This is a genomic window from Rufibacter psychrotolerans (assembly GCF_016924645.1).
GTDB lineage: Bacteria > Bacteroidota > Bacteroidia > Cytophagales > Hymenobacteraceae > Nibribacter > Nibribacter psychrotolerans.
Genome location: NZ_JAFFJV010000011.1, coordinates 173015 through 230685, shown reverse-complemented (window position 1 = coordinate 230685; position 57671 = coordinate 173015). Strand labels below are relative to the sequence as shown.

Sequence of the window (57671 nt, the reverse complement as noted above, 5' to 3'; positions counted from 1 at the left end):
TTTTATAAAGCTATCAAGAACCCTTAGGTTTCTATACGCTTATTTTAGCCGATAATTATAGTATATTAACAAACGTCCAAACTCAAAGCAAAAGTTATGTTTTGCCCCATTGTTCTGCTGTTCGGCCCTTAAGGCAACTTCTGCCTGCTTCTTTGCCGTCAGTTTAGCTTGGCAGGGCCCCGACTGGTTCACCCGGGTCAGGTATATCTTGATCATGCCGAGTATAGCCGGTGCCAAGGTGTATAAGTGGAATGGGCTCCTCATTCATATATGTATGCAGCAAGCTTGGCCAGGCCCAATTTTGGTTGGGATTACACCTCCTGCCCTTTCTGCATTAGCGTGGCCAACCATACATAGCCTGCTGATAACCGGTCTACCAGGTCTTATTCAGTACGTTTCTATTGGGTTAATAAACCCCCACTATTAGATACAGACTATCGGGGCATCTCCCTATGTTGCGTGAAAAGGGAAGATGCTCAGAAAATTACGCACCTTAACATCAGTATATGTAACTGAAGAACTTCCGCGAGTATGCAGAACTAGTAAGCATGAGGGTACGCTATAAGAAAAAGCCTGTAAGGCTATGTCTTGCAGGCCTTCTATAGTATTATGTGTGGACAAAGAGGGAGTTGAACATCAATGATGTCAAATAAGACCTATTATTTGCTTCATAGATCTAAAACTGCCTAGCCATGAGCTTGTGTTAAGCTCATGCAAAGAGGAACTGGAATTAGATTCGCACCTAATAGTATCCGATATATGCCCGAACCAAAAACAAAAAAGCCCTGCAACTTTCGCTACAGGGCTTTTTCTATTTACTCGCAGAGAGAGAGGGATTCGAACCCCCGGACCCGCAAAGGTCAACGGTTTTCAAGACCGCCGCAATCGACCACTCTGCCATCTCTCTAAATGTGATACAAAAGTAAGGGATGAAACGGTACCTGTCAAGAGGGGTGCCGTAAATTTCTGCACATTTTTGTGCCGAAAAAGCAAAAACAACCCCAAAACAGGTGATTCTCAACAAGAAACATCCGTGAGTTTTTTCTAAATCTTTCGGCCTTTTTTAGGGGCCAGGTCCCCTTTGCCCTTCTCCAGGCGCTTGGTAAGGGCATCAATGCTGATGTTCACCTCAAACCCCACAATCAGGATCATGCACACAAAGTCCAGCCACACCATCAGACCAATGAGGGCGCCAATGGAGCCGTAGAACTTGTTGTACGAGTCAAATTTGCCCAGATACAGCGAAAACAGCCAGGAAACCAGAAAGATGAGCACCGTGGCCACCACCGACCCCGCGCTCACAAACGGCCACTTGTCATGCACGGCCGGCACGTAGTAGTAAATCATGGAGGTGGCCAGGAAGAACAGCAACACCACCGCCACATACTTCACCGACACGATGAGCCCGTAGGTGAATGACTCGGTCACAATCTCATAGAACACCAGGGCATCCAGGATGTAGGTACCGAAGAAAATGGCTCCGATGGCCAGGAACAGAATAAGGGCCAGGGCAACGGTGAGCAGCGTAGCAATGATGCGCTTGCGCAGGTAGGTGCGGCGGCGGAACGTCTTGTACTTCTTGTCAAAGGCGTCCATGAGGCTCATGATGCCGTTGGTAGACAGCACCAGCGCGAAGAGAAAACCGAACGACAACAAGCCGCCCCGGGGTTTGTTCACAATATCCTCAATAGTATCAACCGCGGCAGTGTAGATCTCGGGTGGCATCACGTCGCTCAGGAGCGTGAGAATGTCCTGGTCCAGGTGGCCCACCGGAATGTACGGAATGAGTGTGAACAAAAAGATGATGGACGGGAAAATGGCCAGCGTGAAGTTGAAGGCCATGTACGAGGACCGCTTGGTGAGCGAGTCCATTTTCAGCTCATCCAGCATGACCTTGAGCACATGGTACACCGATACCTGGCCCTCGCCAAAGCGCAGCCGCTTCAGGAAGACAATCAGTTTCCGGTACCACCGGTGCTCTGCCAGGCGCTCGTACACGTTCATGCGGTAAAGTAAGGATCTAGCTGGTCATGGATGTAGTGCGGTATGCCCGTGGGCCGGCCGGTCTTCATGTCCACAAACACCATAATGGTTTCGCCCACGTTCAGCAGCACCTGCTCCTCATTGTACACCTCGTACTCAAACTTGATGCGGGCCCCGTGGGGCTTGTTCTTCAGGAAAAGCTTCACGGTAAGCAGGTCGTCATAGCGGGCGGGCCTGATGTACTTGCAGCGCAGCTCCAGCACCGGCATCATGACGCCCTCCTGCTCCATCACCTTGTAGTTGATGCCCAGCTTCCGGAACGTCTCGGTGCGGGCCACTTCATAGTAGGCGCCGTAGTTGCCGTAGTACACGTAGCCCATTTGATCGGTCTCGGCGTAGCGCACGCGTATCTGCACGTCAGATGTAAACACAGTTCTAGTCGTTTAAGTAGGTTGCGGACCTGTTTTAAGCCTGTTTCCTGGAAAACCCGCCCAAAACAGAAGCCCCGTTGGCCGGCTAGGCCGGACGCTGCCGGAGGAATGGGTCAGATGCTCCGGGCCTTTCTGCCCCTGCCCTGCCGCCGGCTAGCTCCAGGACCGGGCCCCAAAAGCCGGGTTCCTGAAAAGCGTTTAGGAGCCGATTTTCCAAAATCAGCTCCTAAACGGGCAGGTTATTTCATGATGTTGCGTTGGTTCATGGCGGCGTGGAAACGCTGGGCGTTCCGTTTGTGCTCGGCCATGGTCACGGCAAAGGCGTGGTACCCCGAAAAGTCTTCCTTGGCGCAGAAGTACAGGTACTCGTGCCGCTCAGGGTTCAGCACCGCGTTGATAGAGGAAATAGACGGCAGGTTGATGGGCCCCGGCGGCAGGCCTTTGTTCAGGTACGTGTTGTAGGGCGAGGGCGTGCGCAGGTGCTTGAGCAGAACCCGGCGGATGCTGAAATCGCCCACGGCGTACACCACGGTGGGGTCGGCCTCCAGGGCCATGCCGCGCTCCAGGCGGTTCAGGTACACGCCGGCAATGCGGGGCCGCTCATCGGCGTGCACGCTCTGCTCGGCCTGCACAATGGAGGCCAGCACCGACACCTCCACCTTGCTCAGGCCCAGGTCTTTGGCCTTGGCCTCGCGCTCCTTGGTCCAGAAGTTGTCGTATTCCTTCTTCATGCGCTCCATCATCTCCGGGGCCGGGGTGGTCCAGTACAGCTCATAGGTGTTGGGGATGAACATGGCCAGGATGGTGGTGGTGTCAAAGCCCAGCTTCTGCGTGAACGCGGGGCTGTTGAGCAGCGAATCAATCTCGGCGGGCGAGGAGTCAATAAAGGTGCTCAGTTTCTGGGCCAGGTCTTTCTTGAGGCGCACGTTGGTATAGGTCAGCTTCACGGGGTCCTGGTCGCCGGACCGCAGCTTGGCAATGAGCCGGTAATTGGTCATGCCGTCTTTGAGCTCGTAGCGGCCGGGTTTCACCAGCTCGGGGTAATCCATCAGCTTGGCCATGAACCGGAACGAGAGCCGGTCAATGATCACTTTCTTGGCATCAATGGAGTCCATGGCCTGCTCATAGGTGGCCCCTTTGGGGATGAGCACATAAACCGGCTCCCCTTTGTTCTCTACGTTGGCGGTGTACACAATCTGGTAGGCGTAGTAAGAGAAGCACACAAACAGGAACATGAACACCACTAAGACGTACGTCCACTTGCTGGTTTTACGAGGTTTACGCGCCGACCTTCTGGGACCGGGCGTAACGGGTATGTTTTGTTCTGACATAGTAGGCAAAGGTACAAATTTAATGTGCTAATGGGGAAATGTGCTGATGTGCTAATTGGTGCTTTAAGATCCCCTACCCGCTGAGGTTCCAAACAACTGAGGTCCGGCCTTATGTTTTAAGGCAGTTTTCTGCAAACCGACTTAAAAACGGAATTCTGGGTTTAAGCGTATGCACTGAAACGTGACAAGAAACTACTTTTTAAAGTTGGAATTCATTTATAGGTTAACTGATTCACAAAACCCGTTAGCGGATTACAAGCCGCATCCTAAATTAGCACATCAGCACATTTACTCATTAGCACATTAACCATGGCACAAGCTACCTTGCTCCGGATTCACCCAGACAACCCACAAGGCAAAGGAATTGCCCAGGCAGTGGACATCCTCAAAAAAGGCGGACTGGTCATCTACCCCACCGACACCATCTACGGCTTGGGCTGCGACCTGCACAACGCCCGCGCGGTGGAGCGCCTTTGTCAGATCAGGGGCCTTAACCCGGCCAAAGCCCATCTGTCGTTTATCTGCCATGACCTTACCCACATCTCAGACTACGCCAAGATCTCCACACAGACCTACAAGGTGATGAAGAAGGCCTTGCCGGGGCCGTTCACGTTTGTGCTGGAGGCCAGCAGCAAGGTGCCCAAGATTGGGGGCAAGCGCAAAGAAACCGTGGGCATCCGGATTCCGGACAACAACATTCCCCTGGCCATTGTGCGGGAACTGGGCAACCCCATTGTGTCTACCTCCATCCACGACGAGGACGAAGTAGTTGAGTACACCACCGACCCCGAGCTGATCTATGAGAAATACCGCAACCTGGTAGACCTGGTCATTGACGGCGGCTACGGCAACAACGTGGCCTCTACCGTAGTCAACTGCGAGAACGATGCGTTTGAGGTCTTCCGCCAGGGAGCCGGCATCATTGAGGATTACCTGTGATTTAGTCCTGAGTCTTGAGTGCTGAGTCTTGAGTCAAAAGAAGCCTAAGTTATTTTTAGGCTGATTTCCCAAGAAGCGCTCAAAAACAACGAAGCCCTGCCAAGTACTGGTAGGGCTTCGTTGTTATGATGAAGCATCGAATTTGGACCCAACTCTGAACTCAGCACTCAAGCCTCAGGACTAGCCGCTGCCTCGGGCTGCGGCCGCTTGTGTTTCCAGCGTTTGTGCGACCACAGGTACTCGGCGGGGTGAGCTTCAACCCACTGCTCCAGCCTACGGGCGAAGGCATCGGTGAGCGGGTGGCCCTCTTCCTGTACTTCCTCTGATGGGGCGGGCAGCAACTCCTGAAACTCAATCTGGTAATACCCGCGCCTGAGGTGGCGCATGCCAACGAAAAAAGTAGGGAAGTTAAAGGATGTTCTCAGTTTCTCAGCTCCCACATAAAAGGGAGTGTCCTGGTGCAGGAAAGTAGTCCAGTACTGAATTTCACCGTAGGGCGGAACTTGGTCTGATAACAGGGTCAGGATTCGTTGCTGATTTCTGTGCCTGATAATATGGCGCAAGGTGTCTTTCATGCGAACCAGGTTGATCCCGAACCGGCCTCGCATAAACTTCATGAACTCCTCAAAAAAGGAACTGGCCAGCGGTTTGTACACGCCGTCAATAGGAAATGCGAAAATGCTGTTTCCGGCAGCAGACATGTATTCCCAATTGCCCAAATGCGCCCCTAAAATCATGACCGGCCTTCCGCTGGCAAGCATTTGAATTACCTTCTCACTTCCAACTGAGGTCACTCTCTTTCGCAAATCCGTAGGCGAGAGCGAAATCAGTTTCAGGCATTCTACAATGAGGTCGGTTAAGTTCAGGAAGAACTGCTTTTCAATCTGCTTCAGCTCGGCGGCGCTTTTGCCGGGGAAAGAGCGTTGCAGGTTCTGCCGCACCACTTTCTTGCGGTAGCCCACCACGTGGTACATAATCCCATACAAACACGTGGAAAAAGCATACAGCACCGGGAACGGCAAAAGCGAGATGCCCTTCAGCAACCACCACAAGGGCAGCTGACCGGCGGTAAGCGCTGGGCGGGTGGCGGAGGCAGTAGATTGATTTTGTTGCATTTTCAGAGAAACCGGCCGAAAACAGGAAATTCCCGCTCTGCCGCCACAAAGGTAACACGCAAACGCAAATTCCGGCAGTCTGAGTCTGGCCTTCGGCGCCTGCGCGCAAGTCCGTTCTACCCAAAAGAAAAGCCGCCCCAAGCGGGAAAGTGGCATTGAGCTACTTTCCCGCCTGGGGCGGCTTTCTGGAGTTGTCCTGCGGATTAGTTGGGCTTCTTGAAGAAACCGGAGATGAGCTCATAGGAATGCAGGCGAGCGGCATGGTCATAGATGCTGCTGGTCACAATCACCTCGTCTACCTGGGTCTGGTCCACAAACCGCTGCAAACCTTCTTTCACGGTCTCGGGGTTGCCCACAAACGAGCAGCGCAGCATGTTCTGCACCGCGTACTGCTCAGAGGCATCCCAGAGGCCATCCATGCTTTCCACGGGCGGCTGCATCAAACCCGCGGTCCCCCTGATCACCCCCAGGAAGGAACGGTACATGGTAGTGGCCAGGTAAGCGGCTTCTTCCTGGGTGTCGGCGGCCACTACGTTCACGCCGGCCATCACGTAAGGTTCCTTCAGGTTGCCCACCGGCTTGAAGCTGTCGCGGTACACCTGTATGGCACTGTGCAGCATGGCGGGCGCAAAGTGGCTGGCAAACGCGTACGGCATGCCTAAGATACCGGCCAGCTGTGCGCCAAAGGTGCTGGAGCCTAGTATCCAGATGGGCACGTAGGTTCCCTCGCCCGGCACGGCCCGCACTTTCGCCGCTGGGTCGGGGTCGCCCAGGTAGTTGTACACTTCCACCACGTTCTGCGGAAACTCATCTACCGACTGGTGCTGGTCACGGCGCAGGGCCATGGCGGTGAGGCCGTCTGTACCCGGTGCCCGGCCCAGCCCCAGGTCAATGCGCCCGGGGAACAGCGTGGCCAAGGTCCCGAACTGCTCGGCCACTACCAGCGGCGCGTGGTTGGGCAGCATGATGCCGCCAGAACCCACCCTGATGGTGGAGGTTTCCCGGGCGATGTGCCCAATCAGGACGGCGGTAGCCGAACTGGCGATGCCCGGAAAGTTGTGGTGCTCGGCCATCCAGAACCGCCGGTATCCCCATTTTTCCACGTGTTGCGCCAGGTCAACGGCGTTCTTGATGGCATCGGCGGCGGTTTTTCCCTCCTGGATGGGCACCAGGTCCAGCACCGAAACGCTTATATCTTCTAACTTCTTTTTACTCATGGTTCTGCTCTAATTTGTTTCGCCCTGGCTGGGCAGTACACTCTCTTTACGAGCGCGCTTATAAAAGGCCAAAGTAAAGGCATAAAGTTCTGCGCGGCCGCACCGGGCCCGTATCTTCCAGGATACCGCGTTTCCTGTTTTGCCCCTGATTTTGGGAAATAGGCACCAAAACGGCCCTGGCTACGTTACTTATGGGAGCGGCTGCGCGTTGGGCGCGAGGCAGATACTCCTCCACTTTTGGGCCCTGCACCGGGAGCAGCCGGCAGCAAAGCTCTGGCACTTTCCTGAACGAAAGCCCCTGCCGCGCTCCCTAAAAATTGCAAGTCCTGGAAAACTTCTTTACTTGCACCTGTTCCATAGCACTTTTTCATGCATTTATTAACTGAACTGCAGTACAACCCCTGTATTTTATACTTTCAGCAGGCTTTCAGGGCCCAGGAACTGCTGTTGGAGGCCCATGAACATTACCAGAAACAGAGCTACCGCAACCGCTGCCACATCCTCACGGCCCAGGGGGTGGTGCCGCTCTCCATCCCGGTGGTGAAGGGCAACAGCAAAACCCTGATCACCGAGCTGGAGATAGATTACAGCCAGCGCTGGACCGACATCCACTGGCGCACCATCCAGAGCGCGTACGGCAACGCGCCCTTCTTTGAGTTCTACGCAGACTACCTCAAAGCCGTGTATGACCGCCGGCCCGCGCACCTTTTTGAGCTGAGCCTAGATTTATTCAAACTTTTCAATAAATTCCTGAAGTTAAACAAACCCATAGGCTATACTCAGACGTATGTAAAAACCTATGAGGAGCCGGTGTTGGATTGGCGCAACGCGCTTCACCCAAAAAAGGAGCCTGACAATTTGCGTCTTAGCCCCTACCGACAAGTGTTTGGCAAACAATTTGCATCAAACCTGAGTATACTGGACTTGTTGTTTAACCTTGGCCCAGAGGCATCTATTTACCTACAGAACTCAGCGGCTTTCTGTTGAACATTTGCCCCACTCAGCTTGTTTACCATAATATAGCAGAAGCCTAGGCAACAACCAGTTGCAGCTTACGCACAACAACAAATTACTAGACTAGACTACATGGAAGCCAAATTCTCAAATAGAGTAAAAGAGGTGATCTCTCTGAGTCGCGAGGAAGCCATCCGTTTGGGGCACGACTACATCGGCACCGAGCATTTGCTTCTGGGAATGATCCGCGAAGGGGAAGGAACCGCCATTAACTTGCTTAAAAAGCTGGGGGTACCCATGGAGGAACTTAAGTACGCACTTGAGCAGGCCACCAAGAATACCGCCAGCCCTAATACCAATATTACCGGTAGCATTCCGCTTACCAAGCAGACGGAGAAGGTCCTGAAAATAACGTACCTGGAGGCCAAAATCTTCAAGTCAGACATTATAGGTACAGAGCACCTGTTGCTGTCTATTTTGCGGGATGAGGATAATATTTCATCGCAAACCTTAGCCAAATTCAACGTGAACTATGAAGCCATCCGGGATTCGTTAGATTACCATGCTAACAACCCCCTCGCCTCCTCAGATACCGACGATAACGACGATAACGACAAACTCTTCGGCTCCTCTTCCAAAGGAGGCGCGGGCGCTGCCGCCAAGAAGGGCACTGAGAAATCCCGCACTCCGGTGCTGGACAACTTCGGTCGTGATCTCACCAAGTTAGCCGAGGAAGGCAAATTGGACCCTATTGTGGGCCGTGAGAAAGAGATTGAGCGCGTGGCCCAGGTGCTGAGCCGCCGTAAGAAAAATAACCCCATCCTGATTGGTGAACCCGGGGTAGGTAAAACGGCAATTGCCGAAGGCCTCGCCCTGCGCATCATCCAGAAGAAAGTATCCCGTGTGCTGTTCGGCAAGCGTGTGGTAACCTTAGACCTGGCCTCTTTGGTGGCCGGTACTAAATACCGCGGCCAATTTGAAGAGCGCATGAAAGCCGTGATGAACGAGCTGGAGAAATCTCCTGACGTGATCCTGTTCATTGATGAGCTGCACACCATTGTGGGCGCTGGTGGAGCCTCCGGTTCGCTGGATGCCTCTAACATGTTCAAGCCTGCGTTGGCGCGCGGTGAGATCCAATGCATTGGCGCGACTACGTTGGATGAGTACCGTCAGTACATCGAGAAAGATGGTGCTTTGGCCCGTCGTTTCCAGATTGTGATGGTAGATCCTACCACGCCAGAGGAAACCATTGAGATTCTGCACAACATCAAAGATAAGTATCAGGATCACCACCATGTAACCTACTCAGACAAAGCCATTGAGGCCTGTGTGAAGTTGAGTGACCGCTACATGAGCGACCGTTTCTTGCCAGACAAGGCGATTGACATTCTGGATGAGGCCGGTGCCCGCGTACACATCAACAACATTGTGGTGCCAGATGATATCCTGAAACTGGAGCAGCAGATTGAGAACATCAAGGATGAGAAGAACCGCGTGGTGAAAAGCCAGAAATACGAAGAGGCGGCTCAACTGCGTGACAAAGAGAAGAAACTTCTTGACCAATTAGACGCCGCTAAGAAATCTTGGGAAGAAGAAACCAAGAAGAAGCGCTATGCCGTGAAGGAAGAGAACGTGGCCGAGGTAATCGCCATGATGACCGGTATTCCGGTAAGCCGCGTGGCCCAGAACGAGAGCCAAAAGCTGCTCAAGATGGGCGAAGAGCTGAAAGGCAAAGTGATTGGACAGGAAAAAGCGATCACTCAGTTGGTGAAAGCCATCCAGCGGACCCGCGTTGGCCTGAAAGATCCAAAACGCCCTATCGGTTCGTTCGTATTCTTAGGTCCTACAGGGGTTGGTAAAACTGAGTTGGCCAAAGTGCTGGCTACCTACCTGTTTGACAAGGAAGACGCCCTGGTACGTATTGACATGAGTGAGTACATGGAGAAATTCAGCGTATCTCGCTTAGTGGGAGCGCCTCCCGGATACGTGGGTTACGAAGAAGGTGGTCAGCTGACTGAGAAGATCCGCCGTAAGCCTTACTCTGTGGTCCTGTTGGATGAGATTGAGAAAGCGCACCCAGACGTGTACAACCTGCTCCTGCAAGTGCTGGATGACGGTGTGCTGACCGATGGTTTGGGCCGTAAGGTGGACTTCCGGAACACCATCATCATCATGACCTCCAACATTGGGGCCCGTGACCTGCAGGACTTCGGGGCTGGGGTTGGTTTCGCTACCAAAACCCGCCAGGAGAACATGGACGACATCATGAAAGGCACCATTGCTTCTGCCTTGAAGAAAACGTTCTCTCCTGAGTTCCTGAACCGCTTGGATGACGTGATCGTGTTCAACTCACTGGCCAAAGAAGATATCCACAAAATCATTGATATCTCGCTTGCCAAGCTGTTGACCCGTATCAAGACACTGGGCTACACCATTGAGATCACCGATAAGGCCAAAGACTTTGTGGCCGAGAAAGGATACGATTCTAAGTATGGTGCCCGTCCGCTGAACCGGGCCATCACCAAGTACATGGAAGACCCAATCGCGGAGGAAATCCTGAAAGCCGAACTGGCCCACGGAGACACCATTGTGATTGACTACGAAGAGGGCAAGGAAGAGCTCACCTTCACCCACCGCAAGAGCGATGGGGTAAGCCGGGACACCTCAGACGACCTGCCAGACGAGACTTCCTCAGAAGAGGAAACTCCGGCCGCAGATAAATCCAAAGAGTAATATACCTGCCAATACTGAAAGGCTGACAGACATTCTGTCAGCCTTTTTTGTTTCTGGGATGTTTTTCAGAAAACAGGCGGCAAACGGTCCCCCCGGTGGTGGGAAGCCGTGCAAAGCAGGACTTTGAAGTAAGGCAAGAAAGAGAAGCGGCCGCAGGCCTTGCCCACGCCGGCAAAATGAAAATAGCGCACGAGGCGTTGCCGCCGGGCAGTTAGGGGCTACTTTTGGCTAAACGGCTCCAAAACAGGGCGGCGGGTTTCACCACAGAAGGCGGAGCAGGCAGCATGCCAATGCTACCGTTCCTGTAAAAAATCTAATTGTGCCCCTGAATTGCCGATCTATAAGAAAAGTACCCCAAAAATTTCACTCTGCCCCAAACTTTTCTAAATTTGATTTCTTGTACCAACATTAAATTGCATCAATGTCAGACCAGCTATCGCACAACAGTAAATTTGAGACATTAGACCGCAAAAATGCCGAGGCGCTCTTAGGAGGCGGCCAGGCGCGCATTGATGCCCAGCACAAAAAAGGCAAACTCACCGCCCGCGAGCGCATTGACTTACTGCTAGACGAAGGTTCTTTTGAGGAAATTGGCAAGTTTGTGATGCATCGCTCCAAAGACTTCGGGCTGGACAAAGAATACTACCTGGGCGATGGCGTGGTCACCGGCTACGGAACCGTGAATGGCCGGCTGGTGTACGTGTTCTCGCAAGACTTTACCGTGTTCGGCGGTTCCCTCTCTGAGACCCACGCCGAGAAGATTGTGAAGATCATGGACCTGGCCATGAAGAACGGCGCCCCCGTGATTGGCCTCAACGACTCGGGCGGGGCCCGCATTCAGGAAGGCGTGGTTTCCCTGGGTGGCTACGCCGATATTTTCTATAAAAACACCCTGGCCTCCGGCGTTATCCCGCAGCTTTCGGCTGTGATGGGGCCTTGCGCCGGTGGGGCCGTGTACTCCCCCGCTATCACAGACTTTATCCTGATGGTGGAGAACACCTCCTACATGTTCGTGACGGGGCCTAACGTGGTAAAGACCGTGACCCATGAAACCGTGACCTCAGAGGAACTGGGCGGGGCCAGCACCCACAGCACCAAGAGCGGCGTTACGCACTTTTCCTGCGCCAATGAGGTGGAGTGCATCCAGAACATTAAGCAACTGCTCAGCTACATGCCGCAGAACTGCGAGGAATTGCCCCCTGCCCTGCCGTATGAGCCCCAAGGCGACGAGACCCGCGAGGTACTCAACACCATCGTGCCAGACAACCCCAACCAGCCGTATGACATCCGGGAGGTGATTGAGGGCATCATTGACACCGGTTCTTTCCTGGAGGTGCACAAGAACTTTGGGGAGAACATTGTGGTGGGCTTTGCACGACTGGCCGGTCGCAGCATCGGGATTGTGGGCAACCAGCCGGCGGTTCTGGCGGGGGTTCTGGACATCAACGCCAGCACCAAAGCGGCCCGTTTTGTGCGGTTCTGCGACTGCTTCAACATTCCGCTGCTGGTGCTGGAAGACGTTCCCGGCTTCCTCCCTGGCACTGACCAGGAATGGCGCGGCATCATCACCAACGGCGCTAAACTGCTCTATGCCTTCTGCGAGGCCACCGTTCCCCGTGTAACCGTGATCACCAGAAAAGCGTATGGCGGGGCCTACGACGTGATGAACTCCAAGCACATTGGCGCTGATTTGAACTACGCCTGGCCTACCGCCGAGATTGCCGTGATGGGTGCCAAAGGTGCCGCCGAAATCATCTTTAAACGCGAGATTGCCGCTTCTGAAGACCCCGAGGCCAAACTGGCCGAGAAAGTGACCGAGTACCAGGAGAAGTTCGCCACGCCGTACCGGGCCGCCCACCGCGGTTTTGTGGATGAGGTGATCTATCCGTCACAGACCCGCGCTAAACTCATCAAGGCGTTTAAGATGCTGGAAAACAAAGTAGACCAGTTACCCAAGAAAAAACACGGGAACATTCCCCTATAAGGCCGCGTGTATCCAAAGAGGCAGGCAACCGGCTTTCCCAGCCAGGGTCCGGCCTCTGAAAACCCAACGGCTAGAATTTATTATTCAATATTCAATGGCGCCTTTGGCCGGTGACCTCAAAGCACCCCGGCCAGCAATTATTACACCTGACAAACAACATCCGGAGAGTGCTTTGCTCCGCCTAAACAGAAAGCTATGAGAGAAGAAAGCTTTGAATTTCTTAAGACCTACCTCAACAATGCCGCCCCAACTGGCTTTGAGACCCCGGGCCAGCAACTGTGGTTAGACTACATTAAATCGTACATTGATGAGTATTTTGTAGACACCTACGGTACGGTGGTGGGCGTGATTAACCCCAAGGCCGAATACAAAGTGGTGATTGAGGCCCACGCCGACGAGATTGCCTGGTTTGTGAACTACATCACCCCAGAGGGATACATCTACGTGCGCCGCAACGGGGGTTCCGATGCCGTGATTGCCCCCTCCAAGCGGGTGAACATCCATACCCAAAACGGTCCGGTGAAAGCGGTGTTCGGGTATCCGGCCATTCACGTGCGCAAGCCAGACCAGGACAAAGCCCCCACCGTGGAGACCATTTTCCTGGACTGCGGCGCGGCCAACAAGCAGGAAGTGGAGGACATGGGCATTCACGTGGGCTGCGTGGTCACCTTTGACGACGAGTTCTGGGTGATGAACGACAAGTTCTACGTGGGCCGCGCCCTGGACAACCGCATTGGCGGCTTCATGATTGCCGAAGTGGCGCGCATGCTCAAGGAAAACGGCAAAACGCTGCCCTTCGGGCTGTACATTGTCAACGCGGTGCAGGAAGAGATTGGCCTGCGCGGCGCCGAGATGATTGCCCACCGCATCAAGCCCAACCTGGCCATCATCACCGACGTGACCCACGACACGCAGAGCCAGGGCTACGAGAAAAAAGCCAACGGCGACCTGCACTGCGGCAAAGGCCCGGTGCTTACCTACGGCCCGGCCGTGCAGAACAACGTGCTCAACATGCTCATTGACGTGGCCCAGAAAAACGAGATCCCGTTCCAGCGGGCGGCAGCCACCCGCGCCACCGGCACCGACACCGATGCCTTCGCCTACTCCTCTGAGGGTGTTGCCTCTGCCCTCATCTCGCTGCCGCTCAAATACATGCACACCACCGTGGAAACCGTGCACAAAGACGACGTGGAAAGCATCATTCAGTTGTTCTACCACTTCCTCACGCAACTAGAGAGCGGCCACGACTTCCGGTACCTGAAATAGGCCGTTTTGAGTCTGTTTTTCAGAAAACAGGCTCAAAACGCAGACATTACACCAGACCTGTGGGGTTTCCAGAACCTCACAGGTCTTTGTGTTTTAACCCTTTCGCATCTAAACCCAGCGCTTTAAACCCGGTAAAAGGCTAGCAAAGAGAGCTCAATATTGCCTATCTTCAACCCCAGGATTATCTTTATTCTTGATGCAACTGCTCACCACCCGTTTGCTCCTACGCGAGTTCAAGGAAGAGGACTGGCACTTCACGCACCTCTACGAGGCCAATGAAGAGGTGATGCGCTACCAGACCAGCCAGGTGCGCAGCAGCAAGGAGAGCCTGGAGTACATCAAAAGCTGCATAGCCGAGGCCCGGGAAGAACCCCGCTCCTTGTATGACCTGGCTATTGTGCTGCAGTCCACCCAGATGCTCATTGGCCGGGTGGGCATGAAAGTAGACCATGACGCCGAGGAGGCCGTGCTCTGGTACATCCTCAACCAGACCTACTGGAACAAAGGGTACACCACAGAGGCCGCCGCCGCCTTAATGAAGTTCGGGTTTGAGGAACTCTACCTCCACCGCATCTGGGCCGACTGCGATCCCAGAAACGTGGCCTCTTACCGCGTCATGGAAAAGCTGGGCATGCGCCGCGAGGCTCATTTCCGGGAGAACATCTTCATCAAGGGCGAGTGGTGCGACTCTTACGTGTACGCTCTTTTGGACCATGAATGGCAGCAGCGGCCCAATTCCTGATTTTCACGCTCTATCCTAACTAAAGTGCTTTCTTTTGTAGACCAACTGGGCAACACCGTTTCTCTGCCCCAACCGCCCCAACGCATCATCTCGCTGGTTCCCTCGCAGACCGAGCTCCTGTTCCACCTGGGCCTTGCCGACCGGGTGGTGGGCGTTACCAAGTTCTGCATCCATCCCGGGGAGCAGGTGAAACTCAAGCCAAAGGTGGGCGGCACCAAGAACTTCCACCTTGAGGCAATCCACCAATTAAAACCAGACCTGATCATTGGCAACAAGGAAGAGAATTACCGCGAGGGCATTGAGCAACTGCAGCAGCACTATCCCGTCTGGCTGAGCGATATTTACACGCTGCAAGATGCGTTTGAGATGATGGTCTCCCTGGGCCAGGTGACCGGCACCGAACCGCGGGCCAAGGACTTGGTTTCCCGGCTACAACAGCAGTTCTCCACCCTACAGCCCGCCGCGCCGCCCATATCTACCGCCTATTTTATCTGGCGCAAGCCGTACATGGCGGTAGGCAACCACAATTTCATTGACCACCTCCTCCACCTTTGCGGTTTCCGAAACGTTTTTGGGCACCTGCCCAGATACCCAGAGGTCAGCCCCGAACAGCTGCGGGAAGCCGCCCCCCGCCTTTTGCTGCTTTCCTCAGAGCCCTACCCTTTCCAGGAAAAACACATAGCCGAGTTCCAGGCCCTTTGTCCGGAGGCCAAGATCAGGGTGGTAGACGGCGAGCTGTTCAGTTGGTACGGCAGCCGGCTGGTGCACTCGGTTTCTTATTTGCAACAACTCATCCAGGAAGTGGGCGCTGCGGAGAAGTAGCCCCTTTCTAATTTTGCCTTGTTGTTTTTAGCCCATTTTAAGCAAAAGGGCCCGAAAACGAGAGCGCCCTTCCACCTGCGGGGTGAAAGGGCGCTCTTGTTACATTAGGCGTATATTATTTAGGGCTGCTGAGCCCGTTCTTTAATTCCTGGGCCTCAGTGAGGTGTTCTTTTAAGACTGGGAGCACCTGGTCTATGAAAGACTGCACATCCTGGTCCTGCACTTCTTTGTCGGCTTTCTCGTAGAGGGCGATGGCCTCCTGGTGGGCGGCAATCTCAGCCTCAGCGAAGGCCTCGTCAAAGTCTGCGCCTTTTTTCGCTTCCAGGCTGTCTACCAAGGCTTTCTTGGCAGTTCCCATCTCAGCGGGCAGTTGCACGTCCTTTTTCTTGGCTATCTCTGCCAGAACCGGCGTGGTTCTGGAGTGCACGTGGTAGATCTTCTGGCCCAGGGCGCCTACATCGGCTTTCTTGCCCTGGTCGCCGGCCATCATACCGGCCATCAACTGGAAGTTATCGGTAGAAGCGGCCTGCGTCAGGAACTCCTGAACTTTTGCTTTCTCAGCGGCAGATGCCTCCTTGTCTACTTTAGAGCATGAGACCAGTGTCAGGCTACCCATAAAGAAAGCAGAAACCAGCCCCCACATTTTTACCTTTTTCATAGTTGTAGTTTTAGTGGTTATGATGATCGCTCATCTAACAATACAACGGACACCCTATCGGAAAAGTTCACTTTCAAACAAACAGGGACACTCAACTACTGAATCCCAGATAGAAATAATCATGTTCTACTTACATGAAAGTAGATACTGCGGCAGGGTTAAGACAGGTGCTAACCACAGAACCAATCCTGCCAAAACCCTGGCCTGAGTCTTACACAGAAGGGAAAGATGGGGCCCTTGCGCCCAACAAAAATGGCTTTAGCCGGTTGTGATTGGAGCACCGAAACAGTGCGGCAGTGGACTCGTTTACAGATGTATAGCAACAAATTTTCCCTCATGGCACACCTCAGCAAGGAGTCGTCCAGACGAAAGTTCATGAAACGTGTGGGGCTGAGCATGGCCGCCGCCAGCCTCTCGCCCCTACAGGCAATAGCCGATCCTTTCACCCTAGAAAAAACCTCTTCCCCTATGGCAAACAAGAAAATAGGCTGGGCCGTGGTAGGCTTGGGCGAGTTCGCAACCAAGCAACTGATTCCGTCATTTCCGGTGTGCAAGCACTCCAAGCTGGTGGCCCTGGTGAGCGGCGATGCGGCCAAGGCCCAGCGCATTGCGGCCGAGCATGGCGTAAACCCCAAGAACATCTACAACTACCAGAACTATGACTCGCTCAAAGACAACCCCGAGGTAGACGTGATCTACATTGTGCTGCCCAACTCCATGCACGCCGAGTACACCATACGGGGCGCCCAGGCGGGCAAGCACATCATGTGCGAGAAGCCCATGGCCACCAGCGTGGAAGACTGCGAGAAGATGATAGACGCCTGTAAGAAGGCCGGCAAGAAGCTCATGATTGCCTACCGGGCGCAGTATGAACCCTTCAACCTGAAAGCCATTGAACTGGCGCAGGGCGGCAAATTGGGAAAACTGAAGGTAATTACCTCAGACCACGGCCGCATCTTAGACCCCTCCAAGCCACAGGACAAGTGGCGGGCCGAACGAAAGCTGGCCGGCGGCGGGTCGCTCATGGACATTGGCATTTATAGCCTGCAGGCCGCGCGCTACATTACCGGCGAAGAACCTACCGAGGTAAGCGCCATGATCTACAGCACGCCCGGCGATCCGCGCTTCAAAGAAGTGGAGGAGAACGTGAACTTCGTGCTGCGCTTCCCCAGCGGGGTACAAGCCAACTGCACTTCCAGTTACGGCTACGCCGACACCAAACGCCTGCAGGTCTTCGGTTCAGAGAAAACCCTCACCCTGGACCCCGCCACCGACTATTATGAGCACAACCTTATTCTGGGCGGGAAAGAAGGCAAGCAGGAAATGAAAATAAAGGAGGAGAACCAATTTGCCCTAGAGATGGACCACCTTTCGCAATGTATTCTAGAGAACAAAACCCCCAAGACGCCCGGCGAAGAAGGTTTGCAGGACGTGAAGCTGATAATGGCCATCTATGAATCGGCGAAGAAAGGCAAACCGGTTTCAATCAAGAATTGAGAATTAGGAAATGAATCAGCACGAACGATTAGGGGCCGTTTTTGGGAAAACGTCCCCTAATCGTAAATCCTCCTAAAACTTAGCGGTTCAATCTATAACTTCTACTTGAAACTCCGCTTTTTGAAGCTCGTCCCAATACCTGGGGTAAGACTTGCGCACTACTTTGGGTTCTTCAATCACCAGCGGCTGCTTCAAGGCCAAGGGCGCGAAAGCCATGGCCATGCGGTGGTCTTCATAGGTATGGATAGAGGCTTCGTTTTTGGGCTGATTTGTCAAAAACACCTTGAAAATGTCTGGTTCCGTTTCCTTTAGCTCCGCTCCTACTTTCACCAGTTCGGCCTGCAGGGCGGCAATACGGTCGGTTTCTTTGATGCGGAGGCTTTCTAGGCCGGTCATTTCCACTTCTACTCCTAACCCTGCGGCCAACGCAGCTACGGTCTGGGCCAGGTCTGGGCAGGCGAAGAAATCAATGCGCTCCAGTCGCTCCTGCACCGGCTGTTTGGTCAGCTGCACACCTTCGGGAGTGAACCGGGTCTGCACGCCAAACGGAGCCATGAGAGTAGGCAGCACGCTATCGCCTTGCAGAGAATCTTGGCGCAGGGCTGGCAAAAACAGGTCTGCTTCCGGGGCCAAGGCCGCAATGCTGTACCAGTAACTGGCCGCGCTCCAGTCAGACTCTACCGTGTATTCTTTGGCCTGGTATTCCTGCCTGGGCACGGAGATCTTCTGCCCCTCAAAGGTGGCCTGCACGCCAAAATGCGCCATCTGGGCCAAAGTCATCCTGATGTACGGCTCCGAGCTGATTTTCCCTTCCAGGGTCAGTTCCAACCCGTCCGGCAATAACGGGCCTATCATAAGCAGCGCCGAGATGTACTGGCTGCTGATGTCGGAACGGACGATCAGTTGGTTGGTGCCGCTGGGTTCAAAGCCGTTCATCTTCATGGGCGGATAGCCTTCCTGTCCCAAGTATTCAATCTGGGCCCCCAACTGCCGCAGCGCATCCACCAGGACCCCGATGGGCCGCTGGCACATGCGCGGCGTACCGGTGAGCACCAGTTTCTGGCCCGTGGCGGCGTAATAGGCGGTTAGGAAACGCATCACGGTACCCGCATCTTCAGCGCTTACTTCTTCGCCGGCGGGCGTGGAAAGTAGGCGGTTCAGGAGTTGGGTGTCGTTGGCGTCTGACAGGTTATGGATAGGGAATTCTTTCCCCGATAAAGCCCGGATGATGAGGGCACGGTTGGCTTCGCTTTTGGAGGCGGGCAAGGTCACGCGCCCGCGCACCACGCCCGTTGGGTGCGACACGCGCACGGCAGCAGCTGAAATCATAGTAACTGGTAATAGCGCAAGGCACTCTGTACCTCGGGTAAGGTGATAGGTTGGTCATACACGGCCTCGCCGATCTTCTGCAGCAGGGTGCAGTTGATGGTGGCGCCGCTGTTCTTTTTATCGTGCAGGCACAATTGACTGATGGCCTGCACGTCTGCCTCGGGCAGTTTCACTTTCTCGTAGATAGACATGATAAACGTCTCAATCTGGCCCAACTCCTCCGGCGACAACAACTGGTGCTGCACCGAAAGCCAGGCCTCGCAGAGCATGCCCACCGCAACAGCCTCGCCGTGCAGCAGCATCTGGCCCGGTTTCTCCAGGTAGAAGCTCTCCACCGCATGGCCAATGGTGTGCCCGAAGTTCAGGATTTTACGCAAGCCATTCTCCAGTGGGTCAGCAGTGACTACCCGGCTTTTGATGTCAATGGAATGGCGGATGAGGTCGGTCCAGTCTTCCGTGAACAGGCCTATATAGCGCTGCTCCTGGAACTTGTCGGCGTCCATGATGAGCCAGTGCTTGATCACCTCGGCGTAGCCGGATTTGATCTGGCGCAGATCCAGGGTTTTCAGAAACTCAGGGTTTACCAGCACCGCCAATGGCTCCTGAAATACCCCGATGTGGTTTTTGAAGCCCATGAAGTCTATGCCGGTCTTGCCGCCTACGCTGGCATCTACCTGCGACAAAAGCGTGGTGGGCACATTCACGAATTTAATGCCGCGCTTGTACAAACTGGCGCAGAAACCGCCCAAATCTGTGAGCACGCCGCCGCCCAGGTTCACCAGCAAACCCCATCGGTCCAGGCCCTGATCGGTGAGTTCGCGCCACACCTGCTCGCAGGTGGCCAGGGTTTTATTGTCCTCGCCGCTCTGAATCTGGATGACGTGGTGGTGCTGGGGCAGAAACGGTTTCAGGAGCGGATAGCAGTGCCGATGGGTGTTCTCATCTACCAGCACCATCGTCTTGTGAAAGGCCCGGTTCTGCAGCAACTCCTGTAGCTGGGTGACAGCTTGCGGCCCTATGAAAATTTCTTCGGTCAAGGTATTCTATCAATTGAGGTTTTGGGGCCGATTCTGTGAAAACCGCCCCAAAACAGGATGCAACCTTAAAGAAGGCAATGTCTGGGGGCAGTTCAAAGCAAAATCATCAGAAAAATAAAATCCTGCGGCAAATGCCGGCAAAAACCGGGGCAAGTTACTACCAACTTAGCAATAAAAAGTCGGTGGGTATGTGCCCATGAAACGAAGCAAGGCAGCGCTGTTGTGTTTTGAAGCCGTTTTCAGGAAAAGGCCCCTGAAACGCTGCAAGCAGGAGCCGCCCCGTTCCCCATTCCTCTAACCTAAAGAAATAGAGCACTTTATCAGGACACCACAGGACAGCCTCCCCTTTCACTTTTGCTATCATTGACTAGCGTACCAACAGGTGTATAGAATCCTTTTGAAAATACAGCGTCAGTACGTCATCATTCCGCAAAATATTACCTCTTACCCTTAGCAATATCACCCAAATGAATACCTGAACACTATCCTATTTCTCACCTAATCCTACAAAAGCATGCAAAAATCTACACCGCTTGCAAGGTACTGGCCTCTCCTGCTGCTGGCACCTCTTCTCTTTTGTTTACTGCCTGCCCAGGCGCAGACGCTGGCGTTTCCGGGGGCCAAAGGCTTCGGCCGGTTTGCGCAGGGTGCGCGCGGGGCAGCCACCCAGGAAGTGTATGTGGTCACCAACCTCAAAGACAGTGGTCCGGGCTCTTTCAGGGAGGCCGTTAGTAAGTCGGGAAGGATTGTGGTGTTTTCCGTTAGCGGGATCATTCATTTACAGAGTGATGTGGTGGTGCCCCCTAACACCACCATTGCCGGGCAAACCGCCCCCGGCGAGGGCATTGTGCTATTCAATAAGCGAGTCACTTTCTCCAGTTCCAGCAACACCATTTGCCGGTACCTCCGCATCAGGCTGGGCGCTACCGGTAACGCTGGGAAAGATGCCTCTGGCCTTTCCAACGGGTCTAACATGATCTTCGACCATATGTCGTTCACGTGGGGCATGGATGAGGTATTCTCCATCAACTGGGACGGCAAAGGCACCAGCCCAGACAACATCACGGTTCAGAACTCCATCATCGGGCAAGGGCTGCACCGCGACAACCACTCGGCGGGCGGATTGATCCAGACCCCGGATGGTGGCAAGATCAGCCTGATCCGCAACCTGTACATCAGCAATAAAACGCGTAACCCCAAGGTAAAGGGGGTGAACGAGTTTGTGAACAACGTGGTGTATGACTGGGGCAACGGCAACCGCCTGGCCGATAACCTGAACTATGGTTGGTCAGGCGATGCCTATATCATGGGCGGCTCTTCGGGGGTATCGGAGGTGAACATCATCAACAATTACTTTGTGGGGGGACCGCTCACGCCACCTAACCGAGCCTCGCCTTTCTCCAGGGGCACCGGCAGCTTCTTCCTGTACGGCGCCGGCAATTACTATGACAACAACAAAAACGGCGTGCTAGACGGCACCCTGGTACCGTACGACGCTTCCTCAGCGGGGTACCCGGGCATTGCTCCTGAGGGTTTCAAAGCCCAGCCTTTCCCCTACCCCATGGCCAACCCTACGCTCACTGCGGAGCAGGCGTACCAGTGGGTGATTGACAGCGTAGGTGCCAGCTATCCGCGCCGCGACCAGGTAGATGCTTTCCTGATAGATGAAGTAAAATCACGCGGCACCAAAGGTCACTACGTATACCGCGAAACCGATTTGCCTCTGTCTAACGGCGGCTTGGGAGAGGTATTCTCCGCCGAAGCCCCCCTGGACACTGACCAGGACGGCATGCCGGATGCCTGGGAGGAAGCCAATGGCCTGGACAAAAACAACAAGGCCGATGCCGTGGCCTACAGCGCCACCCACCCCCAGTACCTGAACATTGAGGTGTACGTAAACTCCCTGGAGTCTACCCCGCCCCCCGCCTTTATCAGGTCTCCCTCAGAGGTGACAGGAGCGGCAACGTCCGCTGAACTTCCTTCGCCCAGCAGCCAGGTGGTATTGAACTGGAAAGACAATTCAGCGGAGGAAGATTACTTCTTGCTGGAGCGCTCTGAAGATGGGGTTACTTTTACCCAAATCGCCCAGCTGGAAGCTAATGCCACCACCTATACAGACCATGCGGGTTTATTGCCCAACAAAACCTATCACTACCGCCTGAAAGCGGTGAGTGGAACAGAGGCTTCGGCGTTCAGTGCGCCGGTCTCCATCAAGACCCCGGCTCTGCCCACCGCCCCTGCAGTGGCAACTTCTCCTTCGCCGGGCAACGGCTTTCAGCAGGTAGAGTTAACGGCCGGGACAACCACCCTGCGCTGGACAGGCAGCAGCAATACGGTCACCTACACCCTCCACTTCGGCACCAGCCCCGAGAACCTCGCCCCTAAGGCAGAGTTAGCGTATGTGGCCAGTCCCTCGTATGAGATCACGGGCCTCGAGGAAAACGCAACCTATTACTGGCGCATAGATGCCACCAATGAGAAAGGCACCTCAGACGGCGAGGTATGGTCGTTCAGAACCGTCAAGTCTATTCCGCCGCAGTTGGTGGGCCATTACAGCTTTGACGAGACCGAAGAGGCTGGTACCCAGATCACCGATTCCTCTGCCTTTGAGAACCACGGGGTTCTGGGCCTGGATGACGATGACCAAAGCATCAGGGTAGCGGGCAAGGTAAACAACGCGCTGGATTTTGCCACCGCCAGCACCGACCGTTACGTGGTAAGCGTGCCCAACCAGGACCAGTTGTTCCTGGACAAGAGCTCTTTCACGCTTTCGTTCTGGATGAAGGCCAACCCTTCTATGCTGCCGCAGGACAACAACACCAGCTCCTACCTGCTATGCAAAGGCTCCATCACCCGGAATGCCACCACCGGCGCCACCGGCAAGCGTTTCGACATTGAGTTTAAAAACAAGCAGATCAGGTTTGCCATTGATGATGATGTAAACAAAGATGAGCTGCAGGCGAGCGGCCTTCCATTCTTCACCGGTGATTGGGTGCACGTGGTGGCCATCAGAGACGCAGCCAGCAAAAAGCTCCTGTTGTACCTGAACGGCTCCCTGGTCAAAGAGCAAACCGGCGTGAAAGCCGTGGGGATTGGCGAAGCCAGCGCCCTGATCATCGGGAACATTGGCGAGCTGGAGTTCCTGTCTTCTGCCAACCAACCGGCTCCCTACAAAGGCATGTTGGATGACCTGAAAATCTTCAACTACTCCTTAACGGACCAGGAAGTGATGGCCCTGCACCATACCAGCCCCCTGCCTTTACAGGCCTATGACCCGTCTTTGGCCAACAACACGGTGCTGGAAGGCTTCAGTAATGCAGACGTTTCCTGGAAAGGCGGCCTGAAAACCGACCAATACAAAGTCTACCTGGGCACCGACCCCAATAACCTGAGCTTTTTGAGCGAGGTAGAACTTACAAACCCAACCATCACCTTTTCAGACCTGGTTCCTAAGACCGCCTATTTCTGGCGGGTAGACGCCGTGAGTGCCCTGGGTACCACCACCGGCAGCACCTGGACCTTCAAGACCGGGAACCCCAAAGGCCTGGTAGGGCATTGGAAACTGGACGAGACCACCGGCACTGTGGCCCAGGACAACAGTAATTACCAGCACGCGGGCACCCTCACCAACATGGCCAATGCCGAGTGGACTACCCCCGGAAAAATAGGCGGCGGTCTAGCCTTCAATACCCCGGCGGCGACGGGCTCGGTAGTGATCCCCCACACCGATCACTTGCTCTTTGACCAGAACGCTTTTACCATTTCCATGTGGGTGAAGATTCCGGCTAACACGTATACTTCTTCCACCGGCGGCGATACCTACCTGCTCCACAAAGGCACCTTTGAAGCTACCACCGGGAAGTGGTACGGTTTACAATTGCGCGACGGGAACCTGGTATTTGCCATTGATGACGGTAAAACCAAGACTGATGTAACCGTGCGGGTAAGCGCCGCCCCCTACCACCTGTTCACCAACACCTGGAAAAACATCATCGCTGTTCGTGATACAGAGGCCAAACAGATAAGGCTCTACATTGATGGTGTGCTGGCCGGTTCTAAGGCGTACACCACGGGCTCTATTGGTAAAGCAACCAACCTGACGCTGGGCAACTCCACGGAAAACAAACCTTACCGTGATGCCCTGGACGACGTGCGCCTTTACAACTACGCCCTGTCACCCGCTGACATCGCCCTGGTACTGAGCAACACGCCACTGGTAGCCAAAACAACAGCGCCTTCTCCGGCAAACGCCGCCATGGGCATAGCTCCTGACAACATCACCCTCGGTTGGGAGGGCGAAGCCCAAACGTTTAAGGTTTACGCGGGTACCACCCCCGAGAACCTTGCGTTACAGGCTTCTGTGACGCAGAACAGCTACCAACTGCCAGGTGCGGCCGCCCTAGGAAACTACTTCTGGCGGGTTGATGCCGTGCGGGACGGGGAAGTAGCCACCGGCGATGTTTGGTCGTTTGTGGTGCAGGACCTGGTGCCGCCAACTGCTTCAGCAAAGGATATTTCCGTTACGCTTGCCGCAAACGGGCAGGCCGTCATTACCCCCGCAGACGTGGACAATGGCAGCTCAGACCAGTACGGGATTGCTTCTTTGGAACTGAGCCAAACCACCTTTGGCTGTGGACAACTGGGCGCCAACCAGGTCACGCTTACGGTCACAGACACCAACGGAAACGTGAGTACGGCGCAGGCCACCGTGACAGTACTGGGCGAAATTCCGGCACCGGCCATTGCGGTTTCCAGAGAGAACCAGACGTTCACCGGCACCACTGCGAATACGGTTGTATTAGGCTATGGCGCGCAAAGCCTGACCCTGACCGCCTCCAATCCTACCTCTGCTGAGTTTAGCTGGAGCCCGGAAGTTGGGTTAAGCACCACTACAGGCAGCCAAACGGTTTTCACGCCTACCGCTGCGGGTACCTACACGTTTGAGGTAACCACCCTGAACGAATACGGCTGCTCAGCTACTGAAACGGTAACCGTTACCGTGCTGGATGCCCGTTGTGCCAACAACAAAGTGGTGGTCTGCCACAATGGGAAAGAGATTTGCATTGACCCGGCCTCTGTTCAGGATCACTTGAGCCATGGCTGCCAGTTGGGTTCTTGCACCTCAACTTTGGCCAGCAACAGCCTTTCCCAGACCCAAGCAGAAGTTACAGCACCTACCCTGTCTATCAATCCTAACCCTGTCTCAAACAAGAGCAGCGTTCAGTTTGCCGTACCAAACGCCGGCCACTACTCTCTGGAAGTATATGATATGAAAGGCAGCCTGGTTAAAACCCTTACCCGCGGAAAAGCAGACAAGCAACAACTCCAGGCAGTGGAACTTGACGCTGCTAACCTGCAATCTGGCGTTTACCTGCTCAAGCTTGTAACGGAGACATCTATTCACACCAAACGCTTTGTGGTAGAAAAGTAACCTCTTACCCTTCCCAACAAAAAAGGCCCAATTGAGTTGGGCCTTTTTTGTTGGGCTATTTTTTACCGCACTCCGTTGAGTGCCGTTTTCTGAAAAGTCCCCCTAAAATGATTTGCACCTTCTGGGGTAGTTCCCTACTGTTCAGCGGTCAGGTTTTTGGTTAAGTCTGCTTCCACAATCTCGGTCTGCACCCTGATGGACTCCAGGTGGATCAACTCATACAGTTCCGCCGCAAACTCGGGGTTTACCTGCATCTGGCGGGCCCATTCTTTGCGGGTTTCAAAGATGCTTTTCCAGCGGTCGGGTTGCAGTACGGCAATGTTGTTTTCTTTTTTGTCTTCGCCAATCTTCTCCACCAGGCGCATGCGCCGGGCCAAGGCCTCAATGATCTCGCGGTCGGCGCGGTCAATTTTCTGGCGCAGCTGTTCGGTACGGCTGATGAACGCCGCATCGGGGAGGCTGCGCACCTGCAGTTTTTCCAGAATCTCGCCCAGGGCGGCGGGCGTGATCTGCTGCTCTGCGTCAGAAAGTGCCGCTGTGGGGTTGGGGTGCGTTTCAATCATAACGCCCTCAAAATCCAGATCCAGCCCTTTCTGTGAGATGGGCAGAATCAGGTCTGGTTTCCCGCCAATGTGGCTGGGGTCTACCACCACCGGCAAATGGGGGTACAGGCCTTTGAGTTGGATGGGAATCTGCCAAAGGGGCACGTTGCGGTATTGGGTAGGTTCATAGGTAGAGAAGCCCCGGTGAATGGCGGCTACGTCCTGCACGCCGGCTGCCCAGAGCCGCTCAATGGCCCCGGCCCAGAGACTCAGGTCCGGGTTTACCGGGTTCTTCACCATCACGGGCACGTGGGTGCCGCGCAAGGCCTCGGCCAGTTCCTGTACGTCAAACGGATTCACGGTGGTGCGGGCCCCAATCCAGAGCACGTCTATGTTGTGTCTGAGCGCGGTTTCAATGTGGTGGGGTTTGGCTACCTCGGTGGCCACCGGAAGCCCGTAGGTCTGCCGCACCTCCTGCAACCACTTCATGCCCTCGGTGCCCACGCCCTCAAAGGTGCCCGGCTTGGAGCGGGGCTTCCAGACTCCGGCCCTGAAGATATCTACCTGCAGTTCTTTCAGTTGGCGGGCAGTGTCCAGGACCTGCTCCCGGGTTTCGGCGCTGCAGGGGCCGGCAACGGCCAGGGGTCTGCGGCGCAGCTTACTCAGCTGGTGAAAATAATTGCGTTCCTTTTTCCGTTCCATGGCTTTGCGTTTAAGGCGATTAGCTGTTTTTAGGCCTCTTTTTGAAAACCGGCCCGGAAACAACTAACAACCGTTTTTACGTTATCTTTGCAGCGCTTAATTGTAGCACCTAATATATGAATCCTGCACTAAAAGTTTCCTTTGAAGATACCGCCATTGCGTTTGCTGATAAATCAGACTCAGAGCTTTACAAAACCTACCTCTTGTTTGCGGCCATGAACAACAACTCCCTGGTGAAGATGGGAGGCGGCATGATGAAAAAGGCCCTGGGTTGGAACCTGCCCGTGAAAGGCCTGATCAAAAAAACCATCTTTGAGCAATTCTGCGGTGGCGAGACCATCCAGGAGTGCAAACCCACCATTGAGCGCCTGGGCAGATCGGGCATTGGCACCATCCTGGACTACTCCGTGGAAGGCGAAAGCAACGAGGCCAGCTTTGACCACACCGTGCAGGAAATCATCGCCACCATTGAAATGGCCGCTACTTCTGAGCACATTCCGTTCAGCGTGTTCAAGGTAACCGGCGTGGGAGACCCGGCCCTGCTCACCAAAGCCCAGACAGACCAGGAACTCACCCCCGCTGAGAAAGCCGCCTTTGGTCGGGTGCGGGCCCGCGTGAAAGCCATTTGCCAGCGAGCCTTTGAGCGCGGCGTGCGCGTGTTCATTGACGCCGAGGAAAGCTGGATGCAGGAAACCATTGACCAGCTCTGCTATGACATGATGGAGCTCTACAACCAGGAGCGCCCCATTGTGTACAACACCTACCAGCTTTACCGCCACGACCGCCTGGACGTGATCAAGCGCGACGTGGAACGCGCCAGAAAACTTGGGTACTACCTGGGCGGAAAATTGGTGCGGGGCGCCTACATGGAGAAGGAAGGCCGCACAGCCCAGCAGAAAGGCTACCAGAACCCCATCAACCCCACCAAACAGGCCACCGATGCCCTCTACGACGAGGCCCTGGCCTACTGCGTGGCCAACATTGACCGTTTTGCCATCTGCGCCGGAACCCACAACGAGCAAAGCAGCTATTTGCTCATGGAACTCATGGACCAACACAACATTGCCCCCAACGATGAGCGGGTGTACTTTGCGCAGCTCCTGGGCATGAGCGACAACCTGTCTTACAACCTGGCCCACGCGGGCTACAACGTAGCCAAATACGTGCCCTACGGCCCCGTGGAGGCCGTGATGCCCTACCTCCTGCGCCGCGCCGATGAGAATACCGCCATTGCCGGCCAGAGCAGCCGCGAGTTCTCGCTGGTGAAAAAAGAGCTGGAGCGCCGCCGGAAAAAGTAACGGCAGTAAACTAAAAAGTCCGTTTTAGGCTTGTTTTAGGTAGAACAGGCGTAAAACGGACTTTTCGCTTAAAAAAGAAAGCGTCTCTCACGCGAACGTAAGAGACGCCTTGTACTCGTCTTTGGGAGTGTGCCTGCGCACACCACAAATTACTGAGCAGTTGTAGTGCCAGTAGTAGCGGCAGCTGAATCAGTAGTAGTAGTGGTGCCAGTAGTGGCAGTAGTGTCAGTAGTAGTAGCGTCAGCAGCGTCAGTAGCAGCGGCGTCAGTAGAAGTAGCTTCAGTAGCAGCTCCTTCAGTTCCTTCAGTTGCAGGCTTAGACTCGCAAGAAGCGAAAGCGAACATACCAGCTACCAGGGCAAGAGAAAATACCTTTTTCATTGTAATTTTTTTTAAGGGTTTTAGCGTTAATTTGAACCTTTATACCACTACCCCCCCACAGGTAACCCACTGTTTTCAGAAATTTTTTATTTTTTTTCTGTGGGTTACTAAATGGCTGAAACTGTATTAATTGACAAGCATGATTAGTAAGGCGCTAGTGACCGATGCGGCCATCATAGAAGGAATTCTACAGGACGACGACATGGCACTGAGTAGGTTATACAAACTCCACTTCCCCATGGTGCTGTTCTTTGTGCAGAGCAACAGCGGAACGGAGGATGACGCCAAGGATATCTTTCAGGAGGCCGTGATTGTCTTCTATGAAAAGATCAAGGCGGGCCAACTGGAGCTTAACTGCCAGATTAAGACGTACCTGTACTCCATCTGCAGGAGATTGTGGCTGAAACGGCTGTCCAGAAGCAGCCGCTTCAGCCCCGGCATGGTGGAAGACACCGAGTCTGAGCTGGCCCCCCGGGTGGAAGACGACGTGGACTTGGCCGAGCAGAACGAGCTGAAGTTTGAGGCCATGGCCAACGCGCTGGCACAACTGGGCGAACCTTGCAAAACCCTGCTGGAAGATTTTTATCTCCGCAGCATGGGCATGCCCGAGATCACCGAGAAGTTTGGCTACAACAACGTAGACTCGGCCAAGAACCAGAAGTACAAGTGCCTCATGCGCCTGAAAAAGCTGTTCTTTCTGGACTACCAGGTGCCCTCGTGAGCCAAGGCCTTTATAATAAAAGCGCATCCGTAAGGGATGTTATCCATATATGAGTGACAGAGAATTATTAGAATTACTGGAACGCTTCCACCAGCACCAGGTGACCTCGGCAGAGCGCAGAGCCCTGCAGGAGCGCATGGCCGCTGACCCCGTGTTCGCCCAGCGGGTACGGGAGGCGGAGCTGTTCACGGCCGCCCTGCAGAACCACGGCCGGCAGAAATCGCTGCGCGACCGCCTGAACCAGCACCACCAGGCCTGGCAACAGGAAAACCAGAAATCCACCCCGGCCCCCGTGCCGGTGTTGCGCCGCCGCACGCCCATGCAGATTTTCATGCGCCGGTACGCGGCTACCATGGGAGTTGCCGCCACCGTGGCCATTGTCACGGTGTTCAGCAGTTTGCTGGGCATGGAAATGTGGCGCTCGGCCACCAAGCAGCAAACCGCCCGCTACGTGGAGCTGCGCCGCGAGGTAGAGGACCTGAAGCGCAAGCAGAACGCCCTGCTCAACCCCAGCGTGGCCACGCCCAAGAACGCGTCTGCCAATCCGGGCCAGTTCTCGGGCACCGGCTTCGTGCTCACCTCAGACGGGTACTTTGTCACCAGCTACCACGTCATTGAGGGGGCAGATTCGCTCATGATTGAGAACAAGAGCGGCACCAAGTACAAGGTGGAGGAAATCTACTCAGACCAGGTGCGCGACCTGGCCCTGCTGCGCGTGACCGATACCGCCTTCACCGGCTTCGGCAAGCTGCCGTACTCGTTCAAGCAGAAGGAAAGCGACCTGGGCGAGCGCGTGTTCACGCTGGGTTACCCCCGGGAGGACATTGTGTTTGGCGAGGGCACCCTCAGTTCCCGGTCCGGCGTATACGGCGATACCGCCTCTTACCAGATCTCCATTCCCCTGAACCCCGGCAACAGCGGCGGCCCGCTGCTGGATGACCGCGGCAACATGATTGGGGTGATCAGCGGCAAGATGCTGGGAGTGGACGGGGCTGCCTTCGCGGTGAAATCTGCCTACCTGCTGTCGCTGCTGGAGCAACTGCCCGAGCACCGCCTGCCAAAGCCCATCTCGCTGCCCAAGGTCAACAACCTGGCCGGCACAGCGCGCCCGCAGCAGCTCAAGAAGCTCCAGGACTTTGTCTATATGGTAAAGGTCTACAACTAACCCAGAAAACGCTGTTTTTACCCCCTTTTGCTGAAAATACCCCTAAAAAGCCCGTGCCCAGCACGGGCTTTTCTGTTTCGGGCTCCCCGGGTGCATGTAACTTATACGTACTGCTTGCGTTAATTAAAATCTAATTGCCAGTTGCCAGTTAGCGACTGGCCCTAGCAATTACCACTATGTTACATCTGCTAAACATTAAACAACGAACTATGGAAAATCACACCGGAAACACCAACAACTCCCGCATGATGACAGGCATGTTCAGAGATAGAGACAGCGCCGAGCGTGCGTACAATGCCCTGCACAGCCGCGGTTACAGCAAAGATGACATTAACGTGATCATGAGCGATGATGCCCGCAAGCGCCACTTCGCAGATGGTGACCATGACACTGAGCTGGGCAGCAAAGCCCTGGAAGGAGCCGGTGCAGGTTCTGCCATTGGGGGTACCCTGGGGGCTATTGTGGGGGCCATTGCCGCCATTGGTACGTCGGTGGCCTTGCCAGGATTAGGACTGGTCATTGCCGGTCCGTTGGCGGCTGGTCTGGCCGGTGCCGGGGCCGGTGGCTTGACTGGCGGTTTGCTGGGTGCCCTGGTAGGTTCCGGAATTCCTGAAGACAGAGCCAAGGTCTATGAGTCTGGCATCAAAGAAGGAAATATTGTGATGGGCGTGACGCCGCGCTCCAACGAAGACGCCGACTACTTTGAGAATGAGTGGCGCACCAGCCGCGGTGAGCACATCTACCGGTAAGGGATAGACACTCCTCCGCAAAAAAAGCCCCTTCTCTTTACTGAGGAGGGGCTTTTTTGATGGGGTAGGTTTGACGTAGCTTTCCTGTTTCAGGGCGGTTTTGGCAGAATCTGGTCCAAAACGGCAGGCTCGCCCCTCCCATTTACTTCAGCTCCAGCCGGATGGGCAGGGTCATTCGCACCGGCACGGCCCGGCCGTTCTGGTTGCCGGGTTTCCAGCGGGGCAACTTCTGGATGACCTTTAGGGCTTCCTCTTCGGTGCCGTACCCCAGGCCCTTGAGCACCTGTACATCGGTGACCTCGCCGGTGGCGGCCACCACAAAACTCACCACTACCGTTCCTTCCACCCCGTGCTGCTGGGCCGCTTTGGGGTAGCGCAGGTGCTTGCCAATAAACGCCATCAACTGGGGCAGGCCTCCCTCAAACTGGGGCATGTGCTCCACGCTGATGAACGGCTCCACCTTGGCCGGGGCGGCTCCTTCCCCTTCTTCGGTACCCAGGCCTGGGCCGGAGCCCGGGGCTGTAAGGTCGGGGGCGCTGCTTCCGTCGCCGGGGGAGGTGGTAAGCCCAGACGCGGCGGTGGCCAGTTCCTCCTGGGTGGGCACTTGATCTGTGACGGGCTTGGTGTCCTCCACCACCTTGAGGGTGGTGTTGCGAACGGTAGGTCCTGCGGGCTTGGGGGCACCGGCCGGTGGGGTGGCCTTCACGGGCTCCACGGGCTCTACCGGCGGCGGGAGCACCACCGAGATCATGCGCACCGGCCCGGCCTTTTTGGGGGCTGCACTCAGGGGCGGATGGTCGCGCAGCAGGTTGCCCACCAACGGGATCAGAAAGCCGGCCAGGAACAGCCCAATGGCGTACAAAATCGCCCGGCTCAGGTGCTGGTGGTAGATCCGGCGCAGCACGTACGCGCCGTAGGCTTTGTTGCGGCCCTCAAAAATCATGTCATCTAAGGAGGCGGCGTAGGTAGGGTTGGTTTCCATGGCGTTTGCGTTAGGTGAAAGGTAGATGCTCTTTCCCCCAAGATGCCGCCCGGTCTCAGATTCCACAAAGGCCCCGTAAAATCCTTAAACTGCCTCAGGTTATTTTGCCCCTGAAAATCAACCAGAAACAAACTTCAGCCTTTCTTTGTTAAAAAAAAGAGGCCTGAAAAGTACCTTAACTGAAAGGTTCTGCTTACTTGCAATTCTTTTGTAAATTATATCATTACGGCTACACCTTTCTAGAGCGGGTGTACGTTTAAGTGATTGATGCCCCTGGAATTCAGGCACTACTTTTGTATACTCACTTACTGACCTTACTACAGACAAGTATATGTTTTCATTAAAGACAAAACTGGTAACGTACGGTACTGCCGCCTCTGTGGTGTTCGGCATTGCCTCCTACAAGCTCCTGGAGACAGACGGCGCTTTACGGGACCAGAAAAACGAAGTACTCACCAAGGTGCTGGTGCAGGGGCTTAGCTCAGCCCACTACTCGCCTGAGCGCCTAGACGATAATTTCTCCAAAAAGGCCTTTAACCTGTACCTGGAGCGCCTGGACTACAACAAGAAGTTCCTGTTGCAGTCAGACGTGAACCAGCTCATGGCCTACCAGACCCAACTGGACGATGAGTTCAAGAACGGCTCGTTCAAGTTCTTTGACCTGTCTATGGGCATTTTCCAGAAGCGCCTGAAAGAGGCCGAGGGCTACTACAAGGAAATCCTGGACAAGCCTTTTGACTTCAGCACCGAGGAAACCATTGAGGTGAAGCCCGAGAAGCTGAAGTTTGCCTCCTCCCCCGCCGAGCTGAAGGAGGAATGGCGCAAATACCTCAAGTACCAGGCCCTCATTAGGGTAGCCGATGCTATTGACAGCCAGGAAAAGGCCGATTCGGTGGCCGCTAAAGAACCCAAGAAAAGCCAGCAGGAGATTGAGGCCGACGCCCGCAAGAAACTGCGCGAGAACTATGATGACCTGTTCAAGCGCATGAGCCAGCTGGAGAATGAAGACTGGCGGTCTTCCTACCTCAACTCGTTCGCCAACATCTATGACCCGCACACCGAGTACTACGCGCCCAAAGAAAAAGAAGACTTTGACTATGAGTTTTCGGGCCGTTTAGAGGGAATTGGCGCCTTACTGCAGGAGAAAGACGGCGTGATCAAAGTATCTGAGATTACTCCGGGCAGCCCCTCTTACCTGCAGGGCGAGCTGAAACCCGGCGACGTGATCCTGAAAGTGGCCCAGGGCAACCAGCCACCGGTAGACATCCAGGGCATGCGCATTGACAAGGCCGTGTCGCTCATTAGGGGAAAAAAAGGCACCGAAGTGCGCCTGCATGTGAAAAAAGTAGACGGCACCATGCGCGTGATCTCCATCATCAGAGACGTGGTGGTGCGCGAGGAAGGCTATGCCAAATCCCTCATGATCAAAGGCCAGAAGCCCATTGGGTACATTCACCTGCCCGCCTTCTACGCCGACTTTAAAAACCAGGGCGGACGCAACAGCGGCAAAGACGTGGCCGCCGAGGTGGAGAAACTCAAAGCCGAGAACGCCCAGGGCATTATCCTGGACCTCAGGAACAACGGCGGGGGCTCCCTGCAAGATGTGGTAGACATGGTGGGCTTGTTCATCAAGTCTGGTCCGGTGGTGCAGGTAAAATCGGCCAACGGCCCGGCCGCGGTGCTGGAAGACCGTGACGCGCAGGTGCAGTTCGGTGGTCCGCTGGTGGTACTGGTGAACGAGAACAGCGCCTCGGCGTCTGAGATCATGGCCGCCGCCATCCAGGACTACAAGCGCGGGCTCATTGTAGGAAGCTCCACTTACGGCAAAGGCACGGTACAGCAATTCTTTGACCTGGACCAGGTGTTACCGGCTTCCTTTGACGCCGTGAAACCCCTGGGCCACTTAAAGCTGACCACCCAGAAATACTACCGCGTGAGCGGAAAAACCGTGCAGTTGCGCGGGGTAACGCCAGACGTGGTGCTGCCAGACACCTACACCTACCTCAAGTACGGCGAGAAGGAGCAGGACTACGCCCTTCCATTCGATGAGATTCAGCCGGCCAAGTTCAACGCCTGGAACTCCGCCAACTTCCCCATTGAAAAGCTGAAGGTGTCTGCCAAGGCCCGAATTGAGACCAGCCCAACGTTCAAGCTGATCAACGACAACGCGCTGCGCCTGAAAGAGCGAACCGAGAACACCACGCGTTCCCTCAAACTGAGCACGTACCTGGCCGAAGAGCGCCGCAACCAGCAGGAATCCAAGAAACTGGAGACGCTCCGCAAGAACATCCCGCAGCTGGACGTAGCCACCCTGAAGCCAGACGTGACTAAGCTAGCCGGCGACACCGCCGCTACCGCCCGTTTCCAGGCCTTCACCCGCAACGCCAAGAAAGACCTGTACATCCAGGAGGCGGTGACCATCCTGCGAAGCGGCCTGTAAGCTCAAGAAAGACCATCGCCCAAAAGAAAACGCCACTACCCTACGTAGTGGCGTTTTTTATGCCTTTTCCTGAAAAAAGCCCCTAAACCGTTACGCATTCATTTTGGCAAACGCCTGGTCCAGATCCCTGATCAGGTAGTCGGCGTCCTCCAGGCCAATGTAAAACCGGATGAGCGTAAACGGCAACGAGGGCTTGAACCCTCCGGGCGTGTACGCGGCGGCCATGGGGAAAATGAGGGACTCGTGCCCGCCCCAGGAAGCGGCCATGAGAAAGTGCTGCAGGCTGTCGCAGAATTTCTCCACCTGCTCCAGGGTATCGGCCTGCAGCCGGATGGTGAACTGCCCGGTGTTGTTGCGCATCTGTTTCCTGGCAAGGTAGTACTGCGGATGCTCGGGCAGGAAAGGCCAGATGATCTCGGCCACCTCGTGCCGCTGCTGCAGGTAAGCCACCACCCGGCGGGTGGTCTGGGCCACGCGCTCCATCCGAAGGGGCAGGGTGCGGAGACCGCGCAGGAGCAGCCAGGCATCGTGGGGCGAGAGCACCGCTCCCAGGGTAGTGTACTCAGCCGAGAAGATCTTGTAGATGCGCTCCCTCGAGCCGCAGACAATGCCGCCCAACACGTCGCTGTGCCCGCCTATGTACTTGGTGGCCGAGTGCACCACCAGGTCCACGCCCATGGCCGCCGGGTTCTGGAACAGGGGCGTGGCGAAGCTGTTGTCCAGCACGGTACAGATGTTTCGCTCCCGCGCGAAGGCGGTGATGGCCCTGATGTCCTGCAGCTCAAACAGGAAGGAATTAGGGCTCTCCAGGTAAAACAAGGCGGTGTTCGCGCGCGTGGCCTGTAGAAAGTTGCGGGCATCTGTGCCGTCTACCAGGGTTACTTCCACCCCAAAACGGGGCAAGAACTGGCGCATGAGCTTGTTGGTGCCGGTGTAGGGCCTTTTCACGCACACCACGTGGTCGCCCGCCTTTACCTGCGACAAGACCGCGGCGGCCACGGCGGCCATGCCGCTCCCAAACCCAAGGGCCTGCTCGGTGCCCTCCAGGGCAGCCATCTTCTTTTCCAGCATGGCCACCGTAGGATTCTTGCCCCGGGTGTAAAAGTGGGCCTCTGTTTCGTGCTGCAGTTTGTGGCGCATTTCGCCCACGGTCTGGCTGGCGAAGTTGCAGGTCTGGAGAATGGGCGGAGCCACCGCCTGGAAGTAACCTGCCCGGTCTTCCCCGAGCTCGTTCAGGATATATGAGAGATCCATACCAAGAAAGTTGCTGTATCCCTCTTCTACTCTGCCTGCGGGCTAAAGTTATAGCGGTGTTACGGCGGCGTCACGGTCCCGGGCAAAAAGAAAGGGCTTACCATCTGGCAAGCCCTTTCCGGGATATTTTTGCAAAAACAGCTTAAAAACGGATGCGCAGGTTGGCTTCTACCTGGGCGTCTGGCTTGGCCATGCCGGCAGTTTGCTTGGTAATGTCATAAGAGGTGGTCAGCTGCAGGTTGTCTTTGATGTTCACGCCGGCGCTTACCGTCCAGGGCGCTACTTTGTCAAACTGGCCGCGGTACGTCACCCCGCCGGTCAGGAACTTGGCGTTGGCCATGGCCCCGAAGTGGTACTCCTGGTCGCCGCCTTTCAGGGGCTTGGTCATCAGCACCGAGGGCGTAAGGCTAAACTCAGGCGCAAACGCGAACTTGTAGCCAGCCGTTACCAACAGCTCCCTGATGCCTTCGTGCTCGGCATTCTCCACCAGGTTGTAGGTAGGCTGCAGAATGCTGGCCACCGTACCGCCCGCGTAGAAATTGCGGATCTTCAACCACATACCGGCGTCAATATCGGGCCGCAGGTCGTTGTCATGGCCCACCATTTTCCGCTCCTGGGTACGGGTCATCTCGGCCAGGTCCACGTTCATGTACTCGGCGGCCAGCTGCGCCCCAAAGGCAAGGCTGCTCTGCTCGCCTAACCGGAAGCGCTTGGCATACGTGAAGCCCAGCTTGCCCAGCCAATAAGGACCAAACTGGTCGTACATGGCCACCACGCCAATGCCGTTGGGGTTTTCATTGCTCACATACCCCTGGTAATGCGCAATCACCGACAAAGGAGCCGAGGATGATTTTCCGTTAAGGGAGTTCAGGTGACCGTTCAAGCCGAATTCCCTTCTGCCTTCAGCACCCGCGAAGGCCGGGTTCAGGTAAAAATAGTTTTGCTGGTACAAGCGGGGCACCACCATGCGTTGCGGGGTCACCTGGGCTTGGGAAATGCTGGCAACAAGCAATAGCAAGCCAACAGCAGCAATCTGCTTCAGATTCATTGTAGAGTAGTTAATAAAGGGATTTAAAGTAGTTGTTTGATAAGTTGACGTATAGGCTGCGCTTTCTGGATTCTTGTATAGTTAACAGATGTTGCAACAACTACCTGCTTTCCAGTAAAGTTCATCAAAAATGTAACCTAAAGTTCAGTTGTGCAAGCCCCAACTCTTAACCAACTGATAAACAACCTACTGCATTCTTCTCCTAAACTCACTTTTTGCATCTTTATTATAAAAACAGGCCAGAAACAGCAACAGCCTTTCTGGTATAGGAAAGACATAAATGTTCTTCTTCACCCCTATGCGGGGGTGAAGGGAAGAATATAGCAAAAATGGATTATTTGAATGGGAAGCGCTTAATACCCCAAGGCTGTGTCGTCGCCCCTGGGGTCTGCCCCGCCTTCCCAACTGCCGTTCTTTTGCCTAAGGATACCATCTACCGCGCCATAGCTGGCTCTGTCCTGCAGGGCATGGCCCTTTTTCTGGAGCGCCTCCCGCACCTGAGGTGAAAGGGCCTGGGCTTCCGGCTGGATGCGGTCGGGTAGCCACTGGTGGTGGAAACGGGGTGCCGCCACGGCCTGCTGCATGCCCATGCCGTGGTCTACCACGTTGAGGATGGTCTGAAACACCGAGGTAATGATGGTGGAGCCGCCGGGCGTACCCACCACCATGAACAGTTTGCCGTCTTTCTCCAGGATAGTGGGCGTCATGGAACTGAGCATGCGCTTGCCCGGGGCAATGGCGTTGGCCTCGCCGCCGATGAGCCCAAACATGTTGGGCACGCCGGGCTTCACGCTGAAATCGTCCATTTCGTTGTTCAGGATGAACCCGGCCCCTTCTACCACCACTTTGGAGCCGTAGTTGCCGTTAAGCGTGGTGGTCACCGAGGCGGCGTTCCCCCACTGGTCCACAATGGAGTAATGGGTGGTTTGGTCACTTTCCCGGGCCAGCAATTGGCCTTCCTGCACCTGGGTAGACGGGGTGGCCTGTTCCATGTCAAAGGTAGCCATTCTTGTCTTCAGGTAGTCTGGGTCAAGCAGCGAGACCACCGGAACCTTGAAGAAATCGGGGTCACCCAGGTAGGCGGCCCTGTCGGCGTACACGCGGCGCTGTGCCTCCACCACCAGGTGCACGGTCTTGGGCTGCTGCCATCCCCAGGCACTCAGGTTAAACGGCTCCACCATTTTCAGCAGTTGCAACAGGGCAATTCCGCCGCTGGAGGGAGGTGGCATGGAAATGACCTTGTAGCCCCGGTAAGTGCCCGTGATCGCCGGCCGCCACACCGACTGGTATTCTTCTAAATCCTGATGGCTGATGATGCCGCCGCCCCGCTCCATTTCCTTTACCAGCAGATCGGCGGTTTCGCCCTCGTAGAAGCCGGCCCGGCCCTTGTCCCTGATCCGCTCCAGGGTACGCGCCAGCTCAGGCAGGGGAAGCACGTCTCCTTTCTGCCAGGGTGTATCTTTTACCACATGGGGCGTGAACTTGTTGGCCTTGAGAAAGTCGGGGCGGCCTTGGTTGAGCAAGCGGGCTTCCCGCTCGGTGAGCACCACACCCTGGCGGGCCAGGTCAATGGCGGGCTGCACCACCTGCGCCCAGGGCAGGCTCCCCAACTTCTGGTGCATGGCCACCAGGCCGTCTACCGCACCGGGTACGCCCACGGCCAGGTGCCCCAGTGTGCTGGCATCCTGCATCACGTTGCCCTGGGCATCCAGGTACATGTCGCGGGAGGCGGCTTTGGGGGCTTTTTCCCGGTAGTCCAGGGTTCCGGTTTCACCGTCTTGCTTGCGGTACACCAAGAATCCGCCGCCGCCAATGTTGCCCGCCACCGGGTAGGCCACGGCCAGGGCAAACCCGGTGGCCACCGCCGCGTCATACGCATTGCCGCCCTGCTGCAAGATCTCCAACCCTATGCGGGAAGCCTCGGGGTGCGCCGAAACCACCATGCCCCGCTTGCCGGTTACTCCTATTTCCTGCTCCCGGGAGCCCGTCGCTTTGTCGGTTGGTTTACAACCGGTCAGGTTCCAGATAAGCCATAGCAACAACAGGGGCGCAAGGGAGGTCTTCTTCATGGGTTTTGGGGCAGTTTTTAGAAAAATGGGCCTAAAATAGAGGCTACCGGCTGGTAAGTAAAGAAATATTGGGGCATAAAAAAAGCCCGCCAGCGGGAGGCTGGCAGGCTTTTGCGTTACAGAGGTGATTTGCTTAGTCTTTCAGGAGCCTGGCCTGGTAGGTGTGGGTACCCGCCTGCACCTTCACCAGGTAGAGGCCCCAGGCAACCACCCCCAGCTTACGGGAAAGCTGCTCACTGATGCCTTGTTCCGTACCGGTGACCTCCAGCACTACTTCTCCCCGAACGGAGTACAAGGTCAGCCTCAACTTCTGCGCGGCCGGGTGGGCGGGCAGTTTGAGCGTCACGGCTCCCTTTGAAGGGTTGGGGTACACCCTGAAACCGGCGGCCCAACTGTCTTCCAGCACGCCTAACGGACCATTGAGGTTGAACCGGGCAATGGTAGGCAAATGGTCTGACGTAGTGGTGGTGTAGCCGTCTGGCGTGGTTGCCCCCACAGCGGCAAACGGGATCACGATGCGCGCGGAGTTGGCAATGTAGAAGTCGGCCAGTTCATTGGAGTACATGATGTGGTCAATCACGTTTTCACGGGCCACGTAAGACCGCAGCCCGGCCTGGCTCAGCGGCAGGGTGGCAAACGTGTACCGGGCTCCATCCTGGGCGAACGCCTGGTAGGTAGACGCAGTGGTGCTGGTGATATCGGCCACGGTAACGTCTACGTCGTCATTGTAGTCGCCCAGCATGATGATGCTGGCAGAAGGGAAGTGAGCGTCCAAGGAGTCTTTCAGCACGCGCACATCATCTTGGCGGCGGTTGTAGGCGGCCAGTGCTTCTTCCGGGGTGCCGCTATCATTGGCCTTGGCGTGGATGTTGATGAGGTGGAGCCGCTTGGTGGTACCGTTTACGGTGGCGTCTACCTCTAGCAGGTACGGATACCTGCCGCTCGCCCAGAAGTTGTTGATGCCGCTTACCCCCTTTAGCAGGTACTGGCGCTTTACCTCAGAAACGGTGGCTTTCTTGAAGAAAAAGGCCACCTCCTGGGTGTTGGAGGAGTAGGACGACATAAACCCGTCGTAGGCCGGCAATAGGGCCTTCAGGCTGTTAAAAGCTTCTGCGTTTGAGATCTCCTGGAAGGCATACACATCGGCATCCAGCGCCTCTATCACTTTTTTCACGTTGGCTTTCTGCAGTTCCTCGTTGCCCGGCCCGTTGGCCGCAGAACCAAACCACTCAATGTTCCAGGTGACCACATCAAAGGTGTTGTCTTTGTTGAGCACCGAGGCGGTAAGGTACCCTATCTGCTGGTCAAGGTTATCTGCCTTGAAGGTCACGCGCCCGGCGTAGGCCTTGTTGGGGGCGTCTGGGGCGGTAAACCGAACGGTGAAGGTCCCGACGGCGGCTTCTGCCTGCGTATAGGCCAGCGTAGCGGCAAAGTCAGTCCCGTTTTTGGAGAGGCTGAAGGGGGCAGGAACCTGCAGGGTCACGCCTGAGGCAAGGTTCTCAATGGAGAAGGTAAAGGTCTTGTCCACCGTGGCGCCCGGGTTCACCAGTCCGAAATCCTGATCGGCCAGCACATTCAGGGTTGAAGCCACCAGGGCCGGCGGGGCCACCGGAGAGTTTTTCACCTCAAAGTCGTCCAGGGTCCACCTGGCGGCAGCACTGGTGGTGGAGTTGTACACAAAGGCGATGTACACCTTCGGTTCCTTGAACCGGACCAGGTTGATGTCTTTGGATTCGGTCCAGGTGTCGGTGGCCGCCTCGGGGAACAGGCCGTTTACCTGGGTCCAGGTTACCCCGGCGGCGAGGGGGTTACCGGTTCCGCTGTAGTTGGTGGAAACCATCAGGCGCAGGGAAGGCCCTGCATACGCCGTTCTGGACCAGAAGGAAAGCACGGGGAACTGGTACCCGGTGGCAAGGTCTAACGCCGGCGAGATTAACCAGTCTTCGTTCTGCTGGTTGCCGCCGCCGTACCCGTTCATTTGCACGGCATTGCCGGTTCGGCCGTAGGTGGTACAGCCCCAGCTTTGCGGCCCGGTGACACTCACCTGCGTCCACCCGCCGGGCAAGTCCGTTCCGCAGGCCTCAAAGTTTTGGGCAGCAGGGTTGAATGCCGCGCCCGTGAGGGAAACGGTCACGGTGCGTCCGCCCGCGGTTTGGTGCGTGATGGTGCCGGTGTTCCCCGTGGTGGCCCATGGGTTGAACCGCACGTACACCTTCTGGGCTGCCGCCAACTGGGCCGGCGTAAAGGTTAGGGGCGCGGTGCCGAAGGCGTTTTCCTCCTTGGTCTTGGAGATCTGGAAAGGCCCGGTTACGGTTATGGTGACCGCCTCCTGCAAACCTTGCGCTGAGAGGTCGTACTCCATACCCGTTGAGTACTTGCTTACCTGGGTAAGGGGGAATGCGAGGGAACCAGCGCTGGTAGCCAGCACGGGCGTGGCCGTGGCAGAAGTAGTGAAAGCAAAGGCACCGGGCGCTATGCCCCCAAAGAAGTTGCCGGCCTCGTCTTGAAAAGCCGCGGCATCAATGGTGACAGCATAGGAAACCTCTGGCTGTAACTGCACTCCCTGGAGAGTGACCTTGTTCCCGTTGTACAGGATCTGGGGGTCGGAGGCGCTGCGGGAGAGACTGCCCCCCTGCCAGGCAAAGGAGATTTGCCCGGTTCCTGCCTGTACCGGCTCGTTGAAGGTGAACTGGACGTCTACCTGGGTGGGTACGTTGGTGGCCCCGTGGGCGGGGCTGGTGACAGAAACCACGGGGGCGGCTTTGTCTACCCCTGTATACGTGGGAATTACCTGTACCTCATCAAGGGCATAGATGCCGTCAAACCCTACATCATTGGCGTCTTTCCAGCGGAACCAAACGGTGCTGCCGGTTGCGAGCTTTAGCGTGAGAGTGCCGGAGATTTCGGTCCTGTGGGCCGCATCATTGCCGTTTACAGGTTTGCTCTCGGTGGACCCGGTGACTTTTTCTACCAGGTCAAGGGAGGTTACTGCCGTCCAAGTACCGGTGGTGAGGCTGGTGGCATTGGTGCTGTATTCAAAGGCTACGGTTTCCAGGGCGCTGTTGCTGGTGCCCGTTCTCCACTGCTCCATCACGCCCATTACCTCCAGCTTGGTGATGTCTGAGCCGCTGGTGTTGGCGAAGCTCGCCCCAAACGCCGGAATGGTGGAACCGGAGGCCAAGGTGCCCAAGGCCCGGTCTGTTGCAGCGTTGGTGCCCACGTTATACACGGCTCCGCTACTGGAACTTCCATCGGTTACCTGTGGGGTCAGGTGTTCACCAGGGGTGCCGGTTCCTGCCAGGCGTTGCGCCTGCCAACCCGTCGGCAAAGCGGTACCCGACGCTCCCATTCCGTCAAACGTTTCCTGGTAGCTCCCCCCGGAAAGCTTGATTTGTCCCCAGGCCGCACCACTATAGAACCATAGCACCGCCGCAAGGCACAGGCTTACTTTTTGTACATGTTTCACCATAAACACAAGGCTTTAGAATTAAGCAACGGGTAGCCTCATCACCCTCCGGATCAGACTCCCGCTAATTGAACTTTTCCTCAAAAGTACTCAAACCCCAGATATTACTTGTTATGAGCACATGAATAATCATTGTCCCATCCGCCCTTTGTACATAGCATTATTTCAATAGTAAACTGAAATTTATTTTAGACTTATTCTCAGAAAAACAGCCCCAAAACGATGGCTCTCTCCCTCCCTAAAAGCCGGCACAAAAAAGCCCCCGAACTAGGTGTCCGGGGGCTTGCATGTATGCACCTTTGGGCGGTAAAGGCCCGCAGGTTAGCGCTTCACTATTCTGGTCTGGTACGTTTGCCCGCCGCCTTCTACTTTGAGGAGGTAGACACCGGCTGCCGCTTTACCAAGCGATGCGTTTAATTGGGCATTGATTGCCTGCTCATTGCCGGCAGCCTGCAGGAGCACCTTGCCGTCTAAGCCGTACACGGTCATCGCCAATTTGTCTTTGCCGGGGAAATTGGCCGGCAGGGTCAATTTTGTGGCGCCCGCGGTGGGGTTGGGGGAAAGGCTGATTTTACCTGCGGCAAACTCTTTCACGCTTAGGGGCCCCGGGGTGACCGAAGCAAAGGTAGTTCCTACTCTAATCTCATCCACGTAGGCTTTAGGAGTGGCAGATCCGTTCCGTAGGTTGATTGATTGAAATCTGGTGGCGCCTGTACCGGTTCCGCTCTCATTGGTAGCGCCTCCTTCAGGTTCCGTTGCTCCCAAGGTTGGGTTAACCCAGAGCGTTGCCATGTCATTGCCCGTCTTGATCTCGTACTTGACAACCACCAAATACGTAGTTCCAAATACCAGATCTAAAGGGTACTCCGTTTGCGTAGGAGTGCCGCTTGAGATATTCTGGATAGCCAGACGATACCCCGTAGCCGTCTTTTTCACAAACAACCGTGCGAAAAGGTTAGTGTTTGCGGCTCCCGCATCATTACCAAAATGCATGAAGTAATCACCGGCCTCGGTGAGTTGTGTTTCATCTACTACGTTCACTAGCGCAGAAAAATACGCGGTGGTAGCTGTACCAGTCACCGCAGACACATCTGCATTAATATCCCGGCTTACGGTAGAGTTTGTTCCAGGAAGCAATACTTTGTTACCTACGGCAGGCGCTAAGCCGGCATAGGTTAAACTTCCGGTTTCTATGGAAATGGCACCAGTTGTACCGGAACTTGTATTGCTAGGAGAAGGGCTGTGCGTGGTCCATCCGTTACTTGTGGCACCAGCGGTAGTGGCATCTGCCCCGCCAACGGTACCAGTACCGTTGAACGGCTCGTAAAAAGTCTGTCCGGAGGCACTTACACTTCCAAGTCCCAGGCCAGCAATCAGAAGCAAACTTACTTTTTGTAAAGGTTTAAGCATAAAAGTGAAGGTTAGTTTGAAATTTCAATTGGTAACGGGTCTTCGCAACTAACATTCCCTTGTATCCTCACCATGCGAGCCGATGGGCAAAAGTAGTGATTACCCCAACACGCCACATCAAGCGCAGGTTAAGTTTTCATTTTTTTGCTCTTTTCGGCTATGCCCCCCTATGTGGAGAGCCCGTCCCCACTGCCCGAACCTTAGTTTTTTCACCCCGAAATCTGAGGTTCACACCCTACCTAAAACTCGCCAAAATTATTATATAACACATTGTATTACAGTATATTACACACCTATAAAAATACAGCAAAATGCAACCCAAACACCAGAAAAGGTGTTTAAAATGTATGAAGAAAGTTTTAGAGGAAAATGTGATTCCGCTCTTTCAGGAAGAGCAAAAACCACAGGATTCTGCCTGGCGAAAATCCATCCCGGCACAAGTGTTCCTGAACTATTTTTTTGCCATCAACTACCATATCAACCATAGCGCCGAGGAAGCTGGCCTGCGAAACCATGTCTTTTTTCGGCAACACACCGCAAACGTAACCGAGCAGGACCTGCAAGCCCTTACCCGAATCCTGCACAACTGCTGGAGTACCGAGTATGCGCTGCGCGCCACCGCCGAACTGGGCGATGAAACCTACCTGCGCAATGCCCTGCACTGGACGTTTCCGCAGGCCTATTACTCTATCTTCGCGGGGTTGCAGGCTTTCCTGTACACCCTGGGCGTGAAGACCAACAATGAGGCGGCCATCAGAAGAGAGGCGGGCCGACTGGTGGTGAAGAATGCCTATCCAAGAGCCGTGGGCTTCTATGCCGCTGGCGCCTACCCCGACTTCAGCATCCACCGCCTTCCCTTGGCCGGGTACAAACCCAGCCTACAGATTGCCGGCAAAGAGATTGAGGCCCAGGCCCAGATTGGCCAGTTTCTGCGCACCACCAGAAAGCTAACCGCCAACGCCATCAGGCAGCAGGTACAGAGCAACCCGGCCACGGCCATCAGGAGCGCTAAGACGGGGCAGATCCTGGATAAATGGTCGGCGCAGCACTGGCAGCAGATTACCTGGCGCATGGGCTACACCACCTTGTTTGACCTGCTGAGCCGCCTGCGCATTTCGTCTACCCAGAAGGAGATTGACCGTTTTGTGGAGGCCCAGATTGACTTTAAGCTGTTCCATGAGAGCCTGCTCTCCATTGTGAGTTACCTGAACGGACTGCATGAAAGCTACGTGGCGCAGGCCATGGGCCTTGAGCAATACCGCAAACTGGCGGCCGAACTGCCAGAGCACCTGCGCAACAGCTTTGTTGAGCAACGGTTGCACCAACAGGTAGAGCCCCTGTTCACCGAAGGCCCCACCCTGCAACTTTCGGCGGCGGCATAACCTCTACTCACCAAAAAAAGCCGAATGGTTCCAGACCGTTCGGCTTTTGCGTTTTTTGTCCCTTGTTTTCGAGCAGTTTGGGCTAAAATGGCCCTAAAACAGATTGGCCCTGCCTTACTCATGGCTGAACCGCTCAATCTGCACGCCCTTGGCCCCGGCCTCCTTCAGGGCCTCAATGGCACAGTGCCTGATCTGCTGGAGTTTTAACTCATGGCCCTCAAACAAGGCCAGCACCTCAGGGTCAACCGACTCCGGATCGGCGGCGGCCTGCATGTGGCCGGCCTGTTCAATGGTGAAACACATGGCTTTCACCTTCTCCCCTTTCACCCGCACCTGCGTGGCGTTGAACTTAATGAGGTTCTGCTTGAGGTAGTCGCGCACAAAGGCTCCTTCGTCAATGTCCGTTTCGGCCAGCCGAATCACCTCCTGGTAGCTGCGTTTGTGCAGAAATTCCTTCAACGTGGGTTGTAACATCTTGCGCACCTGCGGGTCGCTGATCTGGTGGGCGTAAATGAGAATGTTGAAAATCCACCGAAGTGTTCCGTCGTTCTCCTCAAATACCAGGCTGAGTTCACATTTCATAGTTAAGCAATTGACTCTTGCCTTTAACGGCGAAAGCCCCTTGAGGGTCTAATTTAGTGTGCAGATTACCCTATGGTCAGCCTGCTTTCCCAAGCCACCTGGTATACCCTATTCTACCAGGTAGCCTGGCCCAAAAGCAAGATGGAATCCTTTTCTTTGGCCTACGTAAGAGAATCTGGGCTGCTCTGCCAGAGCGGCCACCTGATTCAGCGTTTTACTTTAACTATTAGACCTATGGAGTTTAGAAAATTAGGAGCATCTGACCTGGAAGTATCGGTGTTGACGTTCGGGGCTTGGGCCGCGGGCGGCTGGATGTGGGGCGGAACCGAGCGCCAGGAAGCCGTTGACGCCATCAAAGCCGCGTATGACCACGGCATGACGTCCATTGATACTGCCCCCATTTACGGGCAGGGCCTGAGCGAAGAAATAGTGGGCGAAGCCATCAAAGGCATTCCGCGCGACAAAGTGCAGATTCTCACCAAATACGGCATGCGCTGGGACCTGGCCAAAGGTGATTTCGCCATGAAGAGCGAAGACAACCAGGGCAACCCCATCGATATCTACAAATACGCCGGCCGCGAGAGCATCATCAAAGAATGCGAAGACAGCCTGCGCCGCCTGGGCACCGACTACATTGACCTGTACCAGATCCACTGGCCAGACACCACCACGCCCATTGAGGAAACCATGGAAACAGTGGCTCAACTGATCAAGGAAGGGAAAATCCGGCAGGCGGGTGTAAGCAACTACAGCGTGGCCCAGATGCAGGAAGCCGAAAAGTACGTGACACTGGCCTCCAACCAGGTGCCGTACAGCATGGTGAACCGCGGCATTGAGGCCGATGTGGTACCGTATTGCCTGGAGCACCACAAAGCCATTCTGGCCTACAGTCCACTGGAACGCGGTTTGCTCACCGGCAAAATCAGGCCCGGCCATCCCTTCAACGAAGGCGACCACCGCGCGGGATTACCCGTTTACCAACCCCACAACCTGGAGAAGGTGAACAATTTCCTGAACAAGATTAAACCGCTGGCCGATGACAAAAACGCCACTTTGGGCCAACTGGTGCTCCGCTGGACCATCGCGCAGCCGGGCATCACCATTGCGCTGGTGGGCGCCCGCAACGCCGAGCAAACCATCCAGAACGCCAAAGCCATGGCCGTGCAGTTAACCCAGGACGAACTTTCCTTCATCACCGAGGAACTGAACAAACTGGATCTATCCAAGTAGGTTCAATGCATTTAGGGGCCATTTCCATGAAAACGGCCCCTAAACACGTACTCCCTCGCCCAATGCCCGGTTATCTCTGGAATAGCCGGGCATTCTGGTTTTAGCCTAATTTGCGGGAAATGGCCTCTAAACAGGATTTGGCGCAGACGCTTGCAGGTCTTCTGGACTCTACGAGGTCTTTGAAGCAGGCGGTAAAGTGGGGGCAAACGTGTACCCACCCCTGCCCCTCCCGGGAGGGGAGTTTTGTTGCATAGCCAACCATTTACTTTAGGGTGGACCTTGCCAATGGATTGCAGAAGCCGAAGTCTAAGGACAGCTAAGGCGATTCCCTTACTCGTGCAGATGACTCCCCTCCCGGGAGGGGCAGGGGTGGGTTTACGTTTGCAGAACATCCGTGATTACCAGCAGAACTTCCGCTACCAGCCTCAAAAAGCCTTTGCTAAACGCACCCATTCCAGTCTTTCTCTGGAGCGCCTCGCCTGTGGCCCTTGGATAGCTATTGCTAAGAGCGGACTGCGCGCGTGGGCCGCAAGGGCAGTGCGAGAGGGGAAGACGGGGCCCTGCGGCCGTGAGCGCTTACCGGAAAAGACGCAGCAGCACAACTCATACAGCCTTAGACAAACAGAAAAGCCAGGGCATCAGCCACAGAAGATTCCATTTAGCGGCTCTTTTCCCAAAATCTGCCCTAAATCAACCTTATTGCAAGGAATCACCCCACCATCTATTCAGGTCTGCGAATAATTTCCGAAATTCGCGGGTTGATTTATAGAATACACTGAAAGAACGTTTCCATGCAATTAAGCGAACAGGAACTACGCCGGCGCCATGAGCGCGAAGAGCTCCAGAAGATGGGCATCAACCCCTACCCTTCCGAACTTTTTGATGTGACCGCCACGGCTAAGGAAATAAAAGATAACTACAGTCCAGAGCAGAACAACTACCAGGAGGTAAGCCTGGCCGGCCGCCTGATGAGCCGCCGCATCATGGGCAAGGCCTCGTTTGCCGAGCTCATGGACAGCTCCGGCCGCATCCAGATCTATGTGTCCCGGGATGACATCGCCCCGGGCGAAAACAAAGACCTCTACAACACGGTGTTCAAGAAGATGCTGGACATCGGGGACTTCATCGGGGTAAAAGGCTACGTGTTCAAAACGCAGGTGGGCGAAACCTCGGTGCACGTTACTGAGCTTAAATTGCTGGCCAAGTCATTAAAACCGCTGCCAATTGTGAAGCGCGAGGTAGACGAGAACGGCGTGGAGCACGTCTATGATGCCTTCTCTGACCCAGAATTGCGGTACCGTCAGCGCTACGTGGACCTGGTGGTGAACCCAGACGTGCGGGATACCTTCATCAAGCGCACCAAGCTGGTGAACACCATGCGTGAGTACCTGAACGAGCGTGGTTACCTGGAGGTGGAAACGCCTATCCTGCAGCCCTTGTACGGTGGCGCCGCCGCCCGTCCGTTCAAGACGCACCACAACACCCTGGACATGACCCTGTACCTGCGCATCGCCAATGAGCTGTACCTGAAGCGTCTGATTGTGGGTGGTTTTGACGGCGTGTACGAGTTCTCCAAAGACTTCCGCAACGAAGGCATGAGCCGGTTCCACAACCCCGAGTTTACCCAGGTAGAACTGTACGTAGCGTACAAAGACTACTACTGGATGATGGACCTGGTGGAGGAAATGGTGGAGCGTGTAGCCCTGGCCCTGCATGGCACTACTGAAGTTCAGGTTGGCGAAAACGTTATCAACTTTGCCCGCCCATGGAAGCGTTTCACCATGTTTGAAGCCATTGAGCACTTCACCCAGATTGACATCTCTGAGATGGACGAAGCGCAATTGCGTGAAACGGCTACCAGCCTGGGCATCAAACTGGACCCGAACATCGGGAAAGGCAAGATCATTGACGAGATCTTCGGGGAAAAATGTGAAGGCCAGTTGATCCAGCCAACCTTCATCACCGACTATCCGGTGGAAATGAGCCCACTGGCCAAAAAGCACCGCAGCAAAGAAGGCTTGGTAGAGCGTTTCGAGGCCATCTGTAACGGAAAAGAGATCTGTAACTCTTTCTCTGAGCTGAACGACCCGATTGACCAGCGCGCCCGCTTTGAGGAGCAGTTGGAATTGGGCAAACGCGGTGACACCGAGGCCATGGTCTTAGACGAGGACTTCCTGCGTGCCCTGGAGTACGGCATGCCGCCTACTGCCGGACTGGGCATCGGGATTGACCGCCTCAGCATGATTATGACCAACTCCCACTCTATCCAGGATGTGCTGTTCTTCCCGCAAATGAAGCCAGAGCACCGTCAGGATAGCTAATGTGCTGATTTGTTAATGTGCTAATTAGAGAATGTGCTGATGTGCTAATGGGCACCAGCGCCGCAAAACAGGAAGGCCGCTCTTATTTGAGCGGCCTTCCTGTTTTCTGCCACTTTTAAGAAACTTGAGGCCAAAACGCAGATCAGGGATGATTCTGCTTTGCCCCGCTGGCGCGAGCGTCCCGCTCGTGTCCGCACGTTTTCCGGGTAGTTCCCTCTTGTTGACCTGCAAATAAAGGCCATCAATCAAGGGAAGTCCTGCTCTTAAAGGCATTTCCCACCCTCTCTGTCATCTTGGGAAGATCTTGTGGGCGAACTAGAAAGGCGTTTACTCCAGCGCTACTACTGGTTGCACCAAGATCCTTTCTGCATGACAAAAGGGAGGAGAGCACCCTTGATACCAACTGTCATGCCTATTTTTCAAAGGAATTTTGATACCTAAATTCTGAAGCGCAGGAAGCAAAAGTTATTCTGAAATGCGTGCGGACACGAGCGGGACGCTCGCGCCAGCGGGGGGAGCAGCGGGGAGCAAACTACTCTAAAGTTTATACAACCTAGAATGGTTGCTTAAATGGTTGCTTAAGGTGTGGCCAATCGTGTTCATGAACCTTTCTTAGAAAACTGCCCGAAAACAAAAGCAATGCCTCCGCTTACCCCGCTGGCGCGAGCTTGCAGCTCGTGTCCGCACGCATTCCTTACTTCAGCACAAAGGGAATAAACAGATTAAAAACACAAGCCGGCTTTCTTCTCAGCAGGAGTTGCCCGATTAACTTCTGTTTTTTTGCAAAAGCAGGCCAAAAACAGAATGCCTTTAAAAGCAGAAAGCCTTCCCCGACTGGGAAGGCTTTCCTATATTGGTTAAATAACTTCTACTTGCTATTCCTTGATGTGACTTTCGTCTGTACTACGCTGCTATTCTCGTATCCCTTAAAAAGCTTCACCTATCGGTCAATTTTGTTTAAGTTTCAACGTCATCAAATAACTACGCTTACTTCATCTGGTCAGCAATTTCTTATTTAACCAATCATACTTTCTATCTTTAACGCTCCCGTATCCAGAAGGTTACAAGAAATGCCAAAGATTTTTTGGTTAGGCAGAGGCATCAGTGCCGGTGCCGGTGTTGCCGGTTTTGGAGGCGCCTTTGGCTCTGCTGGGCCGCTTGGGCTTGGTAGTACCGCCGGTGGTGGTACCAGCCGATGTGGTGGTAGCATTTGCGTCTGTGTCAGCGCCCAGCGTTCCTGCGTCGGCCCCCAGGGCGCCGGCGTCAATGCCGGCCCCCACGTCAGAGACGGCGGTGCCGGTGGTGTTATCACGGGCATTGTCGCCGGTCATGGCACCAGGATTGCCTCCCGTTGGGTTGTTGGCCAGGTGAGAGGTTGGGTTGGTGTTGGAACCGGTGTTCACCACGTCTGCGTCGCCGCCGCCAGACTTTCTGCCGAGTAACGATCCGGCGCTGGAGCCAACGGCTTGTAACTTGGAGCCTAAACCTGAACCAAGTTTAGAGGCCGATCTTTTCAGGTTGCCACGGGTAGCTTCCCCGCTTTCGGGAGCCATCAGGATGCCAGCCACCAGGCCAGCGCTGGCACCAGCAAGCATGGCCAGGATTATTTTTCCGTTATCGTCTTTCATAAGCTCTATTTTTTAGGAGTACGTGCGTCTGTTACGGCTAAGAACATTTGTTTTCTGTTACTTAACGGTAGCTAAAGCATTTGGTTTTCCGGTAAAGCTTTGTCTTGGGCGAGGACGCAGGTGGCCCTTAGGCCTGGTTGCCGTCGGCGGTGGTGCCGGCGGTGTTGTCTGCGCCCACCGACGTAGAGGTGGTGTTTTTGCCCTCAGATGAACCCATCATGCTAGACAAGCCGCTCAGTTTCTCCAGGTAAGGAGCAATCTGGCCGTTTACGCTATCGGCAAGCTGGCTGGCAGCTCTCAGGATTCCTTCACGCGACTCTTTGCCATTGCTTGGGGCCATTAAGATACCCGCAACCACACCAGCAGCAGCTCCTGCAGCAGCAGCAATCAAGATTTTAGAATTTTCGGTTTTCATAGTAATTAAAAAAATAAGGGTTTGTGTAACGGTTACTTGTTGGCAACCCACGATCTATAGAACGACGGCGGTTGCCAGGGCAATATGCTAAACAATAACTATATATTATAACGCATATATACAATGTACGCATATATGAGACAGGGGTTAGCTGGTTTTCCCCTATTTGCTGAAAATTGTGCCTAAAACAACCTGGGCGAGGCGGGGCATAGATACTGTATTTCTATTTACGTATATTTCACCAAGCAACTACCACTATGAAAAAATACTTTTTTGCCCCTGCCCTCTGCCTGGCCTTGTGCGCCTTCGGCTGCAAGAGTAACCAGCAAACCGCCTCTGCCTGCATAGACCCCGCCAAGATTGACAATGAACGCGCCTGCACCATGCAATATGACCCGGTGTGCGGCTGCGATGGCAAGACCTACGGCAACGCCTGCACGGCAGAGACCAAGGGAGTGACTTCTTACACCAAGGGAGAATGCGCCACCAAAAGCACTAACAACTAATTGGCCATGAGCGAAAAAAAATATTACCTGCAAACGGCTCCTTACCGGGTGCCCACCACCGACGGCAAACTCATTGAGGAACATTTTGGGCTAGCCAGCACCCGCACCGAGGCGTTCAGCGTGGCTCACATGGTGGCCCCTCCCCACTGGAGCGAACCGCACCAAACCCCTGAGTTTGACGAGGTCACCATTGTGCTGCGCGGCAGGAAACAGATTGAGATTGAGGGCGAGCCCGTTATCCTCTCGGCGGGGCAGACCTTGCACCTCAAGGCCGGGGTACGGGTTAGGTACTCCAACCCGTTTGACGAGGAATGCGAGTACTGGTCTGTGTGCGTGCCCGCCTTTGATATCAACACCGTGAACCGCGAGGACTAAGCAGAGCACCTTTTCCCTCCCGGAGGAACCTGGCGGCTCCCCTCTCCCTGCAACCCCTGTTCAGGCCACCTAAAACAAAGATCCCTTGCCAGTCTAGACTGACAAGGGATCTTTGTTTTATGGATTTACTTCTGTCCCGATAAATCGGCTCTTAAACGGGACAAGAATTCCTGGTTCATTAAAGCACGGTTCCTATTCTGGAAACAAACACTTCATGCGCCTGCTGCGGAGTTAGGATGTGGCCTTGTTTCTGGGCCTGGTCGGCTAACTCAAAGCCCAGGCGGGCGGCGGCCATCCGTTGCGCCGGTGTACCGTGGTGCCCAGAGCTGGCAAATGAGCAGTCACCAATCTGGAAGAAAAGGGAGAAGAACTGTTCTACGCGCTTGCTGTTAAAAGTGGCGCCTCTTTTGTGCGTCATGTAGTACGCGGCCATAAAGTCGGCCTCCAGTTCTGTGTAGCGGGTGGCCTCGACCGGATCTTTGGCGGCCCCACCGGGGTACCAGGCACCCATGTTCTTGAACTGGATCTGGTGCGCCCACTCGTGCGCCAGGATACCGGTCCAGACAATGTCGGCCTCCAGGCCGGTCTCGGTCAATAACTCCACCAGTCCGTCTCCTATCACAATGAGGTTGCGGTAAGTAGTGGCAAACCCGTCAATGGCAAAGAAAGGCGACTCAGGAAGATAGGGTGACAGGGCATTCAGGGCCAGGATCTGGTCGGCGGCTCTGTACGCATCTTCCCTGGTGTTCACGTTTGCGCCCACAATTTCATACACATCTGCCAGTTTTTCGCGGTCATTGAGGGTGGCCGTGTGCTGCCCATTGATCTGAATCTGGTTAGGCATGTCCCAGAACGCCTCCAGGTCTCTTTTTCTTTTCGCCACCAGGTTGGTGTATTCGCCGCTCTTCCCAAAATACTGCTTAGCAGAGGTGTCAAAGTAGGCAGAGTACAGGTTCAGGTCCATGTACAGGTAGAAGATACTGGCGTATTGCGTTCCGAACAGCGAGAACAGGTTGTTCAGCAAGGGTGTGAGTTGCCGGTTCTGCACGGCCACAAACTCCGTGGGCCCGCATTCGCTGGGGCTTACCGCCTTGTTCACCAATAAATTTCTGAGGTTCTCCCCCAGCGGGGTGAAGCCTGTGGGCGTTTTGAGTGCCAGAATTTGGGGGATGTCCTGCCCGGAGGTAGACGCCACGCCTACGTTCTGCGATTGGGAAGTGGACTGCAGCCCCAGGTTTTCCAGCTCGTTTTCACAGGAAGCGGTGGCAAAGCCTAAGGCAAGGCACATCAGAGCGAATTTTGATTTTTTCATGGAGGGGTAAAGGTGTAGTGAATAAAATAAGAAGTATTAAAAAGAATATTGATTTACAGCGACTTACCAGTGTGCGATAAGTGCCTTTTTTTGAACTTAGATTTAAATTAGAGAATAAATATCACTAAAGCAATCCAGAACTGCTTACTTTCTTAAGAACATTGAGCTACACCTTTAAAATTTTAGTTATATTTAATATAGTTAATATTAAATTACAGAAACATTCCTACGCACACGTCTTGCTTGGCTCTGCAGTAAAAGAGACCTGGTTTTAAAGGAACTGAGAAAGTGTGCCGCCAGCTTTGTGGGTGCTTCTACCCGCAAGCGGAGGAGCCCCTGTGCATCGTGGATCGTGAAAACCCCACGGAAAAGGCGGGCTAACAAACTTGGAACGTGACCAGGCAGGCCCTCTCTCAGCCTCCATCCCGTTTTGGGGGCGAAAACTTGAAAAGGCATCAAAAACCCGATCTTAACAGTTTGCAGAATTAAACGAAAGTGGGTCGCAGATGGTGGTAGGTTGCTGCTTTGTTATGGCTTCATTTTCCTGCAGGTCAGCCAAGGCTTACAGCAAGCTTAGACGCAATTGAAAAAAGCGTTGCCCCGTCACAGGGCTTACAAGAAAGCCTGGTGACGGGGCAACGCTTTTTTCACTAAGGTTTCCCTTAGCGGGTGCAAACCCCACAGGAACTGGACCGGTTAAAGGCAAGCATTTGTTCAGGCACTGAGGGCCAGCAATTCTTTCGCGCTCTGGAAAGCGTTTTCTGACGGATTGGCTCCGGCAATCATCTGCGCGATTTCCACCACCCGCTCCTCGTGGCTCAGTTGCCGGATGCGGCTGATGGTTCTATCGGCGCGGTCTTCTTTGAAGACGAAGTAGTGCGTATCGCCTTGGGCGGCCATTTGCGGCAAGTGCGAGATACAGATCAACTGGTGCTTCTGCGACATCTGCTGCATCATTTTACCCACTTTCACGGCAATCTCGCCGGAGATACCGGTGTCAATCTCATCAAAGATAATGGTGGGCAGCGCGGTTTTGTCGGCGAGTAGGTACTTCACGCAGAGCATGAGGCGGGAGAACTCACCACCCGAGGCAGCTTTGCTCAGGGTCTGCGGCGCGGCGCCTTTGTTCGCGCTGAACAGGATGTTGACCACGTCAATACCAGTTGGAGCCGGAGCGGCAGTTTTGTGCTCTATCACCACGCGGGCGTTCGGCATGCCTAGTTCAGAAAGCAGGCTGTGCAGTTCATCCTGGAAGGTAGTGAACACGCGCGTACGGCTCTCAGACAATTCCTGGGCGCGGGCTTCCACTTCCTGCAAAGCGGCGGTCAGAGCTTTCTTGGTTTTCTCAATGGCGGCATCCAGGTTGTGGACGCTGCCTACCTTTACTTCCAGTTCGGCTTGCAGGGCCAGCAACTCCTCTACGGTGCGTACCTGGTGCTTACGTTGGAGCGTGTAAATCAAATCCAGGCGCTCCTGCAGTTGCTCGGCGCGTTGCGGATCGGCTTCGGTTTTGCGCTCGGCATCTTCCAGTTCGCCGGCAATGTCGTTCAGTTCAATGAGGCAGCTGTCCAGGCGCTCTTTCAGGGTCTGGAAGCTTTCGCCGTACTCGGTTACCTGCCCCACCAGATGGCTGGCGTCTTTCAGGGCACTGGCCGCGTTGTACTCGCTCTCAGAGATGTATTGCAACGCTTGGCTCAGCTTCAGTTTTATTTCCTCGGCGTGCTCCAGTTGCTTCAGTTCTACCTCGTGGCTTTCCTGCTCCTCGGCCTGTAAGTTGGCTTCAGAGAGCTCGTTCAGCAAATAGGTATTATAGTCCAGCTCTTTCTGCGACTGGGCCAATTGGTTTTCCAGGTCTTTGTACTCGCGCTCCAGTTTGCGGTAGGTGCGGTACGCGGTGCCGTACTGGGTCCGCAGCGCCTCGTTCTGGGCGTACAAGTCCAGGATGTTCAACTGGTACGCCGGGTCACCCAGCAGGAGCGTGTCGTGCTGCGAGTGAATGTCCATGAGCTGATCGCCAATGCGGCGCAGCTGTTCCAGCGTGACCGGCGTGTCGTTCACGAAGGCGCGTGATTTCCCGCTCGGGCTGATCTCCCGGCGCAGCAAGCTCACGGGTTCATAGTCAAGGTCTTCCTCTTCAAAGAAACCCTGCAGGTTGTATTCGGCAATATCAAAGGAGCCCTCAATCACGCACTTCTCGTTCTGGTTGAACAGCAGTTTGGAATCTGCGCGGTTCCCCAGCAGCAACCCAATGGCGCCCAGCATGATGGATTTACCGGCTCCCGTTTCACCGGTAATGATGTTCAGCAACGGCGAAGGCTGCAGCTCTAGCTGCTCAATTAAGGCGTAATTTTTTATCTTAAGATCTACGAGCATAAGGTAGGAATGCCTCTATCTGGTTTGTTGTGTTGATGTACTCCAATAGACAAAGATGCTAATTTATTTAGTTTCCACAACTAATAAATATAGCCAAAAATTTATTCCCGGGAGACTGCTTGGCCAAACCCGGACCAGGTTCTTCTCTTGCCCTCTTCTGTACGTGCCCTGGAGTATAAAGTAAACCAATACCCCTGGAACAGAGTTCTCCGCCCTGCCTACCCTGCGTTAATTCTTTCACCCCGCTTTCAGCACCTGGCGCAAACCGAATGTACAAAATAGAGAACAAATGCCAATAGCTCTAACCCTAAGTCAGGGAGGTAAATACGGCCAAGCCAAGCACGGATGTGGGGCATTGGGCCAGGCTGGTCCGCCACAGATCAAGAACAGGCCCTAAAACAGCGATGCCTTCACCGGAAAATCGGCAAAGGCATCGCTGTTTTAGGGGTATTTCGGTGAAATCAGCCCGTAAACGCCTGGATCAATCTGAGAAGGCGCAGCTGAGTAGCGTGTTTTAGAGCCGATTTCCTAAAATCAGCCCAAAAACAAGTCTATCGTCTGATCAAGGACTCGTAGCGGGCGCGGTTGGTAGGGTCTATCTGGGATAGAATATCGTAGGCCTGTTGCTTCTGCGGCGGCGTAGCCGAGGTGAACGCGCTGCTCAACTCGGCGGCTTTGGCTTCAAAGAACGAGCGCAAAGCCGCCGCTCCCGGTCTGATGCGGGCCACTTGCTGAATGTTGCGCAACGCTTCCAGAATGTTCTGCCGGGCTTTCTCCGGGTCCTGGGCCATCAGGTCCAGCCCCTGGCGGTGGTACAGATACACGGCGCTTCGGAACGGCTCAAACTGGGGGTCCTGCAGGTTATTGATGAGCCAATAGCGGTTGCGGGTATCAGCGGTGGCACTCCAGCCTCCGGCATTAGCGCCCGACGAGGTCACCAGGTTCAGGATGTTGCTGGCCTCGGCCAGGGCGTTGGCGCCACCCAAGCGGGAGAAACTGTCGTTGTCCATCCCGATGATGGTGTAGGCATAGAAAGACAGAATGGCCATGAGGTTGGTGGTGTAAGTATTAGGCGCGTACTGCAGCGGCTGGGCCGGATTGTACTCAAACCCAAAGTTGGTGTCCACGAAGGAAAGCACCGTGGTCTCGTAGCCCGTTCCGTAAGTAGGCCGACTGGAGATGATCTGGGTATTGGCCTCGTACACCCCAATCTGCGGCATAGCGCGTAAGGTGATGAACATTTTGCAGCGGATGCGCTCCTCGTTCTGGTACACATCGCTGGTCCAACGGGTGTTGTTCATAACCTCTGAGATAGCGTTCTGCATCTGCTGGAACACCTGCCGGTCAGTAGCCTGCACCTGCTCACTGTTCACAATCACTTCGCACCGTAGTTCCTGCGCCCAGGCAGAGAGGGGCAACAAGAGCCACAACGCCACCCCGGCTATTTTCTTTGCAAACATGCCCATTCAGCTTTTATAGATTCCAGAATATCCAAGGCTACCTCGTCTTTGGTCTTCAGCGCAAACTCCTCTACCGTGGTGGGTTTCACAATGGTGATCTTGTTGGTGTCATGTTTGAAACCAGCCCCAGGATCACGCAGGGAGTTCAGCACTACCATGTTCAGGTTTTTCTTGAGGAGTTTGGCGCGGGCGTTCTCCAGTTCCTGATCAGTTTCCAGGGCGAAGCCTACCGCAAACTGATCGGCACGCTTCTGTTGACCTAAGGCAGCCGCTATATCAACGTTCTTCACCAGTTCAATGGTAAACGTGGCGTCACTTTTTTTTATTTTAGAAGTAGCCGTCTGGCTGGGTTTGTAGTCGGCCACGGCGGCGGCGAAGATCCAGAGGTCTGC

43 protein-coding genes and 1 tRNA gene (1 of these 44 cut by a window edge) are annotated in these 57671 nt (G+C 55.0%); 20 read left to right on the top strand and 24 right to left on the bottom strand.

Going from position 1 to position 57671, the window contains the following annotated elements; all coding sequences use genetic code 11:
• Positions 1-822: 822 nt before the first annotated feature.
• The 4 genes from JT718_RS11950 to mltG form a co-directional block, all read right to left on the bottom strand.
• Positions 823-907 (bottom strand) — tRNA-Ser (locus tag JT718_RS11950).
• Between the two features lie 137 nt (positions 908-1044).
• A complete protein-coding gene (locus JT718_RS11945; RefSeq protein WP_205502928.1) occupies positions 1045-2004 on the bottom strand; it encodes a YihY/virulence factor BrkB family protein in 960 nt (319 codons plus the stop codon).
• Positions 2001-2414: an acyl-CoA thioesterase gene (locus JT718_RS11940; RefSeq protein WP_205502927.1), complete on the bottom strand. Its 414-nt coding sequence runs from the start codon at positions 2412-2414 to the stop codon at positions 2001-2003. The genes JT718_RS11945 and JT718_RS11940 overlap by 4 nt, the downstream gene beginning before the upstream one ends.
• Before the next feature lie 239 nt (positions 2415-2653).
• On the bottom strand, positions 2654-3745 hold the full coding sequence (gene mltG, locus JT718_RS11935) for an endolytic transglycosylase MltG (RefSeq protein WP_205502926.1): 1092 nt from the start codon (positions 3743-3745) through the stop codon (positions 2654-2656).
• Between the two features lie 309 nt (positions 3746-4054).
• Here mltG and JT718_RS11930 point away from each other — a divergent pair, with 309 nt between their 5' ends.
• Entirely contained in the window at positions 4055-4684 is a 630-nt protein-coding gene (locus JT718_RS11930; RefSeq protein ID WP_205502925.1) for an L-threonylcarbamoyladenylate synthase, read from the top strand.
• 167 nt (positions 4685-4851) lie between these two features.
• Here JT718_RS11930 and JT718_RS11925 read toward each other — a convergent pair whose 3' ends face one another.
• Both JT718_RS11925 and JT718_RS11920 read right to left on the bottom strand, forming a co-directional pair.
• The gene (locus JT718_RS11925) at positions 4852-5799 is read right to left on the bottom strand and encodes a lysophospholipid acyltransferase family protein (protein ID WP_205502924.1); all 948 of its coding nucleotides are present in this window, start codon (positions 5797-5799) and stop codon (positions 4852-4854) included.
• A gap of 203 nt (positions 5800-6002) precedes the next feature.
• Complete coding sequence (locus JT718_RS11920; protein WP_205502923.1) at positions 6003-7016, bottom strand: LLM class flavin-dependent oxidoreductase; 1014 nt, start codon at positions 7014-7016, stop codon at positions 6003-6005.
• A gap of 369 nt (positions 7017-7385) precedes the next feature.
• Here JT718_RS11920 and JT718_RS11915 point away from each other — a divergent pair, with 369 nt between their 5' ends.
• From JT718_RS11915 to JT718_RS11890, 6 genes are all read left to right on the top strand, one after another.
• Positions 7386-8003 carry a WbqC family protein gene (locus JT718_RS11915; protein ID WP_205502922.1) on the top strand — a complete coding sequence of 206 codons (618 nt, stop codon included), beginning with the start codon at positions 7386-7388 and terminating at the stop codon, positions 8001-8003.
• Positions 8004-8102: 99 nt separating this feature from the next.
• Complete coding sequence (locus JT718_RS11910; protein ID WP_205502921.1) at positions 8103-10703, top strand: ATP-dependent Clp protease ATP-binding subunit; 2601 nt, start codon at positions 8103-8105, stop codon at positions 10701-10703.
• Positions 10704-11124: 421 nt separating this feature from the next.
• Positions 11125-12687 (top strand): acyl-CoA carboxylase subunit beta, encoded by a 1563-nt coding sequence (locus JT718_RS11905; RefSeq protein ID WP_205502920.1) that lies wholly within the window; start codon positions 11125-11127, stop codon positions 12685-12687.
• Positions 12688-12882: 195 nt separating this feature from the next.
• The gene (locus JT718_RS11900) at positions 12883-13953 is read left to right on the top strand and encodes a M42 family metallopeptidase (RefSeq protein ID WP_205502919.1); all 1071 of its coding nucleotides are present in this window, start codon (positions 12883-12885) and stop codon (positions 13951-13953) included.
• Between the two features lie 196 nt (positions 13954-14149).
• The gene (locus JT718_RS11895; RefSeq protein WP_205502918.1) at positions 14150-14695 is read left to right on the top strand and encodes a GNAT family N-acetyltransferase; all 546 of its coding nucleotides are present in this window, start codon (positions 14150-14152) and stop codon (positions 14693-14695) included.
• Positions 14696-14719: 24 nt separating this feature from the next.
• Positions 14720-15517, top strand: coding sequence for an ABC transporter substrate-binding protein (locus JT718_RS11890; protein WP_205502917.1), 798 nt, complete (start codon positions 14720-14722; stop codon positions 15515-15517).
• 115 nt (positions 15518-15632) lie between these two features.
• Here JT718_RS11890 and JT718_RS11885 read toward each other — a convergent pair whose 3' ends face one another.
• A complete protein-coding gene (locus JT718_RS11885) occupies positions 15633-16175 on the bottom strand; it encodes a DUF4142 domain-containing protein (protein ID WP_205502916.1) in 543 nt (180 codons plus the stop codon).
• A 336-nt stretch (positions 16176-16511) separates the two neighbouring features.
• On the opposite strand from JT718_RS11885, the gene JT718_RS11880 reads away from it, so the two are divergent.
• A complete protein-coding gene (locus JT718_RS11880; RefSeq protein ID WP_205502915.1) occupies positions 16512-17672 on the top strand; it encodes a Gfo/Idh/MocA family protein in 1161 nt (386 codons plus the stop codon).
• 87 nt (positions 17673-17759) lie between these two features.
• Here the strand turns inward: JT718_RS11880 and JT718_RS11875 are convergent, their stop codons facing one another.
• Together JT718_RS11875 and aroB are read right to left on the bottom strand one after the other, a co-directional pair.
• A complete protein-coding gene (locus JT718_RS11875) occupies positions 17760-19001 on the bottom strand; it encodes a 3-phosphoshikimate 1-carboxyvinyltransferase (RefSeq protein WP_205502914.1) in 1242 nt (413 codons plus the stop codon).
• A complete protein-coding gene (gene aroB, locus JT718_RS11870) occupies positions 18998-20038 on the bottom strand; it encodes a 3-dehydroquinate synthase (protein ID WP_205502913.1) in 1041 nt (346 codons plus the stop codon). The genes JT718_RS11875 and aroB overlap by 4 nt, the downstream gene beginning before the upstream one ends.
• Before the next feature lie 514 nt (positions 20039-20552).
• On the opposite strand from aroB, the gene JT718_RS11865 reads away from it, so the two are divergent.
• Positions 20553-25469: a LamG-like jellyroll fold domain-containing protein gene (locus tag JT718_RS11865; RefSeq protein WP_205502912.1), complete on the top strand. Its 4917-nt coding sequence runs from the start codon at positions 20553-20555 to the stop codon at positions 25467-25469.
• 134 nt (positions 25470-25603) lie between these two features.
• Here the strand turns inward: JT718_RS11865 and JT718_RS11860 are convergent, their stop codons facing one another.
• Positions 25604-26713 (bottom strand): bifunctional 3-deoxy-7-phosphoheptulonate synthase/chorismate mutase type II, encoded by a 1110-nt coding sequence (locus JT718_RS11860; RefSeq protein WP_205502911.1) that lies wholly within the window; start codon positions 26711-26713, stop codon positions 25604-25606.
• A gap of 116 nt (positions 26714-26829) precedes the next feature.
• Here JT718_RS11860 and JT718_RS11855 point away from each other — a divergent pair, with 116 nt between their 5' ends.
• Positions 26830-28011 carry a proline dehydrogenase family protein gene (locus tag JT718_RS11855; protein WP_205502910.1) on the top strand — a complete coding sequence of 394 codons (1182 nt, stop codon included), beginning with the start codon at positions 26830-26832 and terminating at the stop codon, positions 28009-28011.
• A 149-nt stretch (positions 28012-28160) separates the two neighbouring features.
• Here JT718_RS11855 and JT718_RS11850 read toward each other — a convergent pair whose 3' ends face one another.
• A complete protein-coding gene (locus JT718_RS11850; protein WP_205502909.1) occupies positions 28161-28391 on the bottom strand; it encodes a hypothetical protein in 231 nt (76 codons plus the stop codon).
• A 139-nt stretch (positions 28392-28530) separates the two neighbouring features.
• Between JT718_RS11850 and JT718_RS11845 the strand changes: the two genes are divergently transcribed.
• From JT718_RS11845 to JT718_RS11835, 3 genes are all read left to right on the top strand, one after another.
• Positions 28531-29112, top strand: coding sequence for an RNA polymerase sigma factor (locus tag JT718_RS11845; protein WP_205502908.1), 582 nt, complete (start codon positions 28531-28533; stop codon positions 29110-29112).
• Positions 29113-29161: 49 nt separating this feature from the next.
• On the top strand, positions 29162-30277 hold the full coding sequence (locus JT718_RS11840; RefSeq protein WP_205502907.1) for a S1 family peptidase: 1116 nt from the start codon (positions 29162-29164) through the stop codon (positions 30275-30277).
• A 209-nt stretch (positions 30278-30486) separates the two neighbouring features.
• The gene (locus tag JT718_RS11835) at positions 30487-31026 is read left to right on the top strand and encodes a hypothetical protein (RefSeq protein WP_205502906.1); all 540 of its coding nucleotides are present in this window, start codon (positions 30487-30489) and stop codon (positions 31024-31026) included.
• Positions 31027-31168: 142 nt separating this feature from the next.
• On the opposite strand, the gene JT718_RS11830 is transcribed toward JT718_RS11835, so the two are convergent.
• Positions 31169-32008, bottom strand: coding sequence for an energy transducer TonB (locus JT718_RS11830; protein WP_205502905.1), 840 nt, complete (start codon positions 32006-32008; stop codon positions 31169-31171).
• 331 nt (positions 32009-32339) lie between these two features.
• Between JT718_RS11830 and JT718_RS11825 the strand changes: the two genes are divergently transcribed.
• Positions 32340-34448: a carboxy terminal-processing peptidase gene (locus JT718_RS11825; protein ID WP_205502904.1), complete on the top strand. Its 2109-nt coding sequence runs from the start codon at positions 32340-32342 to the stop codon at positions 34446-34448.
• A gap of 90 nt (positions 34449-34538) precedes the next feature.
• Here the strand turns inward: JT718_RS11825 and JT718_RS11820 are convergent, their stop codons facing one another.
• The 5 genes from JT718_RS11820 to JT718_RS11800 all read right to left on the bottom strand — a co-directional run bounded on the left by JT718_RS11820 (position 34539) and on the right by JT718_RS11800 (position 43695).
• A complete protein-coding gene (locus tag JT718_RS11820; RefSeq protein WP_205502903.1) occupies positions 34539-35702 on the bottom strand; it encodes a trans-sulfuration enzyme family protein in 1164 nt (387 codons plus the stop codon).
• Positions 35703-35844: 142 nt separating this feature from the next.
• The gene (locus JT718_RS11815) at positions 35845-36750 is read right to left on the bottom strand and encodes a PorP/SprF family type IX secretion system membrane protein (protein ID WP_205502902.1); all 906 of its coding nucleotides are present in this window, start codon (positions 36748-36750) and stop codon (positions 35845-35847) included.
• A gap of 353 nt (positions 36751-37103) precedes the next feature.
• Positions 37104-38819 carry a gamma-glutamyltransferase gene (gene ggt, locus JT718_RS11810; protein ID WP_205502901.1) on the bottom strand — a complete coding sequence of 572 codons (1716 nt, stop codon included), beginning with the start codon at positions 38817-38819 and terminating at the stop codon, positions 37104-37106.
• A 133-nt stretch (positions 38820-38952) separates the two neighbouring features.
• Positions 38953-42288, bottom strand: a complete 3336-nt coding sequence (locus tag JT718_RS11805; protein WP_205502900.1) for a T9SS-dependent choice-of-anchor J family protein — start codon at positions 42286-42288, stop codon at positions 38953-38955.
• A 318-nt stretch (positions 42289-42606) separates the two neighbouring features.
• Entirely contained in the window at positions 42607-43695 is a 1089-nt protein-coding gene (locus JT718_RS11800; protein ID WP_205502899.1) for a T9SS type A sorting domain-containing protein, read from the bottom strand.
• 347 nt (positions 43696-44042) lie between these two features.
• Between JT718_RS11800 and JT718_RS11795 the strand changes: the two genes are divergently transcribed.
• Complete coding sequence (locus JT718_RS11795) at positions 44043-45077, top strand: hypothetical protein (protein WP_205502898.1); 1035 nt, start codon at positions 44043-44045, stop codon at positions 45075-45077.
• A 114-nt stretch (positions 45078-45191) separates the two neighbouring features.
• Here the strand turns inward: JT718_RS11795 and JT718_RS11790 are convergent, their stop codons facing one another.
• Positions 45192-45659, bottom strand: a complete 468-nt coding sequence (locus JT718_RS11790; protein WP_205502897.1) for a hypothetical protein — start codon at positions 45657-45659, stop codon at positions 45192-45194.
• A gap of 234 nt (positions 45660-45893) precedes the next feature.
• Here JT718_RS11790 and JT718_RS11785 point away from each other — a divergent pair, with 234 nt between their 5' ends.
• The 3 genes from JT718_RS11785 (at position 45894) to lysS (ending at position 49210) form a co-directional block, all read left to right on the top strand.
• Positions 45894-46889, top strand: coding sequence for an aldo/keto reductase (locus tag JT718_RS11785; RefSeq protein WP_205502896.1), 996 nt, complete (start codon positions 45894-45896; stop codon positions 46887-46889).
• Between the two features lie 381 nt (positions 46890-47270).
• Positions 47271-47630, top strand: coding sequence for a hypothetical protein (locus JT718_RS11780; protein WP_205502895.1), 360 nt, complete (start codon positions 47271-47273; stop codon positions 47628-47630).
• Positions 47631-47680: 50 nt separating this feature from the next.
• Positions 47681-49210, top strand: coding sequence for a lysine--tRNA ligase (gene lysS, locus JT718_RS11775; RefSeq protein WP_205502894.1), 1530 nt, complete (start codon positions 47681-47683; stop codon positions 49208-49210).
• Positions 49211-50298: 1088 nt separating this feature from the next.
• Here the strand turns inward: lysS and JT718_RS11770 are convergent.
• The gene (locus tag JT718_RS11770; protein WP_205502893.1) at positions 50299-50838 is read right to left on the bottom strand and encodes a YtxH domain-containing protein; all 540 of its coding nucleotides are present in this window, start codon (positions 50836-50838) and stop codon (positions 50299-50301) included.
• A gap of 127 nt (positions 50839-50965) precedes the next feature.
• The gene (locus JT718_RS11765; protein ID WP_205502892.1) at positions 50966-51253 is read right to left on the bottom strand and encodes a YtxH domain-containing protein; all 288 of its coding nucleotides are present in this window, start codon (positions 51251-51253) and stop codon (positions 50966-50968) included.
• Between the two features lie 257 nt (positions 51254-51510).
• On the opposite strand from JT718_RS11765, the gene JT718_RS11760 reads away from it, so the two are divergent.
• Together JT718_RS11760 and JT718_RS11755 are read left to right on the top strand one after the other, a co-directional pair.
• Complete coding sequence (locus JT718_RS11760; protein WP_205502891.1) at positions 51511-51759, top strand: Kazal-type serine protease inhibitor domain-containing protein; 249 nt, start codon at positions 51511-51513, stop codon at positions 51757-51759.
• Between the two features lie 6 nt (positions 51760-51765).
• Positions 51766-52134 (top strand): cupin domain-containing protein, encoded by a 369-nt coding sequence (locus JT718_RS11755; RefSeq protein WP_205502890.1) that lies wholly within the window; start codon positions 51766-51768, stop codon positions 52132-52134.
• A gap of 178 nt (positions 52135-52312) precedes the next feature.
• Here JT718_RS11755 and JT718_RS11750 read toward each other — a convergent pair whose 3' ends face one another.
• The 4 genes from JT718_RS11750 to coaBC all read right to left on the bottom strand — a co-directional run.
• On the bottom strand, positions 52313-53446 hold the full coding sequence (locus tag JT718_RS11750; protein WP_205502889.1) for a neutral zinc metallopeptidase: 1134 nt from the start codon (positions 53444-53446) through the stop codon (positions 52313-52315).
• A gap of 714 nt (positions 53447-54160) precedes the next feature.
• Positions 54161-55819 carry a DNA repair protein RecN gene (gene recN / locus JT718_RS11745; RefSeq protein WP_205502888.1) on the bottom strand — a complete coding sequence of 553 codons (1659 nt, stop codon included), beginning with the start codon at positions 55817-55819 and terminating at the stop codon, positions 54161-54163.
• Positions 55820-56370: 551 nt separating this feature from the next.
• Positions 56371-57279 carry a type IX secretion system protein PorD gene (gene porD / locus JT718_RS11740; RefSeq protein WP_205502887.1) on the bottom strand — a complete coding sequence of 303 codons (909 nt, stop codon included), beginning with the start codon at positions 57277-57279 and terminating at the stop codon, positions 56371-56373.
• A protein-coding gene (coaBC, locus tag JT718_RS20740; RefSeq protein ID WP_317195505.1) for a bifunctional phosphopantothenoylcysteine decarboxylase/phosphopantothenate--cysteine ligase CoaBC crosses the window boundary here: on the bottom strand, positions 57261-57671 show its 3' portion. The gene runs 252 nt beyond the window's last position; only the last 411 of its 663 coding nucleotides appear in the window; its start codon lies off the right edge, out of view; it ends in the stop codon at positions 57261-57263. The genes porD and coaBC overlap by 19 nt, the downstream gene beginning before the upstream one ends.

What these genes read in the sequence shown, in the direction of transcription:
- JT718_RS11895 (WP_205502918.1), top strand. Translation starts at nt 14,150, where the DNA reads ATGCAACTGCTCACCACCCGTTTGCTCCTACGCGAGTTCAAGGAAGAG.
- JT718_RS11885 (WP_205502916.1), bottom strand. Translation starts at nt 16,175, where the DNA reads ATGAAAAAGGTAAAAATGTGGGGGCTGGTTTCTGCTTTCTTTATGGGT.
- JT718_RS11905 (WP_205502920.1), top strand. Translation starts at nt 11,125, where the DNA reads ATGTCAGACCAGCTATCGCACAACAGTAAATTTGAGACATTAGACCGC.
- JT718_RS11755 (WP_205502890.1), top strand. Translation starts at nt 51,766, where the DNA reads ATGAGCGAAAAAAAATATTACCTGCAAACGGCTCCTTACCGGGTGCCC.
- JT718_RS11825 (WP_205502904.1), top strand. Translation starts at nt 32,340, where the DNA reads ATGTTTTCATTAAAGACAAAACTGGTAACGTACGGTACTGCCGCCTCT.
- JT718_RS11835 (WP_205502906.1), top strand. Translation starts at nt 30,487, where the DNA reads ATGGAAAATCACACCGGAAACACCAACAACTCCCGCATGATGACAGGC.
- JT718_RS11915 (WP_205502922.1), top strand. Translation starts at nt 7,386, where the DNA reads ATGCATTTATTAACTGAACTGCAGTACAACCCCTGTATTTTATACTTT.
- JT718_RS11830 (WP_205502905.1), bottom strand. Translation starts at nt 32,008, where the DNA reads ATGGAAACCAACCCTACCTACGCCGCCTCCTTAGATGACATGATTTTT.
- JT718_RS11760 (WP_205502891.1), top strand. Translation starts at nt 51,511, where the DNA reads ATGAAAAAATACTTTTTTGCCCCTGCCCTCTGCCTGGCCTTGTGCGCC.
- JT718_RS11845 (WP_205502908.1), top strand. Translation starts at nt 28,531, where the DNA reads ATGATTAGTAAGGCGCTAGTGACCGATGCGGCCATCATAGAAGGAATT.
- JT718_RS11860 (WP_205502911.1), bottom strand. Translation starts at nt 26,713, where the DNA reads ATGGAACGGAAAAAGGAACGCAATTATTTTCACCAGCTGAGTAAGCTG.
- JT718_RS11795 (WP_205502898.1), top strand. Translation starts at nt 44,043, where the DNA reads ATGAAGAAAGTTTTAGAGGAAAATGTGATTCCGCTCTTTCAGGAAGAG.
- JT718_RS11805 (WP_205502900.1), bottom strand. Translation starts at nt 42,288, where the DNA reads ATGGTGAAACATGTACAAAAAGTAAGCCTGTGCCTTGCGGCGGTGCTA.
- porD (WP_205502887.1), bottom strand. Translation starts at nt 57,279, where the DNA reads ATGTTTGCAAAGAAAATAGCCGGGGTGGCGTTGTGGCTCTTGTTGCCC.
- JT718_RS11765 (WP_205502892.1), bottom strand. Translation starts at nt 51,253, where the DNA reads ATGAAAACCGAAAATTCTAAAATCTTGATTGCTGCTGCTGCAGGAGCT.
- recN (WP_205502888.1), bottom strand. Translation starts at nt 55,819, where the DNA reads ATGCTCGTAGATCTTAAGATAAAAAATTACGCCTTAATTGAGCAGCTA.
- JT718_RS11900 (WP_205502919.1), top strand. Translation starts at nt 12,883, where the DNA reads ATGAGAGAAGAAAGCTTTGAATTTCTTAAGACCTACCTCAACAATGCC.
- JT718_RS11750 (WP_205502889.1), bottom strand. Translation starts at nt 53,446, where the DNA reads ATGAAAAAATCAAAATTCGCTCTGATGTGCCTTGCCTTAGGCTTTGCC.
- JT718_RS11785 (WP_205502896.1), top strand. Translation starts at nt 45,894, where the DNA reads ATGGAGTTTAGAAAATTAGGAGCATCTGACCTGGAAGTATCGGTGTTG.
- JT718_RS11855 (WP_205502910.1), top strand. Translation starts at nt 26,830, where the DNA reads ATGAATCCTGCACTAAAAGTTTCCTTTGAAGATACCGCCATTGCGTTT.
- JT718_RS11880 (WP_205502915.1), top strand. Translation starts at nt 16,512, where the DNA reads ATGGCACACCTCAGCAAGGAGTCGTCCAGACGAAAGTTCATGAAACGT.
- JT718_RS11800 (WP_205502899.1), bottom strand. Translation starts at nt 43,695, where the DNA reads ATGCTTAAACCTTTACAAAAAGTAAGTTTGCTTCTGATTGCTGGCCTG.
- JT718_RS11920 (WP_205502923.1), bottom strand. Translation starts at nt 7,016, where the DNA reads ATGAGTAAAAAGAAGTTAGAAGATATAAGCGTTTCGGTGCTGGACCTG.
- JT718_RS11770 (WP_205502893.1), bottom strand. Translation starts at nt 50,838, where the DNA reads ATGAAAGACGATAACGGAAAAATAATCCTGGCCATGCTTGCTGGTGCC.
- JT718_RS11930 (WP_205502925.1), top strand. Translation starts at nt 4,055, where the DNA reads ATGGCACAAGCTACCTTGCTCCGGATTCACCCAGACAACCCACAAGGC.
- JT718_RS11875 (WP_205502914.1), bottom strand. Translation starts at nt 19,001, where the DNA reads ATGATTTCAGCTGCTGCCGTGCGCGTGTCGCACCCAACGGGCGTGGTG.
- JT718_RS11820 (WP_205502903.1), bottom strand. Translation starts at nt 35,702, where the DNA reads ATGGATCTCTCATATATCCTGAACGAGCTCGGGGAAGACCGGGCAGGT.
- JT718_RS11840 (WP_205502907.1), top strand. Translation starts at nt 29,162, where the DNA reads ATGAGTGACAGAGAATTATTAGAATTACTGGAACGCTTCCACCAGCAC.
- JT718_RS11910 (WP_205502921.1), top strand. Translation starts at nt 8,103, where the DNA reads ATGGAAGCCAAATTCTCAAATAGAGTAAAAGAGGTGATCTCTCTGAGT.
- JT718_RS11925 (WP_205502924.1), bottom strand. Translation starts at nt 5,799, where the DNA reads ATGCAACAAAATCAATCTACTGCCTCCGCCACCCGCCCAGCGCTTACC.
- JT718_RS11850 (WP_205502909.1), bottom strand. Translation starts at nt 28,391, where the DNA reads ATGAAAAAGGTATTTTCTCTTGCCCTGGTAGCTGGTATGTTCGCTTTC.
- JT718_RS11790 (WP_205502897.1), bottom strand. Translation starts at nt 45,659, where the DNA reads ATGAAATGTGAACTCAGCCTGGTATTTGAGGAGAACGACGGAACACTT.
- ggt (WP_205502901.1), bottom strand. Translation starts at nt 38,819, where the DNA reads ATGAAGAAGACCTCCCTTGCGCCCCTGTTGTTGCTATGGCTTATCTGG.
- JT718_RS11815 (WP_205502902.1), bottom strand. Translation starts at nt 36,750, where the DNA reads ATGAATCTGAAGCAGATTGCTGCTGTTGGCTTGCTATTGCTTGTTGCC.
- JT718_RS11945 (WP_205502928.1), bottom strand. Translation starts at nt 2,004, where the DNA reads ATGAACGTGTACGAGCGCCTGGCAGAGCACCGGTGGTACCGGAAACTG.
- JT718_RS11865 (WP_205502912.1), top strand. Translation starts at nt 20,553, where the DNA reads ATGCAAAAATCTACACCGCTTGCAAGGTACTGGCCTCTCCTGCTGCTG.
- lysS (WP_205502894.1), top strand. Translation starts at nt 47,681, where the DNA reads ATGCAATTAAGCGAACAGGAACTACGCCGGCGCCATGAGCGCGAAGAG.
- mltG (WP_205502926.1), bottom strand. Translation starts at nt 3,745, where the DNA reads ATGTCAGAACAAAACATACCCGTTACGCCCGGTCCCAGAAGGTCGGCG.